This window comes from Niveispirillum sp. FG148 (assembly GCF_057809655.1).
Genome location: NZ_JBMDKJ010000032.1, coordinates 1 through 57671 on the forward strand (window position 1 = coordinate 1; position 57671 = coordinate 57671).

Genomic DNA, 57671 nt, shown 5'->3' on the forward strand with positions numbered 1-57671 from the left:
GCAACCATCCCACCGCCGCCATGTCGAGTTGGAGGGCGGCTGCCAACCCGTCGGCGTGCCGCCGGCTCTCCGGCCCGTATTCACCGGACGACTGCACGGCATGCACCGTCAGGCCCACACAATGGGCGAACAGTGCCGCCCGGCTGTCGGCATCGAAACCCACCAGCACATCCCAGAGATCATGCGGGTCCTGGGGCAACTGCTGCACCCAGTTCGCGTGCCGAGCATTGATGGACTGGGCCGGGATGCTGTCGGCCAGCCCCGGAGGTTCCGCCATGAAGCCGGGACTCCGCGCCGTGATCTGCAGGCAGGAATTGGAGCTGCGATGGTAGAAGAGCTGGAGGCACAGAAGGTGCAGTGCTGCGATGAAGGCCGTGTCCGGGTCCCGGGCCAGGGCATCGCGCAGGGCCAGGGTCCGATAGGCCGTCAGTTCCATCACCAGCCGTTCGGTCAGCGGCTTCAACCCCTCGTCTTCCGGTTCGGGCTCCTGGCTGACGGAACCGCCGGTATGGGCAGCATGGGCGGCAGCCGGGATGCGGGAGCCATCCCCATCGCCGCCTCCCTCGGCGGGGTCGGCGTCCGGTGCAACCGGTTCTTCGACGCGCGGTTCATCCTCCAGCCGGACATAGCCGCGCTCGACCCGCAATTGTCCGTCCGACCCGATGCTGACATAGCAGCCGGCCCGCACGACCTCTTCCGGGTCGTAGCAGACGGGCCGCTGCTCCAGCACGGCGATCTCGCCGGAAATCGCCGTCAGGCGCTGATCCACCTCCTCCGAAATTTCGCCATCATCGTCATGCTCATGGGCCAGCCGGTCATATTCATCCTGAAGCTCGGCGTAGCGGACCTCCTCCTGCTCCGTGCGAGCGATCACCTCGCCGCGCAGGCGGCGCTGGCCGGCGGCATGGCCATAGAGGAAGTCGATTTCGACCTCGATCCACTTCCACCCCTCCTCCATCACCGCCTCGGCTTCCTTGGCCAGCTTATCCGCCGCCAACCGTTCCAGCAGCGGCACATCGCCCAGCCAGCCGCCATCGTCGGGCGTGAACAGGTCGCGCATCACCGGCCCACCGGCGGCGACATACGCGTCCAGCCCCACGAACTGCGCCCGCTTATCATGGGCGGGGATGCTGCCGGCTGTCAGTGCCCGGCGGATGTGATAGGGCTCGCGCTGCCAGGGCTGGGTCAAGGAGGCCCACACCTGTTCCTGGTGTTCATGGTTGTCGCTGACGCTGAAGGCCATCACCATCTCCAGCGTCATGCCGTCCTCGGCATAGAGGTCCAGGAGCTTCGGCGACACCGAGGCCAGGCGCAGCCGCTGCTTGACCACCGCCGTGGTGATGAAGAACCGGGCGGCAATGTCCTCCTCGCTGAGGCCCTTGTCGCGCAGGGTCTGGAAGGTGCGGAACTGGTCGAGCGGGTGCAACGCCACCCGTTGCAGGTTCTCGGCCAGGCTGTCCTCCTCGCCCAATCCCCCGGTGCGGATGACGCAGGGGATAGGCGCGGTACGGGAGAGGCGCTTCTGCTTGACCAACAGTTCCAGCGCCCGATAGCGCCGCCCGCCCGGCGTCACCTCGTAGATGCCCGTCTCCTTGCCCTCGGCATCCAGCCGCGGACGGACGGGCAGGCCGTGCAGCAGCGTGCGGTTGGCGATGTCCTCGGCCAGGTCGGCGATGGACACGCCGGCCTTGACCTTGCGGACATTGGCCTGAGACAGGACCAGCTTGTTGAACGGAATGTCCTGGGACCGGCTCAGGACGATCTTGGCGGTATTGGCAGCCATGGATTTTCTCCACGACGGGCCGGTGGAAGCCTCTCTCCCACCTGGCAGCCCGTCGCAAAGCCCCTGCCCTCCTCTGCCTCGAAACGCCCGGAGCCGCCCCCCCGGCCACCGGTCAGGCCACCCGGTCCAGCAGCTTCTTGGCCCGCCCCTCCATCTCCAATCTGGCATCCTGGTGGGGTTTGTCGCGGGCCACGGCCGTGATGCCCTGCACGAAATCGAAAATACTAGCTGGTTTGCGCCCCTCCTCTGCCAGCACGGTTTCGTTGATCCTGCCGGTTTCCACCTTGGAGAAACCGCGTTTGCGCAGGAACTCCATGCGGTCATCATCGTCGCGGGCGACGATCTGTTCCCGCGCCGCCCGGATGCCATTAATGAAGGGCATGGGCGAGGACTCGGCGAAACGGGTCAGGGCGGGTGCGGCCTCATGGGCAAAGCGGGACGGGGCATATTTGGAATGCCGGATGGCAATCTCCTGGAAATCCTCGGCGCCCCAGATATTCCTGTTCTGACACACAGCCCGCAGATAGAAGCTGGCCATGCCCAGGGTCTTGGCGCCCACCTCGCTGTTCCAGCAGTAGAAGCCGCGGAAATAAAGATCCGGCGAGCCGTCCGGCAGCCTTCCCGCCTCGATGGGGTTCAGATCGTCAACGAGGAACAGAAAGACGTCCCTGTCGGAAGCGTAGAGCGTCGTCGTGTCCCGCGTAATGTCCACGCGCGGATTATAGACGCCCGTGGACCAGTCCAGCACGCCCGGCACCTTCCAGCGCGTATCCCCCGTGCCGTTGCCGGCGATGCGCTGTACCGCCTCGACCAGTTCATGATCGAAGATGCGGCCATAATCGGGGCCGGTGACGGCGCGCAGTTCGGTGCGGCCGTCTTCGATTTCCAGCGTCTTGATCTGTTCGCCCCGGTGCGAAGTCAGGCCGTACTGCAGATTGATCCCGGCCAACGCTGCCGGCAATTGCCGCAGATAGGCAGCCGGGGCACCGACCAGGCTGGCCAACTGGCCAAAGCTCCAATGCGTGGGCGCCACGGGCCGGTCGCTGCCCGGCAGCAGCAGGGGCAGTTTCTCGGGATTGTCACTCCTCGCCTCCACGCGGATGTCGGCGCTGGGCAGGGTCCGGGTCCGGCTGCGCTCCATCCGCGACCGGACGGAGGCATAGAGGTCGGACAGCGACAGGAAGCGCTCTTCATCCGGCCGCGAGAACCATTCGGACGACACCCGGCCGATCCGCTGGCCACGGGTCACGTCCACCTTGTAGCCGCCGCTCCGGTCGGGGGCAGCGTCGAGGATTTCTACCTGGGTCATGGCACATCATCTCCAGGACGGGTGCCGGAAGCCTCTCCCCCGGCTGTGGCCCGTCACCCGGAAATCCGTCCCACCTCTGACTCTCCACCCATTCACCCCGCACACTGGTCGGTCGGTGTCGGTGGAACGAACCCACCCCGCCACAGGCCCAAGGCCAGGAACCTTGCATTGTTCTCCCAATTGCTGAGGTCTTCCCGGCCGAACCGGCAGGCCAATGCCCAGCCTCCACGGACCATCCGCTCCGACAGGGACGTGCCGCCGACGAAGCAGTCGGACAGGTCGGCGCTGCCGGGATGAGGCCGACAATACACAGGCGTGCCGCTCACCAGTTCCCGCAAGCCCTGGGCGGCCTCCTGCCCGCAGGGCCGGGTCGTGCCCTTGCGATCAACACAGTGCTGGTCGGGCAGCGGCGGCACGATGCCAGCCAGCCGGTGCCGGGAACCGGCAATCTCCAGTACGCCGGCATCAATGACCGTGGCTGGCCCCTCCTGTTCGGCACGGCCCTCGGGCCATAGCGTGAGTACACCAGCGCCAATCCCAATCAGGATCAGCACCGGCAGAGCAAATTTCAGGGTCTTCATCACGCAGTCTCCTTCCGGTTGGGTTGCTGACAAGGCACCCGGCAAGCTCCCTTTCCTGCCTGCCAGAGCCCGTCACGAAGGTTCCAGCCGCCCTCTCGCTCTCCGCTGGCCAACGGCAGTTCCGCCCCCCGGTTCATGTTGCTCCCCTCGAGCGAAGCAGATCACGATAGCCGCCACGCACCATTCGCCAGGCGTCTCGAACCAGCCGCTGGATTCGCAGACGCAGATAGTCGGAATGGCCGTTCCAGTTCTCCCGGACCTCCCGTTCGCCCAGCAGGATGGCGGCAATCTCACGATGGCTGGCTCCGGCGCGGACCCCATCAAAGGCGCGGAGCTTTTCGATCCAGCGCGGGGCTCGGGTGTCTGTGGGATAGAGTTTGTGCGGCAATCGACCGGAACGGTGGAGTTGCATCAAGCGGTGGATGGCCAGCAGGCTTTCTTCTCTGAACCGCACGTCGGTAATCGTGCAGCGCAGCCGCACGGGGCCCGATAGCAATGTTCCCGCAGTCACCATCAGTTGGAGATGATGGCAACCGTCGCTGAACAGAACATGTTCAGCCCCGCCGGAGATTTTCAGAACAACGGCAAGCTGCTGAAGCCGCCGCATATCGAAAACGTCCTCTGCGTCGGGTTCTGTGCAGGACGCGTCGACGGTAAGGACGGCAGGTGCCAGCGACGGATACCAGAAGGTGACGTCCGGTTCGATGGCATCGGCAAAAAATCACCCCCCAGCGGGCATCGACAGGCAGGTCGGATAGAATGATGATCCGTGGCCCATCTACGGGCCGGTGGGTTGTCCGGACCTTTTCGGCGAAGCTCTTGAGAACGTCCGCAAAATCGGGAGACCGGCGAAGCCATTCTGCCGCCCAGCCCGCCTTGTCCAGGGCCAGCAGCGGCCGGTATTGTTCTGGATCGCGCCAGTCTGGCCGCACCGGAAATTCGGGGCATCGAGATTGTCGTTGCACGGTAGCCTCCCGTTGGCCGCATGGGCCTTGCAGACCCAACGACAACTGAAACATCGCGCCGAATGCTCGAATAGCAGACGACAAATGCAGCTTCATCACAACATTGATGAACGTCTTTCGTCAGGTTGCGATGCCTACCGGGACATTGCGGGGAAAGAAATTCAATCAATATAGAAATTTCATAACCATCAGTAATTCATAATGAATAAACTTACAAAATCGAAGCTTATCCTGATTTGATTAACTCTAAAGCTGGAGACCAGACCATGAAATCAATTCATCCACTTCATTCAGTTGATAAGCGCGCAAGACTATTATCGACGTGTGTCTTCCGCCATCAGGAGGTGACGATAGCCGCTGGTAGCCATCCATTGAGCCCGCCGCAGGTGGGAGATCCAGCAGTGGTGGGCTCGATCCTTGTCCAATAGCGCGTCACGATGCAAGACGATCCTGGCAACGTCCTGCCAATCGGCTCCCGATGCCTCGGCATCGAGCAACCGGACATAAGTGATATAATGCGCTTCATCATAGGGGGTGATGGTCTCCGACCAAGGCACCTCATCCTGAACATCCGGGTTCAATTCACTCATGTTCTTGCCTCCCGTCAGAGTCTTCATCGCAGTCCGGAAGCACCTGTTGGACTCCGTACTGCAAATCGACAAATCGCCCAAGGGTAAACTCGGTGACAAATGCCCCGCTCGGGCAACCGCTTCATCGCCGGTCCTTGCGAAACTGTGACGGTGTCGTTCCCGTGATCTTCCGGAAGGTCTCAGTGAAATGGCTGTGGCTCGAAAAGCCCAGGGTGAGACCGACCTCGGTGATCGACAGGTGCGGATCGAGCAGCAATTGCTGGGCCCGCGCGATGCGCCGCTTGTTGAGATAGCGGAAGGGAGAAGTGCCCAGGCTGACCCGGAAGGCCCGGATAAAATGGTATCGGGTGAGCCCGACTTCGGCGGCCAAATGGCCGAGATTCAGCTCCTCCCCCAGGCGTGCCTCGATATATTCGACAACACGCCGCTGCCGTGAACTGCCGAGGCCACCGATGACCGGCGCGGGCCGGCCTGCATCTCCGAAAGTCTCATACAGCTTGAGAAGCAGCATCGCGCCAATGTGATCAAGATAGAGGAGGCTTGTGGGACCCGTCTCCTCCATCCCCTCGCGCAAGCAGTCGATCAGCTTCCCGATCGCGGGATTGTCCACGGCGACCATCGGCTTGAGGTCGGGTATTCTCCCACTGAAGGTTTCCGCCAATGTGCGCTCGATGAAGCCTTGCGTGAAGGCGACCGCGAATATTCGCTGATTGCCAGCCCAGTCGACATGAATGAAATGATCGGGCGGAAACAGATGGAACTGACCAGCGTTGACGACATGGCGTTGGGTTTCCAATGCACCTTGTGGTTTCCAACCCAGTTCAAAGGGCTCTCCATCATGTATGACCATGCTTAGGTGGGGAGTTGCGACCCAGGTTCCCGAATTAGCCGGAGCCTCGAACGAGCCAATGATAAGGCCCTGATGAGAAAGGCGCGTGCCGATCAGCACCAAAAAGGGCGCGAGATCAGTGGAGAAGTCGATTACGACGCGTCTGGTTCTGGACTTTGAGGACAATTTAACGTCCCTCCATCAGATGCAGCTTGCATAGAAATCAGAGTGCACCCGATCAGATCACCTCCTTGTCCAACAGTTGCTGAGCCGGTCCGGCATCTGCGACCCGGTAGCCGGGCCTTATTCGGCTTGAAAACCCGGCTCCTTCCACCATGGAAACAGTTTCGGCATGTCGGTCGATACGCGGCCCCTGAAGGCCGGTGACCGCTTTTCCAAAAAGGCCGCAACCCCCTCGCGTGCATCCGGACCTAGTCCTATTGATTGCACAAGCCGGCTATCGAGACGGTGCGCCTCCATCGGATGCGATGCACCCAACATGCGCCACAGCATCTGGCGGGTTAGAGCCGCGGAAACGGGCGCGGCATTCTCCACGATCTCCTGGGCGATTTCCCGTGCAGCAGCCAGAAGCTCCCCAGGCGGGTGGACCGACCGCACCAGCCCTCGCTCCAGTGCCTCTGTGGCTGGAACCAACCTGCCGGACAGACACCATTCCAAGGCGGTGGAGATGCCTACAATCCGCGGCAGGAACCAGCCCGACGCCGATTCCGGCACGATCCCGCGACGAGCGAATACATAGCCGAAACGCGCCGTCGTGGCCGCCAGCCGTAGATCGGCGGCAAGCGGAATAGTCGCCCCTGCCCCCACCGCCGCGCCGTTAATGGCCGCAATTACCGGTTTCAGGGAATTGAAGATGCGCAGGGCAACCAGCCCTCCCGCATCGCGGACATTTCCATCCGGCTCGACATCGGGGCGCAACGCTCCTTCCCGCTGTGCGTAATCGAACGTGGCCGCACCGGCTGTGATATCGGCCCCGGCACAGAAGGCGCGCTCCCCGGTACCCGTGAGGATCACGACCCTGACCGTATCATCGGCGTCAGCCGCGTCGAACGCCTGCAACAACTCCCGCACCATGACGGGGTTGATGCTGTTCATGCTCTGGGGGCGGTTCAGCGTTATAGTGGCTATTCCGCAACCAACCTCATAACAGATGGTCTGGTACTCACCGGTCATGGCTCACCTCCCCGTTGCCAACCAACACTCAAACCTTGTAGCAGAACAGGCTCATGGTGACGGATTTCACCAATTCACCCCGCTGATTGAACGAACAGGGTGTTCTCCGACGTCAGGAAATGGCCCTCACCCAGCTTCGTCTTGCGGCGGGTAAAACAGGTCAGCAGCTTCTGCTCGGTGCGCAAGCTGTCAGCAACACGTACGGGCACTCGCGGTTCAACAGCCCTTGAAGCTGGGCTTGCGTTTGGCATTGAAGGCGGCGACGCCTTCGTGCATGTCATGGCTGTGATTGTGCAAGGCGCTGGCCAGCAGTTCCAGCCTCAAGGCGGTATCCAGAGGCTGTTCCAGCCCATCATCCACCAGCATTTTGACCTGCTTCAGGGCAAGCGGACTTTTGGACGACAGCTTGTCTACAAGCCCGTCGACAGCCGCTTCCAGAGCACCGTCTTCCACGACCTCGTTCACGAGGCCACATGCGACGAGTTCCGCTGCCGACCGTAGCTCCCCAGTGAACAGGAGGTACTTGGCCCGTGTCGGTCCGATCTTTCGGGGAAGGCGTATCGAAGCGCCGCCCCCCGGCAGAAGCCCGTAATTGGCGTGGCCATCGCCAATTTTCGCGCTTGCCACGGCGATCACCAGATCGCAACAAAGCAGCAGTTCAGTGCCGCCGCCAGTCGAAACACCGTTCACCGCGCAGATGACCGGCTTGGGGAACTTCTCCAGCCGCAGCATCAGCTCCATCAACTGGTTCTGAAAATCGGCGCTCTCGTGTTCGCTATTTTCTTGCAGTAGGTCGCCTAGAAATTTGAGGTCCGCACCAGCGCAAAACGCGCGGCCGGTGCCGGTTACGGCAACTGCCACTATCTCAGGATTCTCTTCGGCGAGATCCAGCGCCGCATCAAATTCGCGGGCCAGCCCGGGATTGATTGTATTCAACGCGTCCGGGCGGTTCAGGCGAATCCATGCCCCCCGACCGCGTTGTTCGTAGACAATATCTACAAATTGCATCGCGTATCCCTCCGGTTCGTTTCCTATGAATGACATGATGTCTTGTTATATTCGACCCCGGCACAGAAGGCGCGCTGCCCAGCCCCCCTGAGGATGACGACCCTGACCGTATCAACGGCGTCCGCCGCGTCGAACGCCTGCAACAATTCCCATACCATGACGGGGTTGATGCTGTTCATGCTCTGGGGCGGTGCAGCGTCACAATGGCTATCCCGCAACCAACCTCATAGCAGATGGTTTGGTACTCACCGATCATGACGCACCTCCCCGTTCCCCACCAACGCTCAGGCCTTGTAGCAGAACAGGCTCATGGTGACGGATTTCACCAGTTCGCCCCGCTGATTGAACAGAATGTTCTCCGACGTCAGGAAGTGGCCCTCACCCAGCTTCGTCTTGCGGCGGGGAGAACATGTCAGCAGCTTCTGCTCGGTGCGCAAGCTGTCACCAACACGAACGGGCGCATAGAATTCAAAGCTGGCCTGGGTGACAACCGCTTCAGGGCAATCGGGTGGCGGGAAAGGGCAGCCACCGGTAATGATGCCTTCGCGCAGCGCTTGCAGCAATGGCATCCCGGTCAGGCCTTGCTTGACCGCTTCCGGTGCCACGGCGCCCGGCTTGCGATAGCCCAATCCGACATTGAGCGAGGAATCGGCACCGTAGAACATGCCCACGGGCGGCGAGATGATACCGCCATAAGGCGACGCGGCGGCAAAATCGGCATCCCAGTAAAGGGGACTCCAGTCCTCCAGCGCCTCGCACCACAGATGGATATCACCGCTGGTCAGCGGCAGCTTCGGTTCCCGGTTGCCCTCTCGGACGATGCCGAGCATGGCGCGCGCGAAGTCGGGCATGTCATCATTGGGCAAGACCAGATCCGCCACCGGCCGCTGGCGGGAAATGGCCGGCAGCGCATCGGTGCGCGACGGCATCTCCAGGGTCGCCGTGGCGGCCGCCGCACTGGGGCTGTTGGCGTGCGCTACGTTGATTTCTTCCAGGTCGACAAGATAGGCGCCGTCTGCACCGCGGTATTTGCGCGCGACCTTGCCGGTCACCAGCAGGATGTCGTCGCGCAGGGATTGCGCTGTCATCCGGAAGGTCAGGCGGCGCAGAACACTGCCCGGCCCCGACCAGTCAGTGATCAGGCGGCTGAACAGGCCCGCCAGATGTGTCGTGGAGATGAACGCATCCTTGGCACCCACCGCCCGGGCGTACCGGCTGTCATGATGGACGAAATCATAAAGCCCCGTCGCGCGGACAAAGGCGACCAGTCGCAGAAGGCTCAGTTCATAGGTGAAGGATGGCAGTTCCTGACCTTCCTCGACATCTTCCCAGCACAGCGAATGATACGCATCACTCATCTCACACCCCATATAAATGGCCTTCAGGCGGCGCCGTCGCAAAGATGGTCACGAATGAAATCGGCGCTGGTTGCACTGCCGGCAAGAATACGCAGACGACCAAGCTGACCGGCCCAGTAACTTTCCGATCCAAACGCCAACTGCCACTGCTTCAAGCGGCGAGAATAGAGCTGCAGGTCGAATTCCTCGGTGGCACCAATGGCACCATGAACGGCATGGGCGATGCCATTGACAAGATGTGTCGCCTCATTGGCTCGGGCCTTGGCCGCCGCGACACCGGTCACGTTGAACCCAGCGCCGGACATGGCGGTGCGGGCAGCGACCTGTACGGAAATGACCTGCTCCGCCATCACCGACAATTGCTGCTGGATGGCCTGGAACTTGCCCAGGGGGCGACCGAACTGTTGCCGTTCATTGGCATAGCGCAGGGACATGGAAAGCAGACGGGACATCGCCCCCGCCATCTGTGCTGCCGCCAGTCCGGCGGCGGCCAGCCCGAGATCGAACTCGTTGGCAGGCAGATCGCAAAGCCGGTCACCGATCCGAATGCCGGTCGCCCCGCCGGCGCGAAAGGGATCCTCCCCGACGCCCGCCAGCCGGACCAGGGCGATCCGGTCACCGTCATTCACCAGAGCGTGCGTCGCCGCCGCACCATTGGGCAGAATGGGCGACGGCGGCGCCAGAATGATGGCGGCATCGTCAGGTGCCTGCAGGCCGTTGGTGGCCAGCAGGGCCCGGGCCATCATGGTCTCCGCAAAGGGCAGCGACACCGCATGTTCGCCCAGGATCATGACTAGGGGAAACACGCTGGCAAGGGACAGCCCCGCCCCACCGCAATCTTCCGGCACAAGCGCATCCAGGAAGCCGGATGCGGCCAGCGCTGACCACACAGGCTCAAGCGCCGGTGCCGCTTCGAAGACCCGCGTCCGCTCCGGCGTAGCGATATCGGCCACCAGCCGGCGGAAGCTGTCGGTCAGGACACTGTTATCATCATTCATCGCAGACCCAGCCCCCGGGCGATCATGCCCCGCAGAATTTCACGCGTGCCGCCGCGCAGAGAGAAGACGTGATTGAGTTGCATGAGATAGGCCAGCGTCCGCATCAGCTCCGGATCACAGGCGGCATCCAGGCGCGTCGCCACGGCATCGGCGATTTCGCCGGGAATGGCCTGCTCCAGCTCCGTTCCCATGTCCTTGAACACGGCCGCTTCCGTCAGCGGCGACCGACCTTGCACCAGCAGCCCGGTCATGGAAACGGACATGGCGCGAAGCGGTGCCAGCCGCGCCAGCAGCTTGCCCAGCCGCTCCTCATCGGCGCGCGACGGCGAGGCGCTTAAGGTGGCCGCCCACAGGTCGAGAAGGACGAGACTTGAATAGATACGCTCCGGCCCGCTGCGCTCAAACGCCAGTTCGGCATTGACCTGCGCCCAGCCATTGCCTTCCGGCCCGACCAAGGCATCGTCAGGCAGCAGCACATTGTCAAAGAACACTTCATTGAAATCCGTGTCGCCGGTCCCCAGCCGGATGGGGCGGACAGTCACGCCAGGCAGCGACAGGTCGATCAGGAACTGGGACAGGCCCTTTTGTCGGTCCTCCGGCGTGCCGCTGGTCCGCACCAGTCCGATCATGTAATGGGACTTATGGGCGTAAGTGGTCCAGATCTTCTGGCCATTGAGGCGCCAGCCATCCGCTTCCCGCACGGCGCGGGTCCGCACACTGGCCAGGTCGGAACCGGCATTGGGCTCGCTCATGCCGATACAGAAGAAGATTTCCGCGCGGCAGATGCGGGGCAGGAACGCCTGCCGCTGTGCTTCGGTGCCATAATGCAGCAGCAACGGCGCGCTTTGCCGGTCGCCGATCCAATGGGCGGCGATGGGGGCCCCCACCGCCAGCAGCTCCTCCACCAGGACAAAGCGCGCAAAGGCGTCCAGTCCGGCCCCGCCATACTGTTTGGGCATGGTCAGGCCGACCCAACCGCGTTCGGCCAGCGCACGGCTGAAATCCGCATCGAAGCCCGACCATGTCCGCGCCCGTCGGCTGGCCGGCATCCCCGCCAGCCTTTCGGCAAGGAAAGCCTTGATCCGGGGGCGAAGGGCTTCCGCCGCATCGGGAATGCGGGTCGCCGGAAAGGAATCAACGGTCAGCAAAGTCGAACGTCCTCTTTTCGCAGCAGATCATCCAACCATGGCCACAGGACTTGAACGATCCGCCGCCGACGCGTTGGTGAACACCGATAGTAGCGGGTGGTTTGTCCTTGAGCTGCAACGCCCCCAGCCTGGAACGGCAGGACGGAACCGCAGGTCAGGCGGCCGTCTGCTGCGCCCGCAGGCTTCCGGCCAAGGCATCGACATCCTGCAGGGCGCGCAGCATGTCGTTCAGGTGCGTACATCCCCTGGTCCCCGGCAGCGTGGCGGGAACCAGCTTGCGGAAGGTGGAAATCGTCTGTCCGATCAGATAACGGGCAGTGGCCGGTGCCGCCAGACAGCTCGTGAACGGCAGCACAGCCGCCTGCACATCGATGGACAGCAATATCAGCGTCTCCGGGTCGATGGTGGCCCGCAGACCATATTCATGGAACAGGATGCGCGTGTCCGTGCTGCCCCGCTTCACGGCACTGTCCTGAAACCAGGAATCCACATGCAGCAGGCCATCCTGCCGCCAGAGATCAAGGCGGCGGACCCGCCATTGGTTGGGACCGCGCACATCCGCCAGCCGGTGCCACCCCCATGGATCATCCCCTTCGAAGGCGATGGGAGCCACCGGATGGTTGGCCATATCCTCGTTGGTCCGCCCGTCAGCCGTCAGCGCCGGTGAGCCGGCCTGGAAACTGATGCAGACGCCCTCCACACTGCGGTCCATGGCAGGTGACTGACCCAGGGCCCTGTCGTAAAAGGCCGGACCACCCGGCTCCCAGTCATACCAGCCGGCGGGGGCCATGAACACGGCTCCCGCCATGTCATCCAGCAGCCGGTGCAGCCGCGTCGAGCCAGCACCTTCCTCCGGCATCGCCGCTGCCATCGCTCGGCGCATCTCGCCACCCGGCCGCAAGCCGACCAAGCCGGCCATGGCGTCGTGTCGCCGGTTCGCCTCGATCGAGAGAAGGCGGCGATCCGGCGACAGCGTTGACAAAAGCCGATCCTGCCCCAGTTGCTGCGGGGTCGCGGCCGCATCGTCCGTGAACAGGTCGCGGGCGATGCTGATCACCGTCATGGGGCCATCCAGTTCGTCCGGCCAGAAGGACTGTGTCGACACAGTGCGACGCAGGGAACCGGGGCGCCTTGGCGGCGGCGCCCCCAGTGTCTGGTTGTGAAGGGCCATCCCGACGGTTTCCCCTGCCATGGTCTGCCTCATCATGTCGCCGGTCGCTTCCTTGTGCTTTCCGCCCAATGCTCAGGCCCCCGGATAGTCGCGCGGCACGTCAAACTTGAACATGCGGGCGGCGTTGAGGCCGAGAACCTTACGGCGCGCCCGTTCATCCAGCGGCCCGAAGCTCCGCTCGATCGTCTCGGGGGAGTGGGGCCAGCAGCCTTCGTGATGTGGATAGTCGTTGGAGAACATCAGGTTGTTCTCAAGGCCATATTCCATGCAGAGCAGCATGGCCGACCGGTCCTCGCCCACCGACGCCGCCCCGGCCAGCCGGAAATAGTCGCTGGGCAGCGCCTTCAGCTTGGGATGCACCCACATATGGTGGGCGCGATAGCCTTCGTCCATGCGATCCAGCAGCCAGGGCAACCATCCGCCGCCTGCCTCCATGGTTGCAAAGCGCAGGCCGGGGAACCGTTCGATCACGCCGGATGCGCACAAGGCCACGACGGGCTCCAGCGTGGGGGCGATAGAATGGATGCAGTAATTGATGACAGCGCCGCCATTGCCACGTGCCGTGCGCGGGTCCTGCCCTGTGGAGACATGGAAGGCGATGGCCAGATTGGCGTCCTGGATCGCCGCCCACAGCGGATCGAAGAGCGGGAGATTGTAATTGATGTCACCGTACCGGGGCGGCCCGAAGATGGGCTTGTTCGGCAACATGATCACGTCATATCCCATCTTCGCCAACCGCTGCACTTCGGCAATGGCGAGATCGATATCAGCGGTGGAAAGCGCGCCAATCGGCTTTGACCTTGCCTTGAAATCTCGGCAGGTTTCCCAGGCCCAATCATTCCAGATCCGGCATTGCGCCATGACAAATTCCGGGTCCGACGACGCGAACATCAGCAATGCTGCCCCGTTGGGGAAGATAAGCTCGCCATCGACGCCGTCCTTGTCGAGGTCGGCCAGACGGTCGGTCATGGTCCGGGTCTCGTGGATCAGGTAGGCGCCCGCCTTGGTGCGCACCTCATCCTCGCCCATCACAGCGATCTCGGAGATCGGCGCCGGCGCGGCGCCCTCCTGAATGAGCCAACGGCGGCCGTCGCGGTTTTCAATACGCGGCAACCGGTCGACAAATCGCTTGTCGATGCGCTCTCGCATCAAGGTGGGCGGCGGGCTCATATGTGCGTCGATCGAGATGATGAAGTACTTGCCGCGCACGTCCTGGGGGCGCGGGCTTCTTTCCCATCCCGCCGAACCCGGCGTAACCAGTCGCCAATGGTTCTCTTTATTGACCTCGGCGAAATCGACAGCGACGTTCGACATGATCTTCCTCCCATCCTGACGATATCATTGGCACCGGGTCCGATCGGACGCGGGTGGTTGCGTCAAAGCTATGGCGCGACATCATGGGGAGGAATCTCGATTTCTTGCCCCATCGTTGAAGAAAATTGAACGGACGCCGCCATCTCCGCCCGTAGCCATCTGACAAAGGCCCGGGCCATCGACCTGGCATCCCACTCCCGCGCGACCAGACCAAAAGCCGTCGGCACGACGCAACCAATGTCGAACGGCCGCATCAGCAGGCCCTGGCGCAGATGGGCGTCGACAAGGCCGTTTGCCGCCAGCGCCACACCAAGACCATTCAGTGCCATTTGACAGAGCGTGACAGGACTGTCGGCGGCGTAGGCGGGTTCCGGCACCTCCGCCTCCAGGCCCGCCGCCAGGAATAACAGGGACCAGGCTTTGCTGGAGGGCACGATGTCGATCAGTGGAACGGTCAGCAAATCCCGAATCTGGCGCAGCTTGTACCGGCTGGCGAATGCCGGCGTGCAGACCGGCGTTACCAGCAGATCGAACAAAGGTTCAGCACCGTCACGGACAGCTGCCGGACTCATGGGAAGAATGGTGACATCGGTACCCGTCGCGCGCTTGCGCCCCAGGGTCAGCAGTTCGATCCGGACCTTCGGCCAATCCTTGCGGAAGTCATCAAGGCGCGGCAACAGCCATTGATCAAAAAAGAACGACGGGCCGGCGATACGCAGTACCGGCGAATGCACATCATCCCTTGCCGCGTGGGTCGCCGCCCGCAGGGCCTGCAACCCGGGCCTCAACCGCTCAAGATAGTCAGATCCGGCGGGAGACAGCTGCAACGCCCGCTTCCCGCGCACGAACAACTTGACCCCAAGTTCCTCCTCAAGCGCCTGGATACGGTGGCTGACCGCCGATATCGAAACATTGAGCCGTTCCGATGCCACCCGCAGGTTCAGCACCTCGGCCACGCACACGAATGCCTCTATCCCGCGCAGCGACGGAAGACGCCCGGTCATGCGAAACCTTCCCGGTCATGGCCACTCAGGTCATGGATGACACGGCACCCGGCAAGCGACAGTGCCGCCTTGGAACAAGGTGCCGGCATAACAAGGAAGAAATCGGGCCGCATGGCCATCACGGGAAAGGCTTCAGGAGAATGCCGATGATCACGCACCCCACCACGCTGGCCCAATTGCTGGCGATCGAAGCCATCAAGAGCGTCAAGGCTCGGTATTTTCGCGCCATGGATACCAAGGACTGGTCCCTTCTGGCGGATGTCTTCACCCATGATGCCCGATGCGATTATCGGGAAGCGTTCCAATACCCCGGAACCGCCACCCCCGCCGGTGGTAATGATGATGTGCTGAACGGTCGCGACAAAATCATCGCCTATATCCGGAAGGGCTTGACGCCGCTCATCTCCGTCCATCATGGGCATATGCCGGAAATCGAAATCCAGGCGGACGACACGGCCAGCGCCATCTGGCCGATGAATGACCTGTTGCGCTTCCATACCGGACCTTATCGTGAGATGCAGGGATATGGCCATTATCATGAGACCTATCGTCAGGAGGCCGGCCGCTGGCGGATCGCCACCTTGAAACTGACGCGCCTCCTGATCGAGATGACACCGGCCTGAAGTTCTCCGCTTCGAGCCAGACGGAAAGCGGGATCATCCCGTCTGGCCGCGCCCCCGCCCGATGATCCCCGTCGCCCCAGCCGCCAACCTCTCCTGGGCATCCGCTCCCATGTGCGAAAGCTGATGCGTATCGAAATGCGCATCGATGGCTGCGCGAAACCCCTGTATCTCGGCTGTCCGGTTGAGCGATCGTTTCATCAGTCTCAATGCGAAGGGGGAGGATTGGGCGATCCGCTCCGCCAGCGCCAGGGCCGCCGCAGCCAGATCTTCCTTGGGCACAACGCGGTTGACCATGCCCATGGCCAAGGCTTCGGTCGCACTCACCCGCCCGCCGCCATAAAGGAACTCCTTGGCGCGTCGCAGTCCCATGACCCAGGGATGGACAAGAACCTCACTCGCGGCGACAGCAGCCGTTGCGACCACAGGATCAGCGAAAAAGGCGTCCTCGGCCGCGACGATCAGATCGCACATGTTGGCGACCATGAAACCGCCGCCGACGCAGGCGCCCTGGACCTGGGCGATGACGGGCTTCGGCATATCCCATAACCGCAGGCAATAGTCGCGGTAACGCTGCGCTTCAAAGACATCCCGCGTTTCGGGCATACCCTGCGGACGCATCGTATCCAGGTCCTTCAGGTCGTGACCGGCACAGAAATGGTCGCCCGTGCCGGCGAGAATGACAACCCGCACGTCCGGATCGGCTGCTGCCTTTTCCAGCGCGCCATTCAAGGCATCCAGGAACGCGGCGCTCTGAGCGTTACGCCGCTCCGGCCGGTCATGCGACAGCCGGACGATGGGGCCAAAACGCTCCACAAGCAGTCCCACTTCGGTCATGCGTCCACCTCAGTTTAGGCCGTCGATAACTCCTGTGTGCTAGCCCGTTCCTGGAAGGCGCGCCAGCAAAGCTGCGGCCGGTCAATAGCCTATGCGACGCCAGACAATTCCGGAGCGCAGGCTTGGTGATATTAAGAACCCAGACAAAGACGGCAAGTCACCCATCCACGGGATGGGGCACGATAAGTCTACATGGAGGATGTCGTATGGACGGCGTGGCGAGCGCTGCGGACAGCAGCTATTGGATCAATTACGGCAAGGCGGAACCGGGCAGCAAGCTGATCGATCCTCCGACACTGGACAAGATCGTCGCGGCGGACGGCGAAACGCGCGACGTGCCCTTCCTGACCCCCGGCGACGTTCATCCCGAACCGCGGCTCATCCCCTATGACCGCTATTTCGACCCCAAATATGTCGCCCTGGAGGTTGAGCATATTTGGGACAAGGAATGGCAGATCGCCTGCCGGGAGGAAGACCTTCCGAATATCGGCGACCGCCTCAGCTACGATATCGTGAACAAGTCCTATCTGGTGGTGCGCACCGGAGAGACGCAGTTCCGCGCCTTCCACAATAGCTGCCCCCACCGTGCGCGCAAACTCTGCGACCATAAGGGCAGCGGCACCGGCATCCAGTGCGGCTTTCACGGCTGGATGTTCGGCCTGGACGGCAAGCTGGAATGGGTGCCGTTCGAGCAGGAATTTCCCCATGTGACGGCAAAGGACAGCAGCCTCAAGGAGATCAAGGTCGAGAGCTGGGGCGGCAACGTCTTCATTAACCCCGACCCCAATGCCGCACCGCTGAAGGAAGCGCTCGGGCCCCTGCTCAGCCATTTCGAGAAATGGCCGCAGGAGGACCGCTATACCGCGATGCGGGTTCTCGTGAAGGTCCGCTGCAACTGGAAAGCGGCCCAGGAAGCCTTCATGGAGGGCTACCATGTGGTGGAAACCCACGCCGACGGCATGCCGATGTTCGGTTCCGTGGCCACCCGCATCGACATCTGGAGCGAAGGCAAGGGCTATATCAGCCGGCTTTGCACCCCCGGCATGACCACAGATCCCTATGTTTCCCACAAGGTATCACCGCACCAGGGGCTGATCCTGTACTGCAACGCCCAGGAATTGCCGCTGCCCCCGGATAACCGCGGCCTGACGCCGGAGGATGCCCGCAAATACGCCGCCCAGGCCAAGCGTGACCAGCTTCAGAAACTGACAGGCCGCGACTACTCGAACGAGACGATCAGCTATATGATCGATATGGCCAAGTACTACATGTTCCCCAACCATCATCCCTGGTGGGGCGAGGGCTTGCCGTGGTGGTACAATTTCAAGCCGCTGGGCGACGATCCGAACCATTCCGAAATGGAGATCCGCGTCCTGTTGCCCATCCCGGCCGATGGCAAGCGTCCACCAGTGCCGGAGCCGATCCGCGTCGATTTCGACGAAAAGGCCGCAGACAACCCGCTGCTGGGCGCCACCGGTCACATTATCGACCAGGATCTGGCCAACATGAACGCCGTGCAACTCGGCTTCAAAGCGGCCCCGCCGGAACAGGCTTTCCTGACAACCTCTGTCTATCAGGAAGCCAAGATCCGGCGCTTCCATGAAATTTACGATGCGAAGCTCGGCCTGAACCTTTGAGGCAGACAGCGGCAGTAGGTGCACGACACGATGGCTTATGTTCCGGTCATTCCCGGTGACGACGCACCTGAGGGAAAGCTTGTGCCGATTGAGATTGATGGCCATGCGATCGTCATCTATCGCGAAAACGGAAACCTCTTCGCGATAGATGACCGTTGCAGCCATGCCGGCGCCAAGCTCTCAGGCGGCAAGGCGCGCAATGGTACGATCATGTGTCCGCTGCACGGCGCCCGCTTCAATCTGGCCACAGGCCATTGCTTAAGCAAGGTCCAGGGGTTCGCGCCGGTGGCTGTCCATAACATCCGCGAGCGGGATGGCATGATTGAGGTTCGCCTGAACGGTCGAAATATGGGTGCGGAACCCAGTTGACCTGTCTGCTTGCCTGTACCGGCAGCAGTCCTTTACCGCGCTCATCTTTACCTTGCACACATTTGTCGCCAAGTGATGCACTGGCTGTTGATCGGTTCAAACAGAGCCCTTTGCAAGGTGGAACACACAACAAATTATAAATACTTCGAACAATTCTGATGCCTCAGTGAGCATCAGAAGCCTCTACAGACGAAGAACCAGGAGAGGAAAGCAACATGACGAAGACCCTGACGCCCCGCCAGATCGTCGATCAGGCCTATGAAGCGCTACTGAAGAATGGGGATGTGGATGGTTTCCTCGCCCATTTCGACGAGAACTCGGTCTTGGTCGAGGCCCCATCCCTGCCCTATGGCGGAACCTTCAAGGGCCGGGATGCCATCAAGGCCGCCATCGGCGGCGTGTTCCAGTACTACAGCGCCTTGTCACTTACCACGGAGGTGATAACCGAGGGCGATGGCTGGGTGATCGCCTATGGCACCTTTTCCGCGACGACGGCGCAGACGGGCAAAACGGTGACCATGCCCCTGGCGGAAGTCTGGAAATTCAACGGTGACAAGGTCGCCCTGCTGCATCCGGTCTATAGCGACACTAAAGCGGTCGTCGACGCCCTCGCCTGACAGCGCACCATCGGGACACGAAAGCAGGAGATACCGTCATGATGAAGATCATTTACTTCCTGAAGCGCAAGCCGGACATCTCCCCGGCACAGTTCCGGGAGCATTATGAGAACAGCCATGTACTGCTGGCCAAGAAGTATATCGGTCATCTTCTGACCGATTACGTCCGGAACTACCCAACCTTCGCCTTGTTGAACCCCAGCGGCCTGAAGGATGGCACCCCACCAGTCCCCTATGACATCGGTTATGACTGCATCACGGAGATGTTCGTTCCCGGTCAGGAGGCCATTGCGGAGATGACCCGGATTTTCAATGATCCGGTCATCAACCCCATCCTTGTGGAAGATGAGCTCAAGTTCCTTGATCGTGACGCCACCGTCATGATCATGGTTGAAGAGGTCAATACCGGAACGAAGGCTGGATGATCAATGACCGCGCCTTCAGCCCCTCATGCCTATCGACCCGGCATCCGCGATACGGTCATGCACGCACTGGCGCGGGCCGTGGAGAGAAATCCTGATGGCGAGTTCCTGGTCGTTGATGGCGTTGGCATTACGTACCGACAAATCGACCATGATGCCAATGCCATGGCCCGGAAATTCCAGGATCTGGGCGTCAGCAAGGGTGACACTGTCGTCACCCTGTTCGACACCAGCCTGGATGTCTTCGTCTGCTGGTTCGCCGTCAACAAGCTGGGTGCCATCTGGGTTCCCATCAACACCGCCTATCGGGGTGAATTCCTGCGTCACCAGGTCAGTGATACCGGCGCCAGGTTGGCGGTCTGCGATCCCCACTATCTTGAACGTTTCGAGCATATCGCCGATCTTCTGCCCAATCTTCAACTGATCCTCTGTCGGTCGCAGGGGCCGTTTCCCATCTGCACCGTCCCCATTCATTCGCTGGACGAGTATCGGGGCACTGACGGGGCGCCGATGCCGATCGTGGTGCAGCCGTCGGATCTGGCGACGCTGATCTACACATCGGGAACGACGGGCCCATCAAAGGGCTGCATGATCAGCCATAATTTCATGTGTATGCAGGGACGTCAGCATCGGCGCCATGTTCCCCAATTGCCGGGAGAGACCGGGTGGACCTGCCTTCCCGTCTTCCATTCGGCAGCACTGATCTTCGTCCTTGGCGCCCTGGTGGAGGGATTGCGGGTGGCGGTGGCGTCGAAATTCTCGGTTACCCGTTTTTGGGACGAGATCGAAGCCGCCGGCGCCTCCAACACCCTGCTCATGGCCTCCATTTTCCCGCTCGTCGCCCACGCGCCCGATTGCGAAGCGGCGCAACGGTACCATGGCAGGCTGAAGATGGTCTTTGGTGTGCCGATCAGCCCCTCTGTCCGGCAAGCCTGGAAGGACCGCTTCGGCGTCAAGGTGGTGTCGAGCTGGTCTTACGGGCAGACCGAAGGGGTACGCCTCACCTCCGCCTATCCGGATGAAACCCCACCAGAAGAAAGCGCCGGCCGGCCGACGGACGAATATGAGATCATGATCGTCGATGCCGATGATCAGCCCGTGCCGGAGGGCACCGTTGGTGAGATCGTGTACCGGCCGCGCGAACCCAATGTCATGTTCGAAGGTTATTGGCGTCGGCCGGAGGACACGGCAAAGGTCTGGCGGAACATGTGGATGCATTCCGGCGATCTCGGCAAGATGATCGGCGGCTATCTCTACTTCTGCGACCGTGCCAAGGATTACCTTCGCTCACGGGGCGAGAACATCTCCAGCTTCGAGGTCGAGCGGACCTTCATGGGCCATCATGCCGTTGCTGAAGCGGCCGTCCACGCGGTGGGGGCACAGAACGGCGAGGACAGCATCAAGGTGACCGCTGTTCTGCGCGAGGGTGCGGTCTTGAACGAGAAAGAGCTCTGCCTTTGGTCGATCGAGAACCTGCCGTATTTCGCCGTACCCCGCTATTTTGAGTTCCGTCACGAACTGCCCAAAAACCCCACAGGGCGCGTCCTGAAATACCAATTGCGGGACGAAGGCGTCACGGCTTCGACCTGGGATCGGGACGCCGCCGGTATCGCGGTCCGCCGAAGCAACTGATCGGTCGGTCATCCGCTATTCGATAGATAAAGGAAGAACCAATGCGCGCATGGCTGATTGAAGCACAGACCGGGTCCAAGGATCTGAAGCTGGTCGAGAGGGACAAGCCCACGCCGCAGGGATCGGAGATCCTGGTGAAGATGACGGCACCGGGTGTCGTCCCGTTCGACGTGGCCGTCATCAACAATGAGAATGAGGCCAATTTCCCGCCGGCCTCCCTGCCGCTCGTCCCTGGCAACCAGGGGGCCGGCATTGTCGAGGATGCCGGCACGTCGAAGTTCAAGGTCGGCGACCGCGTGATGTTCGGCGCCTTTCTCTATGGCTTCATGCGCTCGGGAAGCTGGGCTGAATATTGCACCGTGCTGGCCGATCATGCCTGGGTGATCCCGGCCAGCGTGTCCGATGGCGCCGCCGCACAGGCGGCCGTCGCCTATCCGACGGCATATCGCGCCCTGATGGAGGCCGGCTTCGCGCCGGGCAAGACCGTGCTGGCCACGGGCATTGGCGGCTCCGTCGGCAACGCCGCTTATCAACTGGCCAGGGCGCTGGGCGCCGCCAAGGTCATCTCGACCACGGGATCGACGCAGAAGGCCGAACAGGCGGCCGACGCCGGTTTCGACAATGTGATCGACCTGTCTAAGCAGACGATGCAGGAAGGCGTGCATGCCCTCAATGGTGGCGAAGGCGTGGACATCGTCATCGACTCTATCGGTGGGCAGGTGCTGGCCGAAACGCTGAAATGCATCCGACGCTACAGCAAGGTCATCACCCTGGGTTTCGCGGCAGGCCGTCAATCGACGATCACGCTGGCAGATCTCATCCTGTACCGGGGCAGCGTTCAAGGATATGGCGTCTATACTTGCTCTCCGGAAGAATGGGCCGACGCCTGGACCGTGTTCACCTCGCTTGCCGATGCCGGCAAGGTCAAGCCCCTGTTTGACCGTAGCTTCCCGTTCGAGGAAGCGGCCGCCGCCCTGGAATATGTGGCCAAGGCCCGTCCGTTCGGTGGCGTGGCTCTCCATCTCTGAGTATTGAAAGTCAAAGCCCCTGAGTTGCTGATCCTTGCGGCTATCAGCAACTCAGGGGCTTTTTCACATCAATTCAAAATGCTAAGCGGATGGTCCTTCACTCGCGCCGCAAGGCTCGGCCGATGACGCTGGATGAAATCCGATCCCGCACCATTTCCGGCGCCCCGTTCAGGATATCGCTCATCAGCGCGCGCTTGAGGAACAGGTGGCAGTCGAACTCCCAGGTGAAGCCGATGCCGCCATGCATCTGCACACTGTCCTCGGTGATGGCATGAAAAGCGTCCGTTGCCAGCAAGCGGGCCTGTGCCGCCAGGTCGCTCCAGGCACCATCCCGCAGGGCATAGGCCTGGCTGGCATGGACGGCCAGCGCGCGCGCCAGTTCCAGGGAAACCTTGTGATCGGCGGCCCGATGCTTCAGCGCCTGGAACGATCCGATCGGGCGACCGAACTGCTGACGGGTGCCCATATAGGCGACCGTTTCATCCAGCGACCGACGGGCGGCACCTAAGCTGTCCCAGGCCGTCGCCAGATCCTTATGAGCACGGACCAGCGGAATGGCAACCTCACCGGTCACCTGAAGCTGCTCGCAGGGGGCGTCGTGGAGCTCCAGTTCCGCAAAGCTGCGGCTGCGATCCCAGGTCTCAACCGGCGTGGCCTTGACCCCATCGCGCCTCAGATCGACAATGCCGCAGACTTCATCAGCGACCGTCGGCAGCAGCAACAGGTGGGTGGCGGCCAGCCCGCCCTCCAGAAGCGGAAAAGTCGCCTCGATGCGGGCCCCGAGCGATCCGCATTCGGCAACCACGATACGGGCATCACCCTCTATCAACCTGTCGCGCAGGGCGGAACCGGTAACGCTGTCGTCAAGCACCAGGACATCCAGAGCGGCCAGAGTATCGGCCAGGGTGGCCGGCGCCAGGGCGCGACCCAGTTCCTCATAGATCGGCACCAACGCGGTGAAGCTCTGCCCAAGCCCTCCCCTTTCCTCTGGCGCTGTCAGCAGATGCCATCCCAGTTCCACCATGTCGCGGACAAGAGCACGGCCATCGGCCTTCCCCTCCCCCCAGGGCGCCCGACGGTCCACCTTGTCGGTCAGCAACCGGCGCGCGGCGTCTCGAAGTTCTTCCTGATCGATCGTATCCATAGCATCCACCCTGCTCATGCGAGCTTCTCCCGCGGCATCATCAGGACCCGTTCGGAGACGATGTTGCGCTGTATCTCGTTGCTGCCGCCAGCGATGTTGTATTGGTAGCTGTTCATGAAATCGAACATCCAGTTGCCTGTCTCATACCCAGCACCCAGCACGTACCGGGTGTCCCGCTGCGCGGCCATGCCGCGAAGCCGCAGGCCGAGCGCTGTGAAGTCCCGCGACAGGCGGGCATAGGCCAGCTTGATGATCGAGGCGTCGCCCACAGCCTCCCGCCCGGCCATCCGGTTGGCCATCAGCGTGGCGATCATCGCCCGCAACGCTTCGATCCGGGACGCGATATCGACGATACGGCGACGTACCTCGACATCCAGGCGGTCGATTTCGTGCCCGTTCGCCGTTGCCACCTCCACCAGCCGCCAGAGCGACAGGGCCAGCCGCTCTGTCAGTTCCACCAATGTCAGCCCGCGTTCCGATGACAAGGTGACCTGAGCCACCTTCCAACCCTCATTCTCCTCACCGACCCGGTTCTCAACGGGGATTTCGACCTCATCCAGGAAGATTTCGGCGAATTCCTCATCCCCGGTGATCTGCTTGATTGGTCGGGCCTGCACACCCTTGGACTTCATGTCCATCAGCAGGAAGGTGATGCCGACCTGCTTGGGGCCGCTGTTACCGGTGCGCACCAGCAGCAGGCACTGGTCGGCGAACTGCCCCAGCGTGGACCAGATTTTCTGTCCTGATACGATGTAGCGGTCGCCCTTGCGCTCCGCGCGGGTGCGCAGGGAGGCCAGATCGGAACCGGCATTGGGCTCCGAAAAGCCCTGGCACCAGATTTCGCCCTTCAGGATCGCCGGCAGGTGACGGGCACGCTGTTCAGGCGTGCCGCATTCCATCAACGTCATGGCCGCATGATAAAGCGAGACGAAGAACAAGCTCATACGGGGCGCATCGGCCCGCGCAATCTCTTCGAAAATCGCCACCTGCTCGGCCAGAGACCGGCCGCCGCCGGGCCATTCGGGTGCCCAATGCGGGGTGGCATAGCCACCTTTAACAAGCCGGGAGAGCCATTCGCGCTGAGAGGCGAGAAACCCGTCGATATTGTCGCCCGCCTGCTGCGTCCGCCAATCCTTCGGCACATTCTCGGCCAGCCATGCGCGCAGGTCTGTCCGCAAGTCGGTCACTTTCCGATCTTCACGCATTCCATGCCTCCCGCTGTTCAAGTGCCGGTGAAAACCGGTGTACGCTTATCGAAGAAGGCATCGACGGCCTCATGGTGATCGCGAGTTGCATGGCACAGGGCCTGGGCTGCAGCCGACGCTTCCAACACCGCCGACAGGCTCGCCATCCGGCCCTCGCGCATCAGGCGCTTGGTCATACGCACCGCGTGCGGCGGATTGGCGGCAATACGGCCTGCCAGGGCCCGCACCTCTGTCATCAACTCGCCTGTCGGCACGACGCGGGAGACAAGGCCACAGGCCAGGGCTTCCTGTGCATCCAGCATATCACCGGTGAAGGCCATCTCACTGGCCTTGGAATAGCCGACGATGCGCGGCAGCAGCCAGGCGCCGCCGTCGCCCGGCACGATGCCCAGCTTGACGAAGCTCTCGGCGAACTTGGCATTCTCCGACGCGATGCGGATGTCGCACATGCAGGCAAGGTCGCAACCCGCCCCGATGGCGGGGCCGTTGACCGCCGCGATCACTGGCACCTCGATCGCCTCGAACAGCAGCGGCAACCGCTGGATGCCATTGCGATAGTTGCGGCGGGTGTTGGCCGCCACCGGATCGTTCAGGCCGCCGCCGGTGCGCATGGCATTCAGATTGCCGCCGGTGGAGAAGGCGGTGCCGGCCCCCGTCAGGATCACAACCCGGACATTGAGGTCACGGTCCGCCGCCTCGATCGCGGCGCACAGGGCATCAATGGTCGGCTGATCCGAGATGGGGTTGCGCAATCCCGGCTGGTTGAGGGTCAGGGTGACGATGCCCCCCTCCTCCTCATGCAGAATAAGGTCGTTCATCGCGGGGGCATCCGGATGGCACCGTCGAGGCGGATGGTCTCGCCATTCAACATCGGATTCTCGATGATCTGGGTCGCCAGCATGGCGAATTCCTCCGGCCGGCCGAGACGGCGGGGATGCGGCACCGCAGAGGCCAGGGACGCCCGTGCCTCTTCCGACACGCGAGCCAGGATGGGTGTATCGAAGGTTCCCGGTGCGATGGTGCAGACGCGGATCTGCCGCCCGGCCAGATCGCGGGCCGCAACGATGGTCATGCCGACGATGCCCGCCTTGGCGGACGCATAGGGTATCTGGCCGATCTGCCCTTCGAAGGCGGCGACCGACGACGTCATGACCACCACCCCGCGCTCGCCACCCACCAGCTCGGCCTTGGCCATGCGGGCGGCCCCCAGACGCAGGACATTGAAGCTGCCCACCAGATTGACGCGGACCACCATCTCATATTGCTCCAGGGAGCCCGGATTACCCTCCTTGTCGACCACCCGGATCGGGCCGCCGCGGCCGGCGCAATGCACCACGGCCCGCAGGGGCCCCATTTCCTCCGCCGCGTCGAACACCGCGTTCATCTGGTCCGTGTTCGTCACATCGGCCGCGACAAAACGGGTGCCACCACCGATCTCCCCGGCCACGACCTCGCCATTGGACGCCGGCAGGTCGGCAATCACCACCTTGGCACCCTGCGCCACCAGCCGCTCGGCGGTGGCGCGGCCCAGTCCCGATGCGCCACCGGTGACAACAGCAACAATTCCTTGGACATTCATGATGTTATTCCCGTTCAGAGACGTTCGATGATCGTGGCATTGGCCTGACCGCCGGCTTCACACATGGTCTGCAGACCAAAGCGTCCGCCGCTCTCCTCCAGCCCATGAAGCAAGGCCGACATCAGGCGCGTGCCCGATGCACCCAGCGGGTGACCAAGGGCGATGGCGCCGCCACGCGGGTTGAGCCGGTCCGGATCGGCCTTGATGTCCTTCAGCCAAGCCAGGGGGACAGACGCGAAGGCTTCGTTGACCTCGAACTGATCGATATCGCCGACAGCCAGGCCCGCCTTGCGCAGTATCCGCTGCGTCGCGGGGATGGGGGCGGTCAACATCAGCAGCGGATCGTCGGCAATGACGTCAAAGGCCACGAAGCGCGCGCGCGGGCGCAATCCCAGATGGGTTGCCGTGGCCTCGGACATGATCAGCGCCGCCGATGCGCCGTCGGTAATCTGCGAGGAATTGCCGGCCGTGATGCTCCAGCGGATTTCCGGGAAGCGTTCCGACAATTGCTCATTCCGGAACGACACCTCCAGTTGGGCCAGACCTTCCGGCGTCGTTGTGGGCCGGATGGTTTCATCCTGGCTGACCAGGGCGGCAGGCGTCTGGATAGGGATGATTTCGCGGGCCAGCAGACCCGCTTGCCGGGCCTTGTCCGCCAGACGGTGCGAACGCGCCGAATAGGCATCCAGTTCTTCGCGGCTGATATTCCAACGCGCCGCGATCAGCTCGGCCGAGATACCCTGCCCGACCATGCCGGGATAGCGCTGTTCGAAGGCGACACCGTGCGGGTCCTTGCCCATCCGGGCACTGCCCATGGGCACGCGGCTCATGGATTCGATACCGCCAGCGATCACGACATCGTAGGCGCCGGCCCTGATACCCTGAGCCGCGAAATGGACCGCCTGCTGGCTGGACCCACAGCGCCGCTCCACCATCGTGCAGGGAACGTGCTGCGGATATCCGGCCGCCAGCCAGGCGGTGCGCCCGACAGGCACCGCCTGCTCGCCGGCCTGGCTGACGCAGCCCATGATCAGATCGTCGACGATGCCGGGATCAAGCTTGTTTCGCTCGACCAGCCCCACCAGCACCTGCATCAGCAGATCGGCCGGATGAACTTCGGAGAGCGCTCCGCCAGGCTTCCCGCGCCCCATCGGCGAGCGGACGATGTCAACGATAACAGGCGTGTTCTGCATGGAAGAGATCCTGATGGTCAAAATAGGGGAATTGCGGGATTGCCGGCGCTGGCACGGGTCAGGCCAACGTCTTCACGTCCTGCTGGTCATAGGGGCGGGGCAGTTGGCCGGCGCGGAACTTGTTGCCCCATGCGGGGTCGCCGATCATGGCGCGGCCCACCGCGACCAGATCGAACTCCTTGTTCGCAAACCGCTCCAGCAGCGGCGTATAGTCGATGGCGGCAACGTCGGACGTGCCCATGTCGTACATGCCCTGGCTGGCACCAATACCGCCCACCGCCACCGACATCTTGCCGGTCACCTGACGTGCCCATCCGGCCAGATTCATCGGTGAACCATCGAATGCGGCACGGTTATAGTAGCGCACGCTGGCGTCGAACACATCGACGCCGGCATCGGCCAGCGGCATCAGCACTTCGGCCAGTTCCGCCGGGTTGCCCGCCAGCGTCGCGCGGAAATCCTGCTGCTTCCACTGGGAAAACCGGAAGAAGATCGGCAGGTCATCGCCCACGGCCGCCCGTATCCGCCGCACAATCTCGGCGGGAAAGGCGCTGCGTCGCGTCCGGTCACCGCCCCAGCGGTCGGCGCGGCGGTTGGTCTGTTCCCACAGGAAATTGTCCAGCAGGTAACCGTGCCCGCCATGCAGGGCGATACCGTCGAACCCGACCGCGGCAGCATTGCGGGCACAGCGCACGAATGCCTCGATGACCTCTTCGATCTCGGTTTCGGTCATCGGCTCGCCGATCACGGGATCGGCCGGGATGCTCTGGGGATCAATGGAGGTCATGCCCAGCGGCCCCCAGATGCCCGACGGGCTGAGCGTTGGCGCCAACGGATAGGGGCCGGTCCCGCGCTTGCGCATGACACCTTGATGCCAAAGCTGTGGAATGATCCGCCCGCCGACGGCGTGAACCTCATCGACAACATGGCGCCAGCCAGCGAGCGGCGCCTCTCCGGCCAGGAAGGGAACGTTGCATTCCTGCAGACCGGCATCCCCAAGGGCGGACGGATGATCGACCGCTACCCCTTCCGTCAGGATCAGCCCGGCGCCACCTTCCGCGCGGCGGCGGTAATAGGTGGCGATACCGTCGTGGGGAACGCCGTCGGGACAGAAGCCCCGCGTCATCGGCGCCATGACGATCCGGTTTCTGATGGTCAGACCACGCAGGGTCAAGGGCTCGAACAGCAGTTCGCGTGACAAGCTGTTATCGTTCGTCATGATATCCGTTTCAGCCGGTCGAGTTTCGATGAGACGACGGCGCTAAACCACCTTCTGATTTGAATTTGCTCTATTTTGAGCAAGGCGCCAGTACTCCCGGCGGTCAGGCAATCGACCTTGCGATCAGGGGCAAGAACAAAGGGGAAAAGGGTCGCAAACGCCGCTGATCACCTCAGTTGACGCGCCGATCCAGCCCTTGCCAGAAAGGCTCCCGCAAGATGCGACGCAGGATCTTGTTGCCGGCGTTGCGCGGCAGGGCGTCGATGATCGTCAGTTGCTTCGGCACCTTGAAGCGGGCGATCCTGCCATCGGCCCAGGCCGCGACGGACGCCAGCGTTGGCGTGCAGCCGGGGCGTGGCACCACAACGGCCATCACCTCCTCACCCCATTTTGCGGACGGCACACCGATGATGGCGACATCTGCAATGTCGGGGTGCCCATAGAGGACGTTCTCAACCTCCGCCGGATAGACATTCTCGCCACCGGAGACGATCATGTCCTTGGCCCGGTCCAGCACATAGAGATAGCCATCCCCGTCCAGCCGGCCGATATCGCCGGTGCGCAACCAGCCGCCTTGCATCATGACCTCGGCATTGGCATCGGGCCGCCGCCAGTATCCCGGCATCACGGCCGCCGACCGCACCACGATCTCCCCGATCGCCTCCGGTGGCTGTAACGCACCACTGCTATCCATGATCGCCACCTCCGCACCGGGCATGGCGCGTCCGGCCGAGCGCAGACGGCTGGTCGCGCCTGACCTGTGGTCGTCCGGGTCCAGCGCCACCACACCGCCAGCGGCTTCGGTCATGCCGTACATCTGGACGAAGTCGCATTTGAACAGGGCCAGGGCGTCGCGCAACTGCCCCTCGGGGATGGGGGAGGCCCCATAGGTGATGACGCGCAAATGGCTGAAGCAGGTCACCGCCGCCCGGGGATGGTCCATCACCTGCTGCATGGCCGCCGGGGCCAGCAGCATATGGCTCGCCTTCTCCGTCTCGATCAACCGCAGAACCTGATCCGGATTGAATTCCCTGGTCAGTACCACCCGTGCCCCGGCATAGAAGCCGAACAGGGCATAGGCCGTGCCGGCGATATGGGCCACCGGCAGCACGCCCAGAACGGTGGATGCGGCGTCGGGAAACCAGGAAAGCCCGGCACGATATCCCGGGGCCCGCAGAGCCAGCAGATTGCGATGGGTGAGCATCGCCCCTTTGGGCCTGCCTGTCGTCCCGGATGTATAGACCTGGAAGATGACGTCGTCCGGGTCGGGCAGTGCCAGGGATGGCACCGCCGGCCCCGTCTCCACCGCCAGCAACTCCGCCGGCGGCAGGTTGTTGTCACTGGCCAGCCCGGCCGCTACTTCCGCGAACGCGTCATCTGTCAGCAGACGGACAGCGCCGGAATCCTGCAGGATGAAGGACCATTCATCCGCTGCCAGACGCCAGTTAAGCGGCACAAGCACAATCCCGAGCCGGGCCGCCGCGAAAAGCAGAACGAAATAAAGGTCGCTGTTCTTGCCCAGATAGGCAATGCGGTCGCCCCGCCCCAGCCCTTGCGCCGCGAAGCGACCAGCCAGCGCGGTGGCGGCCTGCAACAGCCCGGCATAGCTTGTGTCGCGCCCCTCGAAGCGCAGGGCGATGGCGTTGGGCTGCAGCGACGCATGGAAGGTCAGGACTTGCCACAGGCTGGTCAGCCGATCATGATCAATCCCGTCGCCATCGCCCATCGGCTTATCTCCCGCGCCAGACCGGTGTGCGCTTCTCGGCGAAGGCCGCGGCACCCTCACGCGCATCTTCCGACGCGAAGACGGGGGCGGTCAGCGTAAACTGGCGCTCGAACATCTCCGCTTCCGGCCATTCAAGGCTCTCATGCAGCACCTGCCGGCTGACTGCCACGGCCATGGGGCCGTTGCCGGCGATGATCCGCGCCATGGCGATGGCGGCCGTCAAAGCCTCCCCCGTGGGAACGATCCGGTTGACCAGGCCATGAGCCGCCAGGACCGAAACCGGCATGATCTCCCCGGTCAGCACCAGTTCCGACGCGATTTTGATCGGCAATTGCCGGGGAAGGCGCACCAATCCGCCGGCATTGGCCACCAGACCCCGTTTCACCTCGGTCAGGCCGAAGCGGGCCCCCTCCCCGGCGATGACGATATCGCAGGCCAGGGTGATCTCGAATCCACCGGCAAGGGCGAACCCTTCCACGGCCGCGATGAATGGCTTGGCCAGTTTCGCCTGGGTGACACCGGCAAAGCCGGTTCCCGGCAGACGGACCACTTCCTTGCGCAGGAAGGCTTTCAGATCCATGCCCGCGCAGAAATTGCCCCCGGCACCGGTGACGACGGCCACCCGGATGTCGTCATCCTCGTTAACGCGGCAGACCGCGTCATTAACGGCCAGGGCCGTCTCGCCATCAATGGCGTTGCGCGCTTCCGGACGGTTCACCGTGATGACGGCCACGCCGTCATTCAGTTCGAAATCTACTGCCATTTTGCATTTCCGGTTTGAAGTTCGTTCGGGATCAGAGGGAGCGCGCGATGAGCAGCTTCATGATTTCGCTGGTTCCGCCATAGATGCGATAGGCGCGCGCGTCCTTGTACATTTCGGCAATCGGGTATTCGAGCATGTAGCCGTACCCGCCGAACATCTGCAGGCACTCGTCGATTACGAAGGCCTGTGCCTCGGTCACGAACAGCTTCGCCATGGAAGCCGTCGCGGCATCCAGTTTTCCCTGCACCAGTTGTTCGGTACAGTGGTAGAGAAAGGTCTTTGCCACCGTTGCCTGCGTCTTGCATTCCGCCAGCTTGAACTGAGTATTCTGCATACTGAGCAGCGGCTTGCCGAAGACCTTACGTTCCTTGACATAGTCGATGGTTGCCTCCAGGGCGGCCTCCATCATGCCCATCGCCTGCCAGGCGATGACCAGCCGCTCCTTGGGCAGCATCTCCATCAGCATCCGGAAGCCCTGGCCCTCAACCCCGCCCAGCAGGTTTTCAGCCGGCACGCGCATATCGGTGAAAAACAGTTCGGCGGTGTCCCGACCTTCCTGGCCCAGCTTGTCCAGCAAACGGCCCCGCTGGAAGCCTTCCGTCTTGTCCACCTCGATCACGAACAGGGAGATCCCGCGGGCGCCGGCGGTGGCGTCGGTCTTCGCCGCCACAACCACCAGCGAACAATGGCGGCCGTTGGAGATGAAGGTCTTCTGACCATTGATGACATAATGGTCGCCGTCGCGCCGCGCCGTCGTCTTCATGCCCTGCAGGTCGGAGCCGGCACCGGGCTCCGTCATGGCCACGGCCAGCAATGTTTTGCCACTGACCGCGCCCGGCAGCCAGCGTTGCTTTTGCTCTTCCGTGGCGTAATGGTAGATGTAGGGGGCGACAACCGTGGTGTGCAGCGGGATGGCGAAATTCAGCGCCTGCTTGACCCCCAGCCGTTCCATCAGGATGGCGTCATAGCGGAAGTCAGCGCCCGATCCACCATAGGCGGCAGGCACCGAAACGCCGAGCAGTCCGGCATCCCCCGCCAGCCGCCACGTCTCCAGATCGACCCAACCCTGTTCCCGCCACCGGGCACGGGCGGTCTTGCCGGCATGGGTATCGAGGAAGCGATCCGTCGCCTCCTGGAACATTCTCAGTTCCTCCTCGTCCATGAAGGCCGGGCGCGGCAGGTCAAGCGCAGACAAGTCAGGTACTCCCCATGAGATCGTTCGTCCCCATCGACTTTCGACCAGTGTTTTCAATTCTCAAAGGGCCAAGCCAGGCCGGTCAAAAGCCCATTCGGGTACAGACAATGCGTCTGACCCCGGTATTTTACGGCTGCCCTTGTCCCCAGCCGCATAGCGTCAGGACGCGCGCGGCAATCACCCAAGCCCTGATCGCCATTGCCGGCCGCAGACATTAAGATGACCGCAAAACAGCCGGGAGGAATCAGGTGCAATCAACGTCCGAAACCTATGATGTTATCGTCGCCGGGTCGGGATCGGCTGGCATGATGGCAGCCGTGCGGGCCAATGAACTGGGCCTGAAGGTGCTGGTGCTGGAAAAGGCCCACAAGATCGGCGGCACCTCCGCCACCTCCGGCGGCGTCATCTGGATCCCCAATCATGGCCTGGGGACCGCCGACAGCCGGGAGGAAGCGCTGCGTTACATCAATAGCGTCGTCACCGGGCCGGTGCGCCAGGACCGGATCGAGGCCCTTGTAGACACGGGACCGCAGATGATCCGCTATCTTCAGGAAATTGGCATGAAGCCCCTCTTCATGCCCTGGCCGGATTATTTCCCGGAAAAGCCGGGCGCCCGTGCCGACCGCTCCGTCGTCTTCCCGCTTTTTGATGGTCGCCGCCTGGGCGATCTGTTTCCCCTGATCCGCGAGCAGTTCACCCGTTTCAAACTGATGAACCGCTATTCGATGGATTTCTATGAGGCCAATACCATCTCCACCCGTGGGCCTGGCTGGATCAGGACGGTGCTGCGGGTCATGGCGCGCTACTGGCTGGATTTCGGTACCCGCCGCCTGACACGGCGGGATCGCTGGTTCAGCCTGGGTGCCTCCCTGATCGGGCCGCTCGTTCAGCGGCTGGCCGAGCGCAAGGTCGACATCCGCCTGGGCACCGCCGTCAAGAAGCTCGTCTGGGAAGACGGACGGGTGACGGGCGTGCAGGCCCAACGGTTCGGGCGTACCGAGACAATCCATGCCCGGCACGGCGTTATTGTCTGCGCCGGTGGCTTCGAATGGAACCAGGCGCTGCGGGAGCGCTTTTTCACCGTCCCCGGCAATACAAGGTTGAGCAGCACGCCGGAGGAAGCCAATCGCGGCGAGGTGTTGGAAGCGGGTATGGCCATCGGGGCCGCCACCGAGTTCACGGAAACCGGCTGGTGGGTTCCGACCATGTCGGTCCCGCTACCCACCGCCTCGAATTTTGAGGAGATTCACCAGGCTGTCTTCGATGTCGGACGCCCCCACAGCGTTTGCGTCAACCGCAACGGCGACCGTTTCGTCGACGAAGCCTGCGGCTATGACCGGTTCGGCAATGCCATGATGGAAGATCAGGTGAAGACCGGGGCCAACACCCCTTGCTGGCTCGTCTTCGACGCCACCTTCCGCTACAAGTTCCCCGCTGGCGGCATCATGCCGACCGCGATCATGCCGGATCGCAAGATCCCGGTCGACTGGTGGGACCATTATATCTTCAAAGCGGATACCATCGCCGAGTTGGCCCGCAAGATCGAAATCGCTCCCGCGAAGCTGGCGGCCGTCGTCAGCCGGATGAATGAATATGCCCAAACCGGCGTGGATACGGAATTCGGACGGGGCGGCAACATCTATGACCGCAATTTCGGCGACCTGAACCTGAAGCCCAATCCCTGCCTGGGTCCGATCGGCAAGGCGCCCTTCTATGCCATTCCCGTCGGCCTGGGCGACCTGGGCACGAAGGGCGGCCTGAAGGCGGATGCGAAGGGCCGCGTGCTTGATCAGGCCGGCAACGTGATCCCCGGCCTTTATGCGGCGGGCAATGCCTCCGGCTCTCCCTTCGGCAATGCCTATCCCGGTGCCGGCGGGACGATCGGTCCCGCCATGGTGTTCGGCTATATTGCGGCAAACGACATTGCCGCACAGGCCAAGAACCCACAGACCATCCGGTAAACAGCACTCTCTCTGCCGGTTCCCGTCTCCCAAGCCGTCAACGGCGGCGCCGGGGAGACGGGAGGTCTTTACAGCCCAACTACAATGTATAACCACCATCGACGATCAGCGTCTGGCCCGTGAGGTATCGCGCCCGGTCTGAAGCGAAGAAGGCGACGGCCTCGCCGATGTCATCGGCGGTCCCGAAATCCCGCAGGGGAATGGATTTGCGGAAGCCGGCCCAGAATTCCGGCGTGAACTTCTCCACCATGTAGCGTTCCCCCAGGCCGGCCGCCATGGCACCCGGTGCGACCGTATTGCAGCGGATTCCGTGGCGCCCCTCCTCCTTGGCCACCCCGCGTGACAATGTCTCGATGGCCGCTTTCGGAACGGCGGACAACGCGTCGCCGACAATGTACCGGGTATTGGCCATGGAGGTGACCGCCACGAAGTTCCCCTTCTTCTGCTGCCGGAAGACCGGAATCAAGGCGGCCAGGACGTGGGTGAAACCCAGAACCTCGGTCTCGATCACCCGGCGCCACTCGTCGCTAGTGATTTCGCTGATGTACGGTTGCTCAATGTCGCAGCCCGACGCGAAGATGGCGGTGCCGATCTGGCCGCATTGCTGTGAAACCATCTCCACCGCCGCCTTGACGGAGGCCGGGTCAGACACGTCGCATTCCACCGGGAAGCCCGCGCAGCCGGGAAGCAGTTCCCGCGCCAGATCGGCCGCCCTGTCGCGTGCACGGCGATATCCAATGGCGACCGTCTGCCAGTCTCGCCCCAAGGCGCGGACGCAGCCAGCCCCCAGACCGCCGGTTCCGCCAAAAACAATAGCCACGTCACCCATGGTACGACCTTTCCTGTCAGGTGCGGATGGTGCAACCGCCATCGACAAACAACTCGCTGCCGGTGGTGAAGCTGGATGCATCGGAGGCCAGCCAGAGAGCGGCTTGCGCGACCTCCGAGGCTTTGCCCATCCGCCCCATCGGGTGAATCCGGGAAAAGACCGCATAGGCCTTTTCGCGCGGCAAGCCCGTTTCCGCCAGCACGCGATCCAGCATGTCCGTTTCCGTGCCCCCTGGAATGACCGAATTGACGCGGATAGGCAGGCCGGCGGCAGCGCATTCCAACGCCAGAACGCGGGTAAATGCGTTGAGTGCCGCCTTGGATACGCTATAGGCGGCAAAGCCGGGAACGACGCGCACACCAAATGCCGATGAGATGTTAATGATGCTGCCCGGCGCGCCACCTTGCTTCATCAACGGCAGGGCGGCACGACAGCCATGAAAGGCGCCGTCGAGATTGATCGACATATGCAGGCGCCAGTCATCCTCGCTGACCGCTTCGGTCGTCGCCGCCACCGTCACCCCCGCGCAATTCACCAGCACATTGAGCGCGCCCCATCGGGCGTCGATTGCCGCCATTGCCGCGTCCCACTGATCACGCCGGGTCACATCAATCGCAACCCCCATGGCCTCTGCGGGAAGGCTGGCGGCGACCGCTTCCGCTTCCGGCAAATTCCGGGCGGCAACAACCACCCTCGCCCCTTCCTGGGCGAACTGCGTGGCGATGGCACGCCCCATACCCTTCGCCGCACCGGTCACCAACGCGACCTTTCCTGCAAGCACCGACATCATTCCCCCTCCCTTTATTCATGCCGGATCGGCATTTGATGGACAGAATGCCGGTGCCAGCCGCCCTCCGATCTATGAAAATTGGCCCTTTGCGACCGGACGCATGAGGGAGTTCAGCCGGGGACAAGCCCCTCTCTTTGCCGGATGCCAGTCAAGGCGTATGGATCAGTGAACATCGACATGCGGGATACCATCCATGACCTCTCCCTATTCGACCTTGCGTCTGGAGATTGAGGACGGCATCGCCGAGATACACTTGGCCCGTCCGGATTTACTGAACCGCTTCGACATGCCCGCGCATAAGGAATTCGCCGCTGCGCTGCGGGCTGTCTGCGACATGAAGGGTGCTGTTCGGGTGCTGATCCTGGCGGCGGATGGCCGGGCCTTCTCGGCCGGCGGTGATTTCGACGAAATCCTTGAGGCGCACGCGCAATCATCCGTACGCGACGAAATGGTCACTTACGCAAGGGAAGTGTTCTACGGCATTGCCGGGATGGAAATCCCGGTGATTGCCGCCGTGCAGGGTGCTGCCATCGGTCTGGGCGCCACCATTGCCACCCTTTGCGACATCGTCGTCGCCTGGCGGGAGGCGAAGATCGCGGATACCCATGTGAATGTCGGCATTGTCGCCGGCGATGGCGGCATCGTCAGTTGGTCCCAATCCATCGGCGTCAACCGGGCCAAACGTTACCTGCTGACCGGCGACATCATGACCGGCGAGAAGGCCTATCAATATGGGCTGGTCACCGAACTGGTCGAGTTGCCGGCCAACGCGCTGCCCCGCGCCCGCGAGTTGGCGGCGAAGATCCGGGCCATGGCGCCGATGGGGGTCAACGGGACAAAGCGTGCCTTTGCGCGTATCACGGCCGCCCGTGCCGCCGAAGCCTTCGAATTCGGGCTGGCGCAGGAAATGGAGTCGATCGCCGCCCCGGAGCTGCCGGCCGTGATTGACGCTCTGCGCAAACGCTGAGGTGGAACCGGCCATCAAGAGCCGCGATGCCGAGACCAGGGAGGAACCAATGACCTACACGCACGTCCACACCCCCATCAAATTGGGCAATATCGTTCTGAAGAACCGGATCATCCGTCCGGCCCATGGGACCATCCTGGGCAAACGACAGATGAACGACACCCTGATCGCCTATCACGAGGCACGGGCACGCGGCGGGGCCGGCTGTTCCATCATCGAAGTCGGATCGGTGCATCCGACCAGTCCCTTGGCCATCGATCTGTGGGATCCGACGCTGGAAGACGGCTATCGCAAATTGTCAGCGGTCGGCCGCAAGTATGACATGCGGATCTTCCAGCAACTCTGGCACGCCGGCCACCACGGGATGCCGCGCGACGGTTCTCCACCTTGGGGGGTTTCGCCCACGCCCAGCGTCGAAGTCGGGATCGTGCCGGTGCAGATGACCCGATCGATGATCGCCGAAATCATTGAATCCTATGCGACCGCCGCCCAGCGCATGGAAGCCTGGGGCCTGGACGGTGTGGATGTGCATTGCGCCCACGGTTATTTGCCGGCGCAGTTCCTGTCGGCCAACACCAACCTGCGCGATGACGAATATGGCGGCGGCACCATTCAGGAGCGCGCACGCTTCGTCATTGAGTTGATGGAAGCCGTCCGCAGCGCTGTGTCGAAGGATTTCGTCGTCGGCGTCCGTCTGGCCCCGGACCTCACCGTGAACGGTGTCGACGAAGCCCAGAATCTCGCCGTGGCCCTGATGCTGGAGGAGCGGGGACTGATCGATTATGTCAACGTCTCCATCGGCAATTACAACAGCTACACCAAGATGGTCGGCGGGATGCACGAGCCGATGGGCTATGAATTGCCCACCAGCGTGCCGATCACCCGCGCCGTGAAATCGCCCACCATGGTCATCGGCCGCTTCCGCACGCTGGAGGAATGCGACCAGGTCATCCGTTCCGGCGATGCCGACATGGTGGGCTTGGTCCGGGCCATGATCGCCGATCCGGATCTCGTCTCAAAAAGCCTGGCGGGCAAGGCCGATCAGGTGCGCCCTTGCATTGGCTGCAATCAAAGCTGTGTCGCGCAGGTTGCAACCGAGCACGGACATATGGAATGCGCGGTCAACCCCGGCACCGGGCACGAGCTTTATCGCGGCGATCACATGCTGCATCCCGCACCCGCACCCAAAAAGCTGCTGGTGGTCGGCGGCGGTCCGGCCGGGATGGAGGCGGCCCGCGTGGCCGCACTGCGTGGGCACAAGGTAACCCTGGCCGAAGCCAGCCCGCTGCTGGGCGGCACTTTGCGGGCGGCGGCGAAGGCGCCCACACGTCACGGCATGATCGATATTGTCAGTTGGCTGGAGATAGAAATTTTCAGGCTGGGGGTCGATGTCCGGCTGTCAACCTATATGGATATCGAAGATGTGATCGCCAGCGACGCCGAAGCGGTGATCGTGGCCACCGGTTCCATGCCGCGCATGGACGGTATCCAGCATTCGCACCCCGGCCAGCCGATCCGGAACTTTGAACGTCGCAATGTGATCTCGGCCTTCGACCTGTTCATGCAGCGCCCCGCCGATCTGGGCAAGACAGCCGTTGTCATCGACGATGTCGGTCATTATGAGGCTTTGGGTGCCTGCGAATATCTGTTGGAACAGGGCCTGACCGTCACCTATGTCACGCGCCTGCGGATGGTCGCGCAGCAGGTGCAGGCCGCGCTGATGGTGGAACCGTTCCTGATGCGGATGCGCGGCAGGCCGTTCCAGTATCTGATCCGCCACCGCGCCGTCGCGGTCGAAGAGGGTGCGGTTCTGGTCAGCCCAACCCATTTCACCGACGATTCCGACCTGCGCCGGCTGCCGGCGGATACGGTGGTCTTCGTCTCGGCCAATGCGCCCAACCGGGATCTTTATGAGGCGCTGCGAGAGCGCAACCGTCCCGTTCATGTGGTCGGTGACGCCAACTCCCCCCGGTTTCTGCCGGTCGCAATCCGCGAGGGCCATATCGCCGGCGCCTCGGTATAAGCAGGGAATGGAACATGCCGATCCTGCAGGACAAGGTGGCCGTCATTCTGGGTGCTTCCGCTGAATCGGGAACCGGTTGGGCCGTGGCGGAGCGGTTCGCGGCCGAAGGCGCCAAGGTCGTCGTCGCCGCCCGACGTGAAGCCCCCCTTGCAACATTGGCACAGCGCACGGGGGGAATTGCCATATCCTGTGATGCTGCACGGGAGGCGGCCGTTCAGGCTCTGGTTGCCCGCACTGTCGACGCTTTCGGCCGGATCGACATAGCCGTAAATGCCGCCGCCCTGCCCTTGGGCGGCACAATCGCCAACATGTCCATGGAAGACATGCGCCTGTCGATGGATGTGAATTTTTTGGAAATCTGTACTTCGTCCGGCACATGGCCGACGCGATGATGGAAGGCGGCTCCATCGTCCTGTTCTCCTCCATGGCTGCCACTCATCCTTTGCAGCATGTCTATGGCTATGCGTGCGCCAAGGCTGCAACCGATTGTCTGGTCCGATATGCCGCCACGGAGTACGGGCCACGCGGCATCAAGGTAAACTCGATTCTTCCCGGCGCCATCCGTTCCGAGATGTCGTCACCCCTGTGGCAGGTGGATGGGATGGAGCGCAGCTATGCCGCAGAGGTGCCGCTGGGCCGTATCGGCTCACCGGCAGACTTCGCGGAGGCCGCCCTGTGGCTGGCAGGACCATCCTTCGTCACCGGCCTTAATCTTCCCGTGAGCGGCGGCAATCAGCTCACCCGGTTTCCCACACTTGCGAAACGACCCGCCCTGACGGGAACCGACCCCACAAATGGCGACTGAACGGATATCAGCATGATGGAACAGACAGCAGAGCCTGACACCGACATCCTCTCGCTTGCGGAGAAGAAAGCGCTCGTGGTCGGCGGCTCCAGCGGGATCGGCAACGGCATTGCCCAGCTTTTCCGCACTCAGGGTGCTACCGTACAGGTATGGGGCACCCGGGCGCGGGCGCAGGACTATGCCGGTGAGAAGGGGTCCGACCTAACGGGCCTGGACTATCGCCAGGTTGATGTCGCCGACCCGCTTTCCATCGACAGTGCCACGGCGGAAATCGATGGGCTGGACATTCTGGTTCTGGCCCAGGGGATGGTGCAATATCGCCGCAAGGAGTTTGAGATCGAGACCTTCCGGAAGGTCATCGACATCAACCTGAACAGCGTGATGCATTGCTGCACCGGGCTCTATCCAACGCTCAAGGCGCAGCAGGGAACGATCATCATCATCAGTTCCATCGGGGCTTACAAATCCGTTATTGGCAACCCGGCCTATGCCGCGTCCAAGGCCGCGGCGGTCGCCCTGACGCGGACGCTTGGCGATGCGTGGGGGCGCGAAGGGGTGCGTGTCAACGGTATCGCGCCGGGCATGATCGCCACGAAGATGACGGCCGTGACGACCGACCATCCCGACCGCCTTCAGGCTGCGTTGACCACCATCTCGCTGGGGCGTCTGGGCCTGCCGCAGGACATCGCCAATGCCGCCCTTTTTCTGGTGTCACCGCTGGCCGCCTATATCACGGGCCAGACCCTGATCGTGGATGGCGGCCGCAGTCTTTAGGCTTGTACTTCCCCGTTGCAGACTGGAACGGAACCGCGGCCTGCAACGGGGTGATATTGGCTATCCTTTCATAGGGTGTCATCGGCCCGTGAATTTCGCGGGACGCTTTTCCCGGAACGCGGCCACCCCCTCGACGAAATCAGCACTGGCGCCGGCCAGTCGCTGGGCTTCGCGCTCATAGACAAGGGTTTCGGACAGGGTCTGCTCGCTGGCCTTACGCACCCCCTGCCGGATCAGGGCATAGGCAAGGGTCGGCCCGCGCGCCAGTTTCTCGGCAATCGTCCCGGCCCGGGTCGCCAGATCCGCGTCGGCGACGACATCTTGGACCAGCCCCCAATCCAGGGCCGTCCTCGCCGGTATGCGTTCACCCAGCATCATCATCGCCAGCGCACGGGACCGCCCGATCAGGCGCGGCAGCAGCCACATGCTGCCGGCGTCGGGGACGAGACCGACATTGATGAACGCCTGCAGGAAATAGGCGGACTCCGCCGCAATGACGATATCGGCCGAGAGCGCGATGCTGCATCCGGCACCGACCACGGGCCCATGGATGGCCGATACGATCGGCAGCGGCAGCGCAAACATCCGCTCAATCAGCGGATTGTAATATTGCTCCAGCACTTCCCCACCATCGAAATCCGGACTGCCGACAGGCGAGTTACCGGCGGACAGGTCAGCACCACTGGAAAAGCCCCGCCCCTCACCGGTGATCAACAATACCCGCGCCTCGCGGTTCTGCCGCAGCGCGTCCAGCGCCGTGATCATCTCCCGCAGAAGCGGGCGACTTAGAGCATTCAGCGCGTCCGGTCGGGCCAGTGTCAGACGGGCGATGCCGGCTTCGACAACCAGCTTGATATTCTGAAAGGCGCTCATCCGGATATCTCTCATGGTGGAATGGGGGTGCATGGTCAAAATCCCGCGCCTGTCTGCTGTCCGACGGCAGACTGGAAGACAAACAGGTACGGTTCAATTCCCACTATCCCGCCATTTAGCGATCCGGCAACGCCGATGCTTGTCTGCTGACGCCATACAAGAGCACAGACAAATTAGCCTACCTGTCAGGACAACACCCCAATTGAGCATAGGGTCTATTTTCCTCGCGCTTCATCTTGACGGCCAAAGCTGCCGAACGAAGCGAGCTCAAAAATCATAAGGAACAGGAGGAAGATATGCACTCAAAGTTGCGTGGGATTTTTTTATGCGGCGCCGCCATCGCATCCGTGGACATCGGTGCCGCGGCCGCCCAGGAACAACGCCCGTCGGCACCCGCGCCGGAATGGCAGGAAATCGTTGTGACGGCACGCCGTCGGGCAGAAGCGCTCCAGGATGTTCCGGTCGCCGTGGTGGCTTTCACCCCGGAACAGATCGAGGACCGGCAGCTTCGGTCGGAAGCCGACCTGCAGCGCTCGATTCCGGGCCTGACGATCCGGGAAACCGAAGGATCGAACCAGATCGCCTTTTCCATCCGCGGCCAGACCATCGATGCCTTCAGCGGCTCCGCCCTGGCTGTCGTGCCCTATGTCAATGAAGTCCAGGCGAACGGCAATTCCGCCTCCAACTATTACGACATGGAATCGGTGCAGGTGCTAAAGGGGCCGCAGGGCACGCTGTTTGGGCGCAATGCCACGGGCGGCGCCGTGCTGTTCCAGACCGCCAAGCCAGGCAAGGACCAGGAGGGCAGCGTCTCGGCTGCCTACGGTAATTACGACTACGTCGACCTGAAAGGGGTCCTCAATGTCCCCGTCGTCGCTGACAAGCTCCTGCTACGGGTTGCCGCCAACTACGCCAACCGCGACGGCTATCAGCACAATATCTTCAACGGCGGCAACAATCTCAACCCGCGCCTTGGCAAGCTCGACCGCAAGAGCGGACGCGCCTCGGTCACCTTCAATCCCAGCGAGAACCTCACGAACACCACAGTCGTCGAATACACCCGCTCGGGCGGCAACTCGACAAGCGTGGTGCCGTGGAGCGTAAACATGCCGGGGTCGACCGATGCCGTCACCGGCCTGCCGCTGGCCAGTTCCGCCGCTTTCCTTTTCAGTCCCGCCCTTGACGCGGTGTTTGGACCGGGAGCCTGGGCGTCCTTTGTCGCCGCCCATCCGGGCGTTAATCCGGGCGGATACCCCGCCGCCATCGCACGCCAGAAGCAATTGGGCGCCTATACGGTCGATCTCACGGACCTGCGAAGCGGCAAGACATTCTTCAGCGGGCGCAATCACTATCTAACGAATGCCACCACCTACGACGTCTCCGACGATGTCAGCATCAAGAACATCTTCGGCTGGAGCCGGTCGCGATCACACTACAATGTCTCGGAACTGGGTTCGCCCTTCCTGGCCATCTGCACCTGCAATATCGTGTCCCAGGATTTCGGCAATCTGGAAACGACCCGTTCCCTTTCCAATGAAACCCAGGTGCAGGGCAAGGCGGCTGGCGGTGATCTGGAATATATACTGGGCGCCTATTACTATGACTCAAGCTCCCTGACCCACTGGCCGCAGACCTATTTCGAGCTGGCGCCGGTGCTGCCGCCCACAGGCACCACCTCCTCGTTCCGGACACGCAGCCGGTCCAAGGCACTGTTCGCCCAGACCACTTATGACCTCTCTTCCGCCGGTCTGGAGGATGTCAGCATCACGGGTGGTTTCCGCCACACCTGGGAGCGGGTACGGCTCAACCATCTGCCCGACGGCAATGTCTATGGCAACTATCCGACCAACAGCCTGTCGGTGAAGTTCGACAAACCCAGTTGGACCATTGGCGCCGACTATAAGGTCACCGACGATGCCATGCTGTATGTCACCCATCGCGGCAGCTGGCGGAGCGGCGGCCTCAATGGCTCGGCACCATTGCGGCCGTTTGATGCTTCCGGTGCCGGCGCCCTGTTCCGGCCGGAAACCGCCAAGGACGTCGAAGTAGGCCTGAAATGGAGCGGTGCCGTGGCCGACCGGCCGGCCCGCTTCAATCTGGCCGCCTACAAGCAGTGGGTGAAGAATGTGCAGCGCACGGAATTCCCCATTGTCGATCTGGATGGACCGGGACCGGCACAGCCGACCTCGGTTGCGGTCACGGTCAATGTACCCGAAGCCCAGGTGAAGGGGTTCGAGGTCGAGGCCTCCATCCTTTTGACCGACGAGTTGGAGGTCGGCGGCAACCTCGCCTATACAGACGCTGCCTATACCCGCAACCGGTCCATCGTCTTTGGCAATCTGTTCGTCTATGATTCCTACGCTGACACGCCCAAAACCGCCGGCACAGCCTATGTGCAGCTCAAACTGCCTCTCGACGGCCGGCTGGGCGACCTGGCGATCCGTGGTGACGTCTATTCACAGAGCGGGCAGTATTTCAGCAACCACTATAACAGCCTGACACCGGACACGCGGGTGCCAGCCTATACGCTGCTAAATCTGCGCGTGTCCTGGTCCGACGTGCTGGGCACGGATATGACCTTAAGCGCCTTCGCCACCAACCTGACAAACAAGGATTATTATGTCGGCGGGTTGGCGCAGGGCGCTTCGCTGGGGGTGAATGCCGCGGCACCGGGACGGCCGCGTATGTATGGCATGGAACTGCAGTACCGGTTCTGACCGCACAGATAAGCATGGGACCCGTCGATCCGTGGATCGACGGGTCCCATACAAAACCCTATTACGGATAGCGCTTCTGTTCCAGCAGGGCGATAGTCCGGGCATGGACCTCGTCGGGCCCATCCGCGATCCGCAGGGCACGCACACGGGCAAACAGGGCGGCCGTCCCCGCATCGCTGTCCAGCCCGCCGGCACCAAAGGCCTGTATGGCGTTGTCGATGATGCGCAGGGCGGCACGCGGGCCCGCCACCTTGATCATGGCGATCTCCAGCCGGGCCACCTTGTTGCCGACCTTGTCCATCATGTCGGCGGCCTTCAACGTCAGCAGGCGCGCCATTTCGATATCGATCCGCGCGTCGGCGATGCGCTGCTCCCAGACCGAATGGTCGATCAGCCGCTTGCCGAAGGTCGACCGGCTCATCAGTCGGCGGATCATCTTTTCCAGCGCCACCTCGGCCAGACCAATGATCCGCATGCAATGGTGGATGCGGCCCGGCCCCAGGCGGCCCTGGGAGATTTCAAATCCCCTGCCCTCGCCCAGGAGCATGTTCGCGGCCGGCACACGGACATTGTCGAAACTCACCTCACAATGGCCGTGCGGCGCGTCGTCATAGCCGAAATTGGTCATGTTACGGCCGATGGTGACGCCCGGCGTCCCCATCGGCACCAGGATTTGCGAGGCCTGGCGATGGCGCGGAGCGTCGGGATTGCTGCGCCCCATGACGATCATCACCTTGCAACGCGGATCCGCCACACCCGAAATCCACCATTTGCGGCCATTGATGACATAGTCATCGCCGTCGCGCCGGACTTCCGTCTGCATATTGGTCGCGTCGGAGGAGGCGACGTCGGGCTCCGTCATCGCATAGGCCGAGCGGATGTCACCCGCCATCAGCGGCTTCAGCCAAAGCTCCTGCTGGGCCTCGGTGCCGTACCGGTGCAGGATTTCCATATTGCCCGTATCGGGGGCGGAGCAATTGAACACTTCCGACGCCCAGACGACGCGGCCCATCTCCTCCGCCAGCGGAGCATATTCCAGGTTGCTCAGCCCCGCACCGTGGTAATCGCCATGATCATGGTCGGTCGGCGTCATGAACAGGTTCCACAATCCCTCGGCGCGAGCCTTGGCCTTAAGTTCCTGCAGGATATCGGGCTGTTTCCAGCGTTCCCGGTCCAGTTGGGCATAGTAGGTCGGAACGGCAGGCACCACATGTGCCGCCATGAAGGCCCGCACCCGGTCCAGCCATTCACGCTGTTTAGTGGAAAGGTCGAAATCCATTTGCTGCTCCAGATCGTTCAGGCCCGCGCGATGATCCGGCGGGCATTGTCCAGCAAGGCGACCGCTGCCCCATGCAGCCGGTCGCCCGTTGCTTTGTCGGCGAGGCCCGCCTGGGCGCGGGCATGCGTTCCTTCGAAAAGGATGCCGAGCTTGTAGCAGGCCAGCACCTCAAACCAGGGCAGGGCCGAAAGATCGCGGCCCGAGCGTTCCGCATAGCGCCGGACCATCTCATCCCGGCTGGGGAACCCGTCCAGGCGGTCGACCCGCATGGTGTAGGGCATGCGCACGCCAGCGTCGGGCCAACTGATCAGCACCCGGCTGAGATCGACCAGCGGGTCACCCAGCGTCGCCATTTCCCAATCGACGATGGCCAGCAGGGTGCCATCGTCGGCATAGATCATGTTGCCGATGTGGAAATCACCATGGATGATGCCCGCCTTCATGGAGGACGGCTTGTTATCGTCAAGCCAATGCCCGACGGCCTCGACATTGCCCAGGGCCGCCGGCCCCTCCCATCCCGCGAACTGCGAGAATCCGGCCAGTTCAGAGGCCCAGCGGCCAGTCTGCCGGTCAAGGAAACCTTCCAGCTTGCCGAAATTCTGCAGATTGACGGCAACCGGATCGATATCGCCCAGCGCGGCCAGACCGTCCATCAGTTCCAGACCCATCCGATGTCTGACGGCGGCATCGCCGGCCGCAAGGGCGCTGAGCGCCACCGTCGGGTTGAAGCCATCCACGGGCTCCATCAGATAGAAGACCGCGCCAAGCACAGACACGTCCGTGCATCCGGCGATCAAAGCGGGATGGGGCACCTTGCTGCCCGTCAAGCCGCCCAGCAGCTCGATCTCCCGCGCCATCACCCGGTTGCTTGTGGCACGGGGATTGGCCGGTGGGTGGCGCAGAACATAGTCCCGCCCCTCCCGGCGAAAGCGCATCAGGATGTTCTGGGTCCCCCCCGTGAGCAGCCGGACCTCCTGGATCGGCCCCTGTCCGATCCTCTGGCCATCCATCCAGGCCGAAAGCGCACCGAGATTAAAAGGAAGATCGGTTGACATGTTTGTCGATCATGAAAGTTGCCCAGACATCGGTTGCACACCGAAGCGGCGACGGGTGCAATGCCTGCCTGGACCTTTGCAGGCACAGCCAAACGTCAAACCGGCAGCAGTCAAATCGTGCCTTGGCAGGCGTCAACCGCACTACGGCCAGGGATATGATCCATTGCCGTGCCAGTCGCTTCGCATCGGACGGATTGCCTTAGACTGAAGGTCAGAAACGGCAGATCCACATGACCAGGAGAAACGGGTGGGAGCCGATAAAGAGATCATCCATGTTCAGGAAAACCCCGATCATCGCCGACAAGGGCCGTGTGGGCTCCGGCCCCCCCACGCTGGCACCACCCTCACAGCCGATAGCGGACACATAGAACCGTCCGGGGGCATTCTTCCGTGCACGATCATGGGTGCCATGGTCTGGCTCAGCAGTGTTGGCTACTACAGCATGGCGTTGTGGCGGGACAACGACGCATCAGGTCGGAAATGATCCTCCGATCCACACCGCGGACACCTGCGTTCTGCGGTGGCAGGCATAAGCGATTGCCTTGCTGGCCGCATCGATAGGGCCAGACTGCTTTACAATAGCGTGGAACAATGGGAGGAAGCCTGTGTCCGACACCAATGAACGGCATGATCGCAAATGCCGTCAACGAACCATCGCCGCCTGTTTTGTTGCCCAGAATCTTGGCATGGGCTTGGCTTTCGGTTCCTTCGGCCCTCTGTTGACGGCGAACGAGGCTCATTTCGCGGTGGATCGGGCACAGGCCTCCTTCGGCATGAGCGCCCTGATATCCGCGCTTGGCATCTTTTCCGCCCTGCTAGGGGGGCTGATGGGTAAACTGCCGGTCCGCGCCATGATGATGGCGGGGGCCATCCTCAACGGTATCGGGTATGCGGGATTGAGTATTGGGGCAGACTATGGCGTCGCAATCGCGATGTTTGCCCTGATTGGCGCCGGCACCAGCCTGATCGCCGTGCTGGGGCCGGTCACGCTGGCGACCCGATGGGTGGCCGTGGGCCGTGGCAAAGTGTTGAGCATTATCAATCTGCCGCTGGTGCTTTTCGCGACGCCCTTCCTGGTGGCGCTGCTGTTGCCGGCGTTGGGCCGGGAAGCGATCTATCAAGGCTTCGCCATCGCCTCCTTCGCGCTGTTGCTGCCGCTGCTGCTGGTCAGCGAAAGACCGACGGAGAGTGACAGCCAGGCGACCGCCGGCAGAATGGCCGCACCGACGATCCGCTTCTTCCGTCGCGGCGATTTCTGGCTGCTGGCCTTGGGCATCGGCATTCTGGCCGGTATCGGCACCGCTTATACCGTGCACGCCGTTCCCTATGCCGTCAGCCGCGATCTGTCACATGCGCAGGCCGCCGGCTTGCTGTCCCTCTACGCAGGTGCCGGCATCTTCGGAACGCTGCTGTTCGGATGGCTGTCGGACAAGCTGGGCGCGTCCATGGCCCTGGTCCTGGCTGCTTTCACCCAGATCATCATGTGGCTGCTGCTGGTGCTGGCACCGACGGCCATCTTCCCCATCATTGCCGCCATCCTGGGCATCGTGACCGTTCCATTGGTGACCCTGCATGGGGCCGTTCTTGCCGCCCTGTTCGGCCCCGCCGGCGTCAGCAAGGCCATGGGCTACAGCTACGCGATCAAACTGCCCTTCATCTTCGGTGTCACACCGCTGATCGGCTGGCTGTTCATGCTGGATGGCAATTATCAGCCGGCCTTCCTGGGGTGTGCCGCCGCCTTGCTGGTGGCGACACTGCTTTTCCTGGTCGTCGTCAGATGGGCCAAGGCACGCCCCGTCAGCACAGCATCTCTCAACGTATGAACCGGGTTCCATACACGGGAGAAGGACAATATTCATGGATGCCATTAGCGGAAAAGTATTCGAAGCGATCCTGCAATTCCTTGAACGCCTGACCAGGGCGGACAATCTCACCAGCGATCAGTTGACAGAAGCGCACATGGCCGCGACGGCACTTTCCTACCAACTGGCGCGGGTGGGCTACGATCCGGCCCTACTGGCCAATGCACGGACCGCAGAGGAGAAACTGCTTTCCCGCCTTACTATCCACGGGCAAAGGGCGCCCCGGACCCGCAAATGGGACGCCGTCTGGCAGAAGGATGTCGGCGCCCGATTGACGGAGGCCCTGGAACGTGGGTCCACCCTGGACGGCGGTGCATTGAATGATGCGGTACGCCGGTTCCTGGTTGATTATCACAGCGTGATGGACCCGGTGGTCAGTGCCGGCACAGGCAGCACCTATGCCGGCGGACGCGGCGACACACGACCTGAAGCAGAGGATGAGGCGTCGGTCGAGATCACCGCCCCGCTGCTGGAAGCCTGGATGCACCGCCGCGCCATCGAACCGTCAACGACACGGGTCGTCGGCGTCAAGCGGCTGATGGGTGGCTATTCCAAGGCCACCTATATTGTCAGGCTGGTTGATGCAGCGACCGCGCGGGAGCGTGCCATCGTCATCCGCAAGGATGGGCTTGGCCTGCCGACGGGCTCCAGCGTCACCGGTGAATTTCCCGTCCTGAAAGCGATGGCCGACCTCGACCTCCCCGTGCCCGAGCCGCTGTGGCTGGAGAAGGACCCGGCGCCGTTCGCGTCCGCCTTCATGGCCGTTTCATTCAGGTCCGGAACGCCTGCCAACCATATCCTGCCGACGGACGTGAACGCCTGCCGGTTATGGGCGGAAAGTTGTGCCGGGGTCCTGGGCCGGTTGCATCGCGGGACAGCGGAACCGGATACAGACATTCGCAATGTCCTCGGGACCGAACTGGACGATCTGCATCGGCGGGTCATGGAGCGGGAACGCCTGCCCCATCCGGGTCTGGCCCTTGGCCTGCACTGGTTGCGCCGACATAAGGATGATCTGGTCCAGCGCCCCGCCTGCCGCGTGCACGGCGATTTCGGCTTTCACAATTTCCTGATGCGCGATAACCGGATCGACACGGTCCTTGACTGGGAGTTCAGCCATATCGGCGATCCGGTGGAGGATCTGACAACCATCCGTCCTTTCATGCAGCGGATCGGACATTGGGATCACTTCTATTCAACCTACCGTGAGCTGTGCGGCTACACCCTCGATCCGGTCTCTGAACGATATTTCGACGTCTGGCGAGAGGTGCGCAATATGATCGCCTGCATCGGATCGTTGAACTCGCTGATGCTGCCGACGGTCTCGGATATCCCGCTCTGCGTGGCCGGCACCATCTACATTCCGAAATATGAGATCGCCATCCTCGACGCCATTAGGGAGGCTGAGACCCACCATGTCTGAAGCAATCGAATGGACCAAAAACAGCCGGAATTTCGGCACACCCGGCCCTGGCGACGATTTCTACCACGGGCGCTCATTGCCCGAAAAACATCATGAAATGACGGAAACCTGGTATTGGGGCTTCAACGAGCCCCAGTCCGGCATGCATGGCTTCATCCACATCTGGACCCATCCGAACCTTCATCTCTGCACGGGCGGATTGTTCGTTCATATGGGCAGCAAGCGGGATCAGCTTGCCTGCGAGTTGTTTGATTTCCGGAATTTCGCGCCCGACACCATTTTCGACGAGGCTGGCAATATCACCCTGGCAAACGGGCTGACTGTCGACTTCGAGAAGCCGATGGAACGGATGCGCATCCGTTACAGCAATGTCGACCGTGGGTTTGACCTGGACATGGTGCAGCAGGCCGTACAGCCGGCCATCATGCGGGGCAATAACCAGCATTTCGAACAGACCATGCGTTCCATGGGTAAGGTCACCTATGCGGGAGCGGATTATGCCTTCGACAATCTGACGATCCGCGACCGTTCCTGGGGCGAACGCCGTCCGGAGAACGGCCATCGGATGCCGCCCTATACGTGGATGAATGCGGCCTTTTCTGAGGATTTCGCCTTCTGCATATCGGGGTTGGATGATCCAGAACGCGGTCCGGACTGGGCCGGATTGTATGACGTCTCCCCCGACCGGCTGCTGAGTGACGGTTGGGTCTACGACAATGGCAAGCAGTTGCGCCTGACCAAATACTCCAAGATCACCGAACGCGCCCAAGAAGATGGCCTGCGGCCAATCCGACACATCATCGATTGCGTGTTGGAAGATGGACGGGAGTTCCGTTTCGAAGGTGAGGTGACCTGCTCCGTACCCTGGCATTGCTGGCAGAACGCGCTCTGCCATACCGGCCTGACCCGCTGGACAAGCCCGCAATTGGGACTTTCCTGTTGGGGCGAGACTCAGGAAGTACAGTGGAACGACTACGTGACACGCATCTGCCGGCCGCTTTGAATGGGCCGGTATCAGTTTGAAGGAACCTGACCATGTCCAATAATGTCGAGAACGGCCGGGGACACAATGCCCCTTGTTCCAACCGCGATTTTGACTTCTTCTATCGGGGCTTGGTAGACCAGCGCCTGCTTGTTCAGAAATGTTCCGGTTGCGGAACATTGCGTAGTCTGCCCAGCCCCTGCTGCCCCCATTGCCGTTCATTCGATTGGCAGGAATATCCCCTGTCCGGCAAAGGCGTGATCCACAGCTATGTCATCCACCACCACCCCCCGCTGCCGGGCTTCACCTCCCCGCATCCAGTCGTGCTGGCGGATATGGTGGAAGGGGTGCGGATATTGGCCGCGATGGACGGAACGCCACCAGAGAGCGTGGCGATTGGCACGGCCGTGACGACTGAATTTGTGCGCCGCGGCGACGTGGCAGGCCTGCGCTTCCGCCTCGTGTGATCAGCGCCCGGCATAGCCCCAAGGATCAGGAATATGAATAGTTTCAGCAGCAAGACCGCCATCGCCGGCTATGGCGCCACCGAATTCTCAAAGAACTCCGGCCGCAGCGAGTTGCGCCTGGCGGTGGAGGCGACGCTGGCCGCGCTGGCGGATGCCGGTATCGACCCCGGCGAGGTGGACGGCATGTCCAGCTTCGTCATGGATAATAACAGCGAGCAGGAGATCTTCCGCGCCATCGGGGGTAGGGATCTGAAATTCTTCTCCCGTATCGGCCAGGGAGGGGGTGCTTCCTGTGCGCCGCTGCAGCAGGCCGCCATGGCCATTGCCTGCGGCGTCGCCAAGGTCGTGGTCTGTTACCGCGCCATGAATGAACGGTCGGAGTACCGGTTCGGAACGCCCATGCATTCGCTGCCGCCAACCAGTGACAATGTCATCTTCGCCTATCATGGGGCCGCCGGCCTGATGACGCCGGCCGCGATGATCGCCCTGATGATGCGCCGGTACATGCATGAAACCGGGGCGACCAGCCTGGATTTCGCCAATTATGCCGTCACGGCGCGCAAATTCGCTGCCACCAACCCCAATGCCTTCTTCTATGGCAAGCCGATCACTGTTGCCGACCATCAGGCGTCCCGCATGATCGCCGATCCGTTGCGGTTGCTCGACTGCTGCCAGGAAAGCGACGGCGGGGTCGCCATCGTCGTCACCAGTGCGGAGCGGGCGCGCGATCTCCGTCAGAAGCCGGTCTATATCCGGGCGGCGGCGCAAGGGTCTCCCGGCGGCTCGGTCTCGCTTGGCGGCTTCTACCGTGACGACATCTCTCCGCGCGATGAAAGCGCTGCGACCGCGCGCCAGCTTTACGCGCAGTCGGGCCTGGGTCCGAAAGACATCCAGGCCGCCATCCTTTATGATCATTTCGGTCCCTCCATCCTGCCCAGCCTGGAAGCGTATGGCTTCTGCGCCCGAGGTGAAGCCAAGGACTTCATCAAGAACGGCAATATCGAGATCGGCGGCACCCTGCCCCTCAACATGCATGGCGGTCAGCTCGGCGAAGCCTATATCCATGGTGTCAATGGCATTACCGAAGCGGTCAGGCAGTTGCGCGGCCAGGCGGTCAATCAGGTTCCCGGTGTGACAACCATGTTGGTGACCGGAGGCAGCGGTCTGCCCACAAGCGCCGCAATTCTGGGAGTGGAATAATGGAGCAAATCGATCGCAAGCCGCTGGGCGATGACGAGGCGCTAAGCCCGGAGGCCGCAATGCTCTCCCGGCTGCTGGCCGGGCGCTACAGTTGCCGCGCCTACCGGCCGGAGCCCGTGCCGCGCGACACGATCCGGCAGATGCTGACACTGGCCCAGATGTCGGCCTCCTGGTGCAATTCACAGCCCTGGCAGGTCATCGTCACGGAGGGTGAAGGAACGGAGCGGTTCCGCGCCCGGCTGTTCGAGCGCGCCTGTCAAGAGATGACACAGGGGGCGGCTTCCATGCAGCCCGATTTGGCCTTTCCCAGCGCCTATCGCGGCGTCTACAAGGAACGCCAGCGGGAGGTCGGCTGGCAACTCTATGAAAGCGTCGGCATTGCCTATGGCGACCGCCCGGCATCGGCCAAACAGGCGCTGGAGAATTTCCGTCTGTTCGGCGCGCCCCATGCCCTGATCCTCACCTCCGAACGCGATCTGGGCACCTATGGGACCATCGACACCGGCCTGTATGTGGGAACCCTGCTGCTGGCGGCGCAAAGCCTGGGGATCGGCATGATCCCCCAGGCGGCCTTGGCTGCCCACGCCCCGCTGATCCACGATCATTTCGGTATCCCGGAGAACCGCCTGGTCGTGCTGGGTGCTTCTTTTGGCTACCCGGTGGCAGAGCATCCAGCCAACAGCTTCCGCTCCCGCCGGTCGACCCTGGATGACACCGTCACCTGGGTCGACAGATAGGGGTTCCCAGGCATCGCCCCCAAATAAAAAACCCCGCCCCGGTTCGACCGGGGCGGGGTTTTTTATCAGGCCCGCTGGGTCACACTGTTCACGGGAACCTTTGCCGGCGGCGCCAGCGGGCCCTTGGTGAAGGCGTCCAGCAGCAGCTTCCGGTTCGCCAGATATTGCTCATAGGCAGCGTGTTTCACCGGACCATAGCCGCGCACGTCGCTGGCCGCACCGGCCAGCTCGATGGCCGCGTGGAGACGGCCCTGATCCAGCTCTGCCACCACCTGCCGCATCATCACCTGATAGTCGGCAATTAATTGCCGCTCCATCCGGCGTTCGGCGGTATAGCCAAACAGGTCAAAGGGCGTGCCCCGCAGCCCCTTCATGCGGGCGAGCAACCGGAAAGCAGGCAAAATCCAAGCTCCAAAGGCCCGCTTGCGCGGCCGCCCCGACGCATCACGGCCCGGCAGCATGGGCGGTGCCAGATGGAACTTGACCTTGAAATCGCCATCGAACTGCTCCCGCAGCCGCTCCCAGAACTTTGGATCGGTGTGCAGCCGGGCCACCTCATACTCATCCTTGTAGGTCATGAGCTTGGCAAGCGTCTGCACGATCTCCCGCAACAGCAATCCGCTATCTGCCACCTTTCTGGCGGCGATGGCCGCTTCCATTTCCTGGACGAAATCCAGGTATTGCTGGGCATAGGCTTCGCTCTGATAGGCTGTCAGCAGCGTCATCCGCGTCTGGATCAGCGACCGCAGCGTTTCTTCCTCCGGCTTGCTCACGGGGCTGATGACCCTGGCCAGTTCTTCCGGCACGTGAGCGGCCAGACGGCCGAGGGCAAAGGTGCGCAGATTGCCCTTCACGAAGGTGCCGTTTAGTTCGATCGCCTGCATGATCGAGGCGATGGTGACCGGCAGCAGTCCCTTCTGCGCGGCATATCCCATCATCAGGACATTGGTGGCGATGCTGTCACCGATCAGCGCCGTGGCCAAAGACGACGCGCGCAGCTTGTGCATCGGGCCACCGGCCAGTGCTGTTTCAATGGCGGCCGGCAGACTGTCCTCACCCAGGTCGACGGCGCGGTTGGTCTGGAACTCGCCCGTGGGGGTGACATCCAGATTGACAATGGCCGCGGTTACGCCGGGCTTGATCGTCTTCAGCAGGTCCTGACCAGAACCCACGACAGCATCGCAGGCCAGGATCAGGTCGCTGGAACCAACGCCGAGGCGGGTGGAATACAAGCTCTGCGGCGTTTGCCCGACACGGATATGGGCCGTGACCGCCCCGCCCTTCTGCGCCATGCCCGTCATGTCCAGGACGGTGCAACCCTTGCCCTCCAGGTGTGCGGCCATGCCCAGCAGAGCCCCGATGGTCAGAACACCGGTGCCGCCGATGCCGCCGACCAGCATGTTATAGCCGTCACTGCCCAGCGGTGCTACGGGCGGCGGCGGCAATGTCGCGATCAATGCATCCAGTCGGCCAGGGTCGGCAACGGCCCGCATGGCGATCTTCGCCCCTTCGACGGTGACGAAGGACGGGCAGAAGCCTTTGATGCAACTGAAATCCTTGTTGCAGGTCGACTGATCGATCCTGCGCTTGCGCCCAAGTTCCGTTTCCAGCGGCAGGATCGAGACGCAATTTGATTGGACCGAACAATCCCCGCATCCTTCGCAGACATCCTGGTTGATGAAGACCCGCTTGTCGGGATCAGGATAGTTTCCCCGCTTGCGCCGGCGTCGCTTTTCCGTGGCGCAGGTCTGTTCGTAGACGATCGCGGACGTGGCCTCCTGCTCGCGCATCATGCGCTGAACATTGTCCAGGTCATCACGGTGATGGACGGTGACGCCGGCCGGCAGCGAAGCGCCCGCATATTTCTCCGGCGCGTCGGATACAAGGGCGACAGGCGACACGCCTTCGGAGACAAGCTGGCGCACCATATCGACCGGGCTGATATGCATCTCGACCGGCTGCCCGCCGGTCATCGCCACCGCGTCATTGTATAACAGCTTGAAGGTCATGCGGGCCTTGGCCGCCACAGCCGCCCGGATCGCCAGCAGGCCGGAATGGGAATAGGTGCCGTCGCCCATGTTCTGGAACATATGTTCCCGTTCCACCAACGGTCCGACGGACACCCAGGGCATGCCGTCACCACCCATCGGCATGGGCAGCATGGTGCGGCGCTCCGGCATCACATAGGCGGCGAGCCCCTGACAGCCGACCGCGGCCATCGCATAGCTGCCGTCGGGAACCTTCGTGCTGGTATTGTGGGGACAGCCCGAACAGTAGAAGGGGGTGCGGACCTTGCCCCCGCCGAAGGCCATTGAGCGCTTCTCCAGCTCCAGAAAGCGGTCCTGGATGCGATGCAATTCGCCATCGCCCATGCCGATCTGGTCCAGCACGGTGCGCAGGGCCCGGCGGATCAGGGCCGGGCTCAGTTCACCGACCGATGGCAGCAGCGCAGCACCGGTCGCGTCATGCTTGCCCAGCAGGGCCGGCCGGCTATCCGCCGGAAGATCATAAAGATACCGGGCAAACTGATCCTCCATGACCGGCCGCTTTTCCTCCACCAGCAGCAGTGCGCGATGCCCCCGGGCAAAGGCGACAGCCCCTTCCCGCTCCAGCGGCCAGATCATGCCGGGCTTATAGAGGCGGATGCCAAGGGTGTGGCAGCGCTCCTCGGTCAGGCCCAGATCAGCCAGGGCCTGCCGCAAGTCCAGATAGGCCTTGCCGGCCGCGACGATGCCCAATGTCCGATGCGGCGCATCCAGCACCACCCGGTCCAACCGGTTCGCGCCAACGAATGCCTGCGCCGCCGGAAGGCGGTGATTGACGGTCAGCGCCTCCAGTTCCAGGGGCGACTTGGTGTTGCGGACATTCAGCCCTCCCACCGGCATCTGGATGTTAGGCTGGATGAAGGAGCGGAAAATATCCGGCAGCTCCACCGACGCGGTCAGGTCCAGCGTGTCGGTGACGCATTTCAGCCCGACATACAGGCCGCTGAACCGCGACAAGACCCAGCCGTAAAGACCGAATTCAATGATCTCCGCCGTCGTGGACGGATAAAGAACCGGCAGAAAGCCGGCGATCAACGTATGTTCGGATTGATGCGCACTGGCCGACGATTTGCCGCCGTGATCATCGCCGGCAACGGCCAGAAAGCCACCGGTGGCGGACGCCCCTTCAAGGTTGCCCAGCTTCAGCGCCTCACAGGCACGATCAACGCCCAATCCCTTGCCGTACCAAAGGCCGAAGACCCCCTGATACTCGGACTTTCCGAACCAGGCCAGTTCCTGGGTGCCGCGTATCGCCGTCGCCGCCAATTCCTCATTCAGACCGGGGGCGAAGCGGATGTCATGTTCATCCAGATGCTTCTGCGCCGCCCAAAGCGCGGCGTCATAGACCCCCAGCGGTGATCCGCGATAGCCGGAGATATATCCCGCCGTCTTCAGACCAGCGGCCCGATCCCGACGCGCCTGGTCGATCGGCAGCCGGACAAGCGCCTGGTTGGAGGACAGGAAGACGCGGCCGCTGCGTCGGGTGTATTTGTCGTCCAGACTGGTGGCTGTCTTGGTCATTCCGCTCGCTCATTCCCACGGTCGCATGATCGGGCCGGACCGATCAGCATAGCTCTCTGTATGCACCCTGCCTCTTGTCCGTGGCTGATTGCGAACTTGTACGCGACCGCCATTCCGGGCGTGTCATTGCGGCTGGAGAACAGCCGCGTTGCCGTCGCTGGACACAGCGATTTTCCACCACAGGCCTATAGTCGTGCCGCAGATCCACACCGGCCACGGCGATGCCGGGGCACAACAATGGTGATCAACGATGAAGAATTATGGTTTGGAGGGAAAGGTGGCGCTCGTCACCGGGGCCGGCCGTGGCATGGGACGCGCCATCGCCGAGGGCTTTGCCCAGCAAGGGGCCAAGGTCATTGTCGCGGAGGTTGATACGGCCTCTGGACGGGAAGTGGAGGCAGCCATCCGTCAGGCAGGAGGCGATGCCCGCTTTGTTCACTGCGATGTGTCCGATGCCAGCTCTGTGGACGCCCTGATGGCTACAACACTGGAAACCTATGGCCGGCTGGACTGTGCGTGCAACAACGCCGCCATCGACAAGGAAGCGAGCCTGTTCGCAGACGTTTCCGACGAGATGGCCGACATGCTCTATGGCGTCAATTTCCGTGGCGTCTTCCTGGGCATGAAGCGGCAGATCAAGCAGATGCTGACGCAGGGCGGCGGCACTATCGTCAACATCACCTCCATCAGCGCCCAGCGCCCACACCTCACCGGCAGTGTCTATAGCGGAACCAAGGCCGGCGTCGTGGCCATGACCAAGGGTGCGGCGATGACCTATGGCGACAAGGGTGTCAGGATCAACATGGTCGCTCCCGGCGGCATTGATACCCCCATGATGGCCGAAAATGTCGCCCGGGTCGGGCTGGACAGCCGCGCATTGGCAAAAATGTTGAGCGTGAACGGCCGGTTGGGGACGCCGGAGG

52 protein-coding genes and 1 pseudogene (1 of these 53 running past the window's edge) are annotated in these 57671 nt (G+C 62.6%); 20 read left to right on the plus strand and 33 right to left on the minus strand.

Annotated features, from left to right (window positions below; translation table 11 throughout):
* From ACODTW_RS23625 to ACODTW_RS23705, 17 genes are all read right to left on the minus strand, one after another.
* Positions 1-1783: ParB/RepB/Spo0J family partition protein (locus ACODTW_RS23625; RefSeq protein ID WP_488948586.1), on the minus strand; the 1783-nt coding region annotated here is incomplete at its 3' end.
* Positions 1784-1895: 112 nt separating this feature from the next.
* On the minus strand, positions 1896-3092 hold the full coding sequence (locus ACODTW_RS23630) for a DUF932 domain-containing protein (RefSeq protein WP_488948587.1): 1197 nt from the start codon (positions 3090-3092) through the stop codon (positions 1896-1898).
* Positions 3093-3184: 92 nt separating this feature from the next.
* A complete protein-coding gene (locus tag ACODTW_RS23635; protein WP_488948588.1) occupies positions 3185-3673 on the minus strand; it encodes a thermonuclease family protein in 489 nt (162 codons plus the stop codon).
* A gap of 133 nt (positions 3674-3806) precedes the next feature.
* On the minus strand, positions 3807-4280 hold the full coding sequence (locus ACODTW_RS23640) for a DUF2285 domain-containing protein (RefSeq protein ID WP_488948589.1): 474 nt from the start codon (positions 4278-4280) through the stop codon (positions 3807-3809).
* Positions 4228-4734, minus strand: a complete 507-nt coding sequence (locus ACODTW_RS23645; RefSeq protein ID WP_488948590.1) for a transcriptional regulator domain-containing protein — start codon at positions 4732-4734, stop codon at positions 4228-4230. Before ACODTW_RS23645 ends, ACODTW_RS23640 begins: the two co-directional genes overlap by 53 nt.
* A 218-nt stretch (positions 4735-4952) precedes the next feature.
* On the minus strand, positions 4953-5228 hold the full coding sequence (locus ACODTW_RS23650; protein ID WP_488948591.1) for a DNA -binding domain-containing protein: 276 nt from the start codon (positions 5226-5228) through the stop codon (positions 4953-4955).
* A gap of 121 nt (positions 5229-5349) precedes the next feature.
* Positions 5350-6243: an AraC family transcriptional regulator gene (locus ACODTW_RS23655; protein WP_488948592.1), complete on the minus strand. Its 894-nt coding sequence runs from the start codon at positions 6241-6243 to the stop codon at positions 5350-5352.
* Between the two features lie 117 nt (positions 6244-6360).
* Positions 6361-7251, minus strand: a complete 891-nt coding sequence (locus ACODTW_RS23660) for a crotonase/enoyl-CoA hydratase family protein (protein WP_488948593.1) — start codon at positions 7249-7251, stop codon at positions 6361-6363.
* A 74-nt stretch (positions 7252-7325) separates the two neighbouring features.
* Positions 7326-7460, minus strand: a complete 135-nt coding sequence (locus ACODTW_RS23665; RefSeq protein ID WP_488948594.1) for a hypothetical protein — start codon at positions 7458-7460, stop codon at positions 7326-7328.
* 7 nt (positions 7461-7467) lie between these two features.
* The gene (locus ACODTW_RS23670; RefSeq protein WP_488948595.1) at positions 7468-8259 is read right to left on the minus strand and encodes an enoyl-CoA hydratase/isomerase family protein; all 792 of its coding nucleotides are present in this window, start codon (positions 8257-8259) and stop codon (positions 7468-7470) included.
* A gap of 23 nt (positions 8260-8282) precedes the next feature.
* Positions 8283-8438 (minus strand): enoyl-CoA hydratase-related protein, encoded by a 156-nt coding sequence (locus tag ACODTW_RS23675; protein WP_488948596.1) that lies wholly within the window; start codon positions 8436-8438, stop codon positions 8283-8285.
* A gap of 105 nt (positions 8439-8543) precedes the next feature.
* Positions 8544-9617, minus strand: coding sequence for a MaoC family dehydratase (locus ACODTW_RS23680; RefSeq protein WP_488948597.1), 1074 nt, complete (start codon positions 9615-9617; stop codon positions 8544-8546).
* A gap of 23 nt (positions 9618-9640) precedes the next feature.
* The gene (locus ACODTW_RS23685; RefSeq protein ID WP_488948598.1) at positions 9641-10615 is read right to left on the minus strand and encodes an acyl-CoA dehydrogenase family protein; all 975 of its coding nucleotides are present in this window, start codon (positions 10613-10615) and stop codon (positions 9641-9643) included.
* Positions 10612-11763: an acyl-CoA dehydrogenase family protein gene (locus ACODTW_RS23690; RefSeq protein WP_488948599.1), complete on the minus strand. Its 1152-nt coding sequence runs from the start codon at positions 11761-11763 to the stop codon at positions 10612-10614. Before ACODTW_RS23690 ends, ACODTW_RS23685 begins: the two co-directional genes overlap by 4 nt.
* 154 nt (positions 11764-11917) lie before the next feature.
* Complete coding sequence (locus tag ACODTW_RS23695) at positions 11918-12970, minus strand: DUF2889 domain-containing protein (RefSeq protein WP_488948600.1); 1053 nt, start codon at positions 12968-12970, stop codon at positions 11918-11920.
* Positions 12971-13006: 36 nt separating this feature from the next.
* On the minus strand, positions 13007-14248 hold the full coding sequence (locus ACODTW_RS23700) for an amidohydrolase family protein (RefSeq protein ID WP_488948601.1): 1242 nt from the start codon (positions 14246-14248) through the stop codon (positions 13007-13009).
* 68 nt (positions 14249-14316) lie between these two features.
* Positions 14317-15252: a LysR substrate-binding domain-containing protein gene (locus tag ACODTW_RS23705; protein WP_488948602.1), complete on the minus strand. Its 936-nt coding sequence runs from the start codon at positions 15250-15252 to the stop codon at positions 14317-14319.
* Between the two features lie 146 nt (positions 15253-15398).
* Here ACODTW_RS23705 and ACODTW_RS23710 point away from each other — a divergent pair, with 146 nt between their 5' ends.
* Positions 15399-15875, plus strand: a complete 477-nt coding sequence (locus ACODTW_RS23710) for a nuclear transport factor 2 family protein (protein ID WP_488948603.1) — start codon at positions 15399-15401, stop codon at positions 15873-15875.
* Between the two features lie 33 nt (positions 15876-15908).
* On the opposite strand, the gene ACODTW_RS23715 is transcribed toward ACODTW_RS23710, so the two are convergent.
* Positions 15909-16709: an enoyl-CoA hydratase gene (locus ACODTW_RS23715; RefSeq protein WP_488948604.1), complete on the minus strand. Its 801-nt coding sequence runs from the start codon at positions 16707-16709 to the stop codon at positions 15909-15911.
* Positions 16710-16915: 206 nt separating this feature from the next.
* Here ACODTW_RS23715 and ACODTW_RS23720 point away from each other — a divergent pair, with 206 nt between their 5' ends.
* From ACODTW_RS23720 to ACODTW_RS23745, 6 genes are all read left to right on the plus strand, one after another.
* Positions 16916-18346 carry an aromatic ring-hydroxylating oxygenase subunit alpha gene (locus tag ACODTW_RS23720; RefSeq protein ID WP_488948605.1) on the plus strand — a complete coding sequence of 477 codons (1431 nt, stop codon included), beginning with the start codon at positions 16916-16918 and terminating at the stop codon, positions 18344-18346.
* An 18-nt stretch (positions 18347-18364) separates the two neighbouring features.
* Complete coding sequence (locus ACODTW_RS23725) at positions 18365-18715, plus strand: Rieske (2Fe-2S) protein (protein WP_488948606.1); 351 nt, start codon at positions 18365-18367, stop codon at positions 18713-18715.
* Between the two features lie 215 nt (positions 18716-18930).
* The gene (locus ACODTW_RS23730) at positions 18931-19332 is read left to right on the plus strand and encodes a nuclear transport factor 2 family protein (RefSeq protein ID WP_488948607.1); all 402 of its coding nucleotides are present in this window, start codon (positions 18931-18933) and stop codon (positions 19330-19332) included.
* A 38-nt stretch (positions 19333-19370) separates the two neighbouring features.
* Positions 19371-19757, plus strand: coding sequence for an EthD domain-containing protein (locus tag ACODTW_RS23735; protein WP_488948608.1), 387 nt, complete (start codon positions 19371-19373; stop codon positions 19755-19757).
* A gap of 3 nt (positions 19758-19760) precedes the next feature.
* Positions 19761-21386: an AMP-binding protein gene (locus ACODTW_RS23740; RefSeq protein ID WP_488948609.1), complete on the plus strand. Its 1626-nt coding sequence runs from the start codon at positions 19761-19763 to the stop codon at positions 21384-21386.
* Positions 21387-21427: 41 nt separating this feature from the next.
* On the plus strand, positions 21428-22414 hold the full coding sequence (locus ACODTW_RS23745) for a quinone oxidoreductase family protein (protein WP_488948610.1): 987 nt from the start codon (positions 21428-21430) through the stop codon (positions 22412-22414).
* Positions 22415-22511: 97 nt separating this feature from the next.
* Here the strand turns inward: ACODTW_RS23745 and ACODTW_RS23750 are convergent, their stop codons facing one another.
* The 9 genes from ACODTW_RS23750 to ACODTW_RS23790 form a co-directional block, all read right to left on the minus strand.
* Positions 22512-23576 (minus strand): acyl-CoA dehydrogenase family protein, encoded by a 1065-nt coding sequence (locus ACODTW_RS23750; protein ID WP_488948611.1) that lies wholly within the window; start codon positions 23574-23576, stop codon positions 22512-22514.
* Positions 23573-24763 (minus strand): acyl-CoA dehydrogenase family protein, encoded by a 1191-nt coding sequence (locus ACODTW_RS23755; RefSeq protein ID WP_488948612.1) that lies wholly within the window; start codon positions 24761-24763, stop codon positions 23573-23575. The genes ACODTW_RS23750 and ACODTW_RS23755 overlap by 4 nt, the downstream gene beginning before the upstream one ends.
* 17 nt (positions 24764-24780) lie before the next feature.
* Positions 24781-25581, minus strand: coding sequence for a crotonase/enoyl-CoA hydratase family protein (locus tag ACODTW_RS23760; protein WP_488948613.1), 801 nt, complete (start codon positions 25579-25581; stop codon positions 24781-24783).
* Entirely contained in the window at positions 25578-26342 is a 765-nt protein-coding gene (locus ACODTW_RS23765; RefSeq protein WP_488948614.1) for an SDR family NAD(P)-dependent oxidoreductase, read from the minus strand. The genes ACODTW_RS23760 and ACODTW_RS23765 overlap by 4 nt, the downstream gene beginning before the upstream one ends.
* Positions 26343-26356: 14 nt before the next feature.
* Entirely contained in the window at positions 26357-27535 is a 1179-nt protein-coding gene (locus tag ACODTW_RS23770; protein ID WP_488948615.1) for a thiolase family protein, read from the minus strand.
* Positions 27536-27593: 58 nt separating this feature from the next.
* Positions 27594-28754 (minus strand): NADH:flavin oxidoreductase, encoded by a 1161-nt coding sequence (locus ACODTW_RS23775; protein WP_488948616.1) that lies wholly within the window; start codon positions 28752-28754, stop codon positions 27594-27596.
* Positions 28755-28926: 172 nt separating this feature from the next.
* Positions 28927-30480, minus strand: coding sequence for an AMP-binding protein (locus ACODTW_RS23780; RefSeq protein ID WP_488948617.1), 1554 nt, complete (start codon positions 30478-30480; stop codon positions 28927-28929).
* Between the two features lie 4 nt (positions 30481-30484).
* A complete protein-coding gene (locus ACODTW_RS23785; protein WP_488948618.1) occupies positions 30485-31243 on the minus strand; it encodes a crotonase/enoyl-CoA hydratase family protein in 759 nt (252 codons plus the stop codon).
* A 31-nt stretch (positions 31244-31274) separates the two neighbouring features.
* A complete protein-coding gene (locus tag ACODTW_RS23790; RefSeq protein WP_488948619.1) occupies positions 31275-32438 on the minus strand; it encodes an acyl-CoA dehydrogenase family protein in 1164 nt (387 codons plus the stop codon).
* A 248-nt stretch (positions 32439-32686) separates the two neighbouring features.
* On the opposite strand from ACODTW_RS23790, the gene ACODTW_RS23795 reads away from it, so the two are divergent.
* Positions 32687-34399, plus strand: a complete 1713-nt coding sequence (locus tag ACODTW_RS23795; protein ID WP_488948620.1) for an FAD-dependent oxidoreductase — start codon at positions 32687-32689, stop codon at positions 34397-34399.
* Positions 34400-34478: 79 nt separating this feature from the next.
* Here ACODTW_RS23795 and ACODTW_RS23800 read toward each other — a convergent pair whose 3' ends face one another.
* On the minus strand, positions 34479-35228 hold the full coding sequence (locus ACODTW_RS23800) for an SDR family NAD(P)-dependent oxidoreductase (RefSeq protein ID WP_488948621.1): 750 nt from the start codon (positions 35226-35228) through the stop codon (positions 34479-34481).
* 16 nt (positions 35229-35244) lie between these two features.
* Positions 35245-36018, minus strand: a complete 774-nt coding sequence (locus ACODTW_RS23805) for an SDR family NAD(P)-dependent oxidoreductase (RefSeq protein WP_488948622.1) — start codon at positions 36016-36018, stop codon at positions 35245-35247.
* Positions 36019-36211: 193 nt separating this feature from the next.
* On the opposite strand from ACODTW_RS23805, the gene ACODTW_RS23810 reads away from it, so the two are divergent.
* The 4 genes and pseudogenes from ACODTW_RS23810 to ACODTW_RS23825 all read left to right on the plus strand — a co-directional run bounded on the left by ACODTW_RS23810 (position 36212) and on the right by ACODTW_RS23825 (position 40587).
* The gene (locus tag ACODTW_RS23810) at positions 36212-36985 is read left to right on the plus strand and encodes an enoyl-CoA hydratase/isomerase family protein (RefSeq protein WP_488948623.1); all 774 of its coding nucleotides are present in this window, start codon (positions 36212-36214) and stop codon (positions 36983-36985) included.
* 49 nt (positions 36986-37034) lie between these two features.
* Positions 37035-39008 carry an oxidoreductase gene (locus ACODTW_RS23815; protein ID WP_488948624.1) on the plus strand — a complete coding sequence of 658 codons (1974 nt, stop codon included), beginning with the start codon at positions 37035-37037 and terminating at the stop codon, positions 39006-39008.
* A gap of 14 nt (positions 39009-39022) precedes the next feature.
* Positions 39023-39813, plus strand: a pseudogene (locus ACODTW_RS23820) (SDR family NAD(P)-dependent oxidoreductase).
* Between the two features lie 12 nt (positions 39814-39825).
* Positions 39826-40587, plus strand: a complete 762-nt coding sequence (locus ACODTW_RS23825) for an SDR family oxidoreductase (RefSeq protein WP_488948625.1) — start codon at positions 39826-39828, stop codon at positions 40585-40587.
* Between the two features lie 78 nt (positions 40588-40665).
* Here the strand turns inward: ACODTW_RS23825 and ACODTW_RS23830 are convergent, their stop codons facing one another.
* Positions 40666-41460, minus strand: coding sequence for an enoyl-CoA hydratase-related protein (locus ACODTW_RS23830; RefSeq protein ID WP_488948626.1), 795 nt, complete (start codon positions 41458-41460; stop codon positions 40666-40668).
* Between the two features lie 347 nt (positions 41461-41807).
* Between ACODTW_RS23830 and ACODTW_RS23835 the strand changes: the two genes are divergently transcribed.
* A complete protein-coding gene (locus tag ACODTW_RS23835; RefSeq protein ID WP_488948627.1) occupies positions 41808-44177 on the plus strand; it encodes a TonB-dependent receptor in 2370 nt (789 codons plus the stop codon).
* A 61-nt stretch (positions 44178-44238) separates the two neighbouring features.
* Here the strand turns inward: ACODTW_RS23835 and ACODTW_RS23840 are convergent, their stop codons facing one another.
* Positions 44239-45456 (minus strand): acyl-CoA dehydrogenase family protein, encoded by a 1218-nt coding sequence (locus ACODTW_RS23840; protein ID WP_488948628.1) that lies wholly within the window; start codon positions 45454-45456, stop codon positions 44239-44241.
* 17 nt (positions 45457-45473) lie between these two features.
* A complete protein-coding gene (locus ACODTW_RS23845) occupies positions 45474-46511 on the minus strand; it encodes a phosphotransferase family protein (RefSeq protein ID WP_488948629.1) in 1038 nt (345 codons plus the stop codon).
* Between the two features lie 686 nt (positions 46512-47197).
* Between ACODTW_RS23845 and ACODTW_RS23850 the strand changes: the two genes are divergently transcribed.
* Genes ACODTW_RS23850 through ACODTW_RS23875 form a run of 6 tightly spaced genes read left to right on the plus strand, consistent with a single transcriptional unit; the run spans position 47198 to position 53182 of the window.
* On the plus strand, positions 47198-48334 hold the full coding sequence (locus tag ACODTW_RS23850; protein ID WP_488948651.1) for an MFS transporter: 1137 nt from the start codon (positions 47198-47200) through the stop codon (positions 48332-48334).
* Between the two features lie 34 nt (positions 48335-48368).
* Positions 48369-49796: a phosphotransferase family protein gene (locus tag ACODTW_RS23855; protein ID WP_488948630.1), complete on the plus strand. Its 1428-nt coding sequence runs from the start codon at positions 48369-48371 to the stop codon at positions 49794-49796.
* Complete coding sequence (locus ACODTW_RS23860; protein ID WP_488948631.1) at positions 49789-50799, plus strand: DUF7064 domain-containing protein; 1011 nt, start codon at positions 49789-49791, stop codon at positions 50797-50799. Before ACODTW_RS23855 ends, ACODTW_RS23860 begins: the two co-directional genes overlap by 8 nt.
* 32 nt (positions 50800-50831) lie before the next feature.
* A complete protein-coding gene (locus ACODTW_RS23865; RefSeq protein ID WP_488948632.1) occupies positions 50832-51245 on the plus strand; it encodes a Zn-ribbon domain-containing OB-fold protein in 414 nt (137 codons plus the stop codon).
* A 33-nt stretch (positions 51246-51278) separates the two neighbouring features.
* Entirely contained in the window at positions 51279-52445 is a 1167-nt protein-coding gene (locus ACODTW_RS23870; protein ID WP_488948633.1) for a lipid-transfer protein, read from the plus strand.
* Positions 52445-53182, plus strand: coding sequence for a nitroreductase (locus ACODTW_RS23875; protein WP_488948634.1), 738 nt, complete (start codon positions 52445-52447; stop codon positions 53180-53182). The genes ACODTW_RS23870 and ACODTW_RS23875 overlap by 1 nt, the downstream gene beginning before the upstream one ends.
* Positions 53183-53247: 65 nt before the next feature.
* Here the strand turns inward: ACODTW_RS23875 and ACODTW_RS23880 are convergent, their stop codons facing one another.
* A complete protein-coding gene (locus tag ACODTW_RS23880; RefSeq protein ID WP_488948635.1) occupies positions 53248-56748 on the minus strand; it encodes an indolepyruvate ferredoxin oxidoreductase family protein in 3501 nt (1166 codons plus the stop codon).
* Positions 56749-56998: 250 nt separating this feature from the next.
* Here ACODTW_RS23880 and ACODTW_RS23885 point away from each other — a divergent pair, with 250 nt between their 5' ends.
* Positions 56999-57671, plus strand: the 5' portion of a protein-coding gene (locus ACODTW_RS23885; protein ID WP_488948636.1) for an SDR family NAD(P)-dependent oxidoreductase. 95 nt of this gene lie beyond the right edge of the window; 673 of the gene's 768 nt are visible here — the first part of the coding sequence; the start codon lies at positions 56999-57001; the stop codon falls past the right edge of the window.

Excerpts from the sequence above, each read along its gene's own strand:
- ACODTW_RS23630 (WP_488948587.1), bottom strand. The coding sequence starts at position 3,092 with ATGACCCAGGTAGAAATCCTCGACGCTGCCCCCGACCGGAGCGGCGGC.
- ACODTW_RS23635 (WP_488948588.1), bottom strand. The coding sequence starts at position 3,673 with ATGAAGACCCTGAAATTTGCTCTGCCGGTGCTGATCCTGATTGGGATT.
- ACODTW_RS23640 (WP_488948589.1), bottom strand. The coding sequence starts at position 4,280 with ATGCGGCGGCTTCAGCAGCTTGCCGTTGTTCTGAAAATCTCCGGCGGG.
- ACODTW_RS23645 (WP_488948590.1), bottom strand. The coding sequence starts at position 4,734 with ATGAAGCTGCATTTGTCGTCTGCTATTCGAGCATTCGGCGCGATGTTT.
- ACODTW_RS23650 (WP_488948591.1), bottom strand. The coding sequence starts at position 5,228 with ATGAGTGAATTGAACCCGGATGTTCAGGATGAGGTGCCTTGGTCGGAG.
- ACODTW_RS23660 (WP_488948593.1), bottom strand. The coding sequence starts at position 7,251 with ATGACCGGTGAGTACCAGACCATCTGTTATGAGGTTGGTTGCGGAATA.
- ACODTW_RS23670 (WP_488948595.1), bottom strand. The coding sequence starts at position 8,259 with ATGCAATTTGTAGATATTGTCTACGAACAACGCGGTCGGGGGGCATGG.
- ACODTW_RS23675 (WP_488948596.1), bottom strand. The coding sequence starts at position 8,438 with ATGAACAGCATCAACCCCGTCATGGTATGGGAATTGTTGCAGGCGTTC.
- ACODTW_RS23680 (WP_488948597.1), bottom strand. The coding sequence starts at position 9,617 with ATGAGTGATGCGTATCATTCGCTGTGCTGGGAAGATGTCGAGGAAGGT.
- ACODTW_RS23685 (WP_488948598.1), bottom strand. The coding sequence starts at position 10,615 with ATGAATGATGATAACAGTGTCCTGACCGACAGCTTCCGCCGGCTGGTG.
- ACODTW_RS23695 (WP_488948600.1), bottom strand. The coding sequence starts at position 12,970 with ATGATGAGGCAGACCATGGCAGGGGAAACCGTCGGGATGGCCCTTCAC.
- ACODTW_RS23700 (WP_488948601.1), bottom strand. The coding sequence starts at position 14,248 with ATGTCGAACGTCGCTGTCGATTTCGCCGAGGTCAATAAAGAGAACCAT.
- ACODTW_RS23705 (WP_488948602.1), bottom strand. The coding sequence starts at position 15,252 with ATGACCGGGCGTCTTCCGTCGCTGCGCGGGATAGAGGCATTCGTGTGC.
- ACODTW_RS23710 (WP_488948603.1), top strand. The coding sequence starts at position 15,399 with ATGATCACGCACCCCACCACGCTGGCCCAATTGCTGGCGATCGAAGCC.
- ACODTW_RS23715 (WP_488948604.1), bottom strand. The coding sequence starts at position 16,709 with ATGACCGAAGTGGGACTGCTTGTGGAGCGTTTTGGCCCCATCGTCCGG.
- ACODTW_RS23720 (WP_488948605.1), top strand. The coding sequence starts at position 16,916 with ATGGACGGCGTGGCGAGCGCTGCGGACAGCAGCTATTGGATCAATTAC.
- ACODTW_RS23730 (WP_488948607.1), top strand. The coding sequence starts at position 18,931 with ATGACGAAGACCCTGACGCCCCGCCAGATCGTCGATCAGGCCTATGAA.
- ACODTW_RS23735 (WP_488948608.1), top strand. The coding sequence starts at position 19,371 with ATGATGAAGATCATTTACTTCCTGAAGCGCAAGCCGGACATCTCCCCG.
- ACODTW_RS23740 (WP_488948609.1), top strand. The coding sequence starts at position 19,761 with ATGACCGCGCCTTCAGCCCCTCATGCCTATCGACCCGGCATCCGCGAT.
- ACODTW_RS23745 (WP_488948610.1), top strand. The coding sequence starts at position 21,428 with ATGCGCGCATGGCTGATTGAAGCACAGACCGGGTCCAAGGATCTGAAG.
- ACODTW_RS23750 (WP_488948611.1), bottom strand. The coding sequence starts at position 23,576 with ATGAGCAGGGTGGATGCTATGGATACGATCGATCAGGAAGAACTTCGA.
- ACODTW_RS23755 (WP_488948612.1), bottom strand. The coding sequence starts at position 24,763 with ATGCGTGAAGATCGGAAAGTGACCGACTTGCGGACAGACCTGCGCGCA.
- ACODTW_RS23760 (WP_488948613.1), bottom strand. The coding sequence starts at position 25,581 with ATGAACGACCTTATTCTGCATGAGGAGGAGGGGGGCATCGTCACCCTG.
- ACODTW_RS23765 (WP_488948614.1), bottom strand. The coding sequence starts at position 26,342 with ATGAATGTCCAAGGAATTGTTGCTGTTGTCACCGGTGGCGCATCGGGA.
- ACODTW_RS23770 (WP_488948615.1), bottom strand. The coding sequence starts at position 27,535 with ATGCAGAACACGCCTGTTATCGTTGACATCGTCCGCTCGCCGATGGGG.
- ACODTW_RS23775 (WP_488948616.1), bottom strand. The coding sequence starts at position 28,754 with ATGACGAACGATAACAGCTTGTCACGCGAACTGCTGTTCGAGCCCTTG.
- ACODTW_RS23780 (WP_488948617.1), bottom strand. The coding sequence starts at position 30,480 with ATGGGCGATGGCGACGGGATTGATCATGATCGGCTGACCAGCCTGTGG.
- ACODTW_RS23785 (WP_488948618.1), bottom strand. The coding sequence starts at position 31,243 with ATGGCAGTAGATTTCGAACTGAATGACGGCGTGGCCGTCATCACGGTG.
- ACODTW_RS23800 (WP_488948621.1), bottom strand. The coding sequence starts at position 35,228 with ATGGGTGACGTGGCTATTGTTTTTGGCGGAACCGGCGGTCTGGGGGCT.
- ACODTW_RS23805 (WP_488948622.1), bottom strand. The coding sequence starts at position 36,018 with ATGATGTCGGTGCTTGCAGGAAAGGTCGCGTTGGTGACCGGTGCGGCG.
- ACODTW_RS23810 (WP_488948623.1), top strand. The coding sequence starts at position 36,212 with ATGACCTCTCCCTATTCGACCTTGCGTCTGGAGATTGAGGACGGCATC.
- ACODTW_RS23815 (WP_488948624.1), top strand. The coding sequence starts at position 37,035 with ATGACCTACACGCACGTCCACACCCCCATCAAATTGGGCAATATCGTT.
- ACODTW_RS23825 (WP_488948625.1), top strand. The coding sequence starts at position 39,826 with ATGATGGAACAGACAGCAGAGCCTGACACCGACATCCTCTCGCTTGCG.
- ACODTW_RS23830 (WP_488948626.1), bottom strand. The coding sequence starts at position 41,460 with ATGAGCGCCTTTCAGAATATCAAGCTGGTTGTCGAAGCCGGCATCGCC.
- ACODTW_RS23840 (WP_488948628.1), bottom strand. The coding sequence starts at position 45,456 with ATGGATTTCGACCTTTCCACTAAACAGCGTGAATGGCTGGACCGGGTG.
- ACODTW_RS23845 (WP_488948629.1), bottom strand. The coding sequence starts at position 46,511 with ATGTCAACCGATCTTCCTTTTAATCTCGGTGCGCTTTCGGCCTGGATG.
- ACODTW_RS23850 (WP_488948651.1), top strand. The coding sequence starts at position 47,198 with ATGGGCTTGGCTTTCGGTTCCTTCGGCCCTCTGTTGACGGCGAACGAG.
- ACODTW_RS23855 (WP_488948630.1), top strand. The coding sequence starts at position 48,369 with ATGGATGCCATTAGCGGAAAAGTATTCGAAGCGATCCTGCAATTCCTT.
- ACODTW_RS23860 (WP_488948631.1), top strand. The coding sequence starts at position 49,789 with ATGTCTGAAGCAATCGAATGGACCAAAAACAGCCGGAATTTCGGCACA.
- ACODTW_RS23865 (WP_488948632.1), top strand. The coding sequence starts at position 50,832 with ATGTCCAATAATGTCGAGAACGGCCGGGGACACAATGCCCCTTGTTCC.
- ACODTW_RS23870 (WP_488948633.1), top strand. The coding sequence starts at position 51,279 with ATGAATAGTTTCAGCAGCAAGACCGCCATCGCCGGCTATGGCGCCACC.
- ACODTW_RS23875 (WP_488948634.1), top strand. The coding sequence starts at position 52,445 with ATGGAGCAAATCGATCGCAAGCCGCTGGGCGATGACGAGGCGCTAAGC.
- ACODTW_RS23880 (WP_488948635.1), bottom strand. The coding sequence starts at position 56,748 with ATGACCAAGACAGCCACCAGTCTGGACGACAAATACACCCGACGCAGC.